The organism is Actinomadura spongiicola (assembly GCF_003432485.1).
Classification (GTDB): domain Bacteria; phylum Actinomycetota; class Actinomycetes; order Streptosporangiales; family Streptosporangiaceae; genus Spirillospora; species Spirillospora spongiicola.
Genome location: NZ_QVNQ01000015.1, coordinates 1 through 57,101, shown reverse-complemented (window position 1 = coordinate 57,101; position 57,101 = coordinate 1). Strand labels below are relative to the sequence as shown.

Annotated in this window: 50 protein-coding genes (1 of these 50 running past the window's edge); 18 read left to right on the top strand and 32 right to left on the bottom strand. The window is 69.6% G+C overall.

The features are described from left to right. The 7 genes from D0T12_RS33090 to D0T12_RS33060 form a co-directional block, all read right to left on the bottom strand. Positions 1–25, bottom strand: partial view of a hypothetical protein gene (locus tag D0T12_RS33090; RefSeq protein ID WP_117404799.1) — the 5' portion only. The gene continues 1,070 nt to the left of window position 1, outside the view; the window shows 25 of its 1,095 coding nt (coding positions 1–25); the start codon lies at positions 23–25; its stop codon lies beyond the left edge, outside the window. Further along, positions 22–852, bottom strand: a complete 831-nt coding sequence (locus tag D0T12_RS33085) for a serine/threonine-protein kinase (protein WP_117404798.1) — start codon at positions 850–852, stop codon at positions 22–24. Before D0T12_RS33085 ends, D0T12_RS33090 begins: the two co-directional genes overlap by 4 nt. Positions 853–904: 52 nt before the next feature. Further along, the gene (locus D0T12_RS33080) at positions 905–1,504 is read right to left on the bottom strand and encodes a class I SAM-dependent methyltransferase (protein ID WP_117404797.1); all 600 of its coding nucleotides are present in this window, start codon (positions 1,502–1,504) and stop codon (positions 905–907) included. Positions 1,505–1,575: 71 nt separating this feature from the next. After that, positions 1,576–2,442, bottom strand: coding sequence for an NAD(P)-dependent oxidoreductase (locus D0T12_RS33075; RefSeq protein ID WP_117404796.1), 867 nt, complete (start codon positions 2,440–2,442; stop codon positions 1,576–1,578). Between the two features lie 72 nt (positions 2,443–2,514). Beyond that, positions 2,515–3,531: a phosphotransferase enzyme family protein gene (locus D0T12_RS33070; RefSeq protein ID WP_117404794.1), complete on the bottom strand. Its 1,017-nt coding sequence runs from the start codon at positions 3,529–3,531 to the stop codon at positions 2,515–2,517. Between the two features lie 144 nt (positions 3,532–3,675). Beyond that, positions 3,676–4,077: a nitroreductase family deazaflavin-dependent oxidoreductase gene (locus D0T12_RS33065; protein WP_117404792.1), complete on the bottom strand. Its 402-nt coding sequence runs from the start codon at positions 4,075–4,077 to the stop codon at positions 3,676–3,678. Between the two features lie 408 nt (positions 4,078–4,485). Then, positions 4,486–5,352, bottom strand: a complete 867-nt coding sequence (locus tag D0T12_RS33060; protein ID WP_117404910.1) for a helix-turn-helix domain-containing protein — start codon at positions 5,350–5,352, stop codon at positions 4,486–4,488. A gap of 598 nt (positions 5,353–5,950) precedes the next feature. Between D0T12_RS33060 and D0T12_RS33055 the strand changes: the two genes are divergently transcribed. After that, positions 5,951–6,259, top strand: coding sequence for a hypothetical protein (locus tag D0T12_RS33055; RefSeq protein WP_117404908.1), 309 nt, complete (start codon positions 5,951–5,953; stop codon positions 6,257–6,259). A gap of 246 nt (positions 6,260–6,505) precedes the next feature. On the opposite strand, the gene D0T12_RS33050 is transcribed toward D0T12_RS33055, so the two are convergent. Beyond that, on the bottom strand, positions 6,506–7,402 hold the full coding sequence (locus D0T12_RS33050; protein WP_117404791.1) for a TIGR03620 family F420-dependent LLM class oxidoreductase: 897 nt from the start codon (positions 7,400–7,402) through the stop codon (positions 6,506–6,508). Between the two features lie 93 nt (positions 7,403–7,495). On the opposite strand from D0T12_RS33050, the gene D0T12_RS33045 reads away from it, so the two are divergent. Beyond that, positions 7,496–8,197 (top strand): TetR/AcrR family transcriptional regulator, encoded by a 702-nt coding sequence (locus D0T12_RS33045; protein WP_199487850.1) that lies wholly within the window; start codon positions 7,496–7,498, stop codon positions 8,195–8,197. A 1,038-nt stretch (positions 8,198–9,235) separates the two neighbouring features. On the opposite strand, the gene D0T12_RS33040 is transcribed toward D0T12_RS33045, so the two are convergent. From D0T12_RS33040 to D0T12_RS33025, 4 genes are all read right to left on the bottom strand, one after another. Next, complete coding sequence (locus D0T12_RS33040; RefSeq protein WP_117404789.1) at positions 9,236–9,925, bottom strand: alpha/beta fold hydrolase; 690 nt, start codon at positions 9,923–9,925, stop codon at positions 9,236–9,238. Positions 9,926–10,652: 727 nt separating this feature from the next. Beyond that, positions 10,653–11,294, bottom strand: coding sequence for a nucleoside triphosphate pyrophosphohydrolase (locus D0T12_RS36875; protein WP_233526437.1), 642 nt, complete (start codon positions 11,292–11,294; stop codon positions 10,653–10,655). A 155-nt stretch (positions 11,295–11,449) separates the two neighbouring features. Then, positions 11,450–12,268 carry a hypothetical protein gene (locus D0T12_RS33030; RefSeq protein ID WP_233526436.1) on the bottom strand — a complete coding sequence of 273 codons (819 nt, stop codon included), beginning with the start codon at positions 12,266–12,268 and terminating at the stop codon, positions 11,450–11,452. 772 nt (positions 12,269–13,040) lie between these two features. Then, positions 13,041–14,324 (bottom strand): citrate synthase, encoded by a 1,284-nt coding sequence (locus tag D0T12_RS33025; protein WP_117404785.1) that lies wholly within the window; start codon positions 14,322–14,324, stop codon positions 13,041–13,043. Positions 14,325–14,453: 129 nt separating this feature from the next. Here D0T12_RS33025 and D0T12_RS33020 point away from each other — a divergent pair, with 129 nt between their 5' ends. Further along, positions 14,454–15,116 carry a thiaminase II/PqqC family protein gene (locus tag D0T12_RS33020; RefSeq protein ID WP_117404783.1) on the top strand — a complete coding sequence of 221 codons (663 nt, stop codon included), beginning with the start codon at positions 14,454–14,456 and terminating at the stop codon, positions 15,114–15,116. Positions 15,117–15,384: 268 nt separating this feature from the next. Here the strand turns inward: D0T12_RS33020 and D0T12_RS33015 are convergent, their stop codons facing one another. Both D0T12_RS33015 and D0T12_RS33010 read right to left on the bottom strand, forming a co-directional pair. After that, on the bottom strand, positions 15,385–16,266 hold the full coding sequence (locus D0T12_RS33015) for a serine/threonine-protein kinase (protein ID WP_158581725.1): 882 nt from the start codon (positions 16,264–16,266) through the stop codon (positions 15,385–15,387). Between the two features lie 90 nt (positions 16,267–16,356). Then, positions 16,357–17,187: an aldo/keto reductase gene (locus tag D0T12_RS33010; RefSeq protein ID WP_233526444.1), complete on the bottom strand. Its 831-nt coding sequence runs from the start codon at positions 17,185–17,187 to the stop codon at positions 16,357–16,359. Positions 17,188–17,444: 257 nt separating this feature from the next. On the opposite strand from D0T12_RS33010, the gene D0T12_RS33005 reads away from it, so the two are divergent. Next, positions 17,445–18,236, top strand: coding sequence for a hypothetical protein (locus D0T12_RS33005; protein WP_117404777.1), 792 nt, complete (start codon positions 17,445–17,447; stop codon positions 18,234–18,236). A gap of 1,056 nt (positions 18,237–19,292) precedes the next feature. Here the strand turns inward: D0T12_RS33005 and D0T12_RS35130 are convergent. The 3 genes from D0T12_RS35130 to D0T12_RS32990 form a co-directional block, all read right to left on the bottom strand. Next, positions 19,293–20,531, bottom strand: a complete 1,239-nt coding sequence (locus D0T12_RS35130; RefSeq protein WP_147339735.1) for a hypothetical protein — start codon at positions 20,529–20,531, stop codon at positions 19,293–19,295. Between the two features lie 981 nt (positions 20,532–21,512). Then, positions 21,513–22,472 carry a hypothetical protein gene (locus D0T12_RS32995; RefSeq protein WP_117404774.1) on the bottom strand — a complete coding sequence of 320 codons (960 nt, stop codon included), beginning with the start codon at positions 22,470–22,472 and terminating at the stop codon, positions 21,513–21,515. A 96-nt stretch (positions 22,473–22,568) separates the two neighbouring features. Beyond that, complete coding sequence (locus D0T12_RS32990; protein ID WP_117404773.1) at positions 22,569–23,102, bottom strand: 2,4'-dihydroxyacetophenone dioxygenase family protein; 534 nt, start codon at positions 23,100–23,102, stop codon at positions 22,569–22,571. A 330-nt stretch (positions 23,103–23,432) separates the two neighbouring features. Here D0T12_RS32990 and D0T12_RS32985 point away from each other — a divergent pair, with 330 nt between their 5' ends. Beyond that, positions 23,433–23,645, top strand: coding sequence for a helix-turn-helix domain-containing protein (locus tag D0T12_RS32985; RefSeq protein ID WP_117404772.1), 213 nt, complete (start codon positions 23,433–23,435; stop codon positions 23,643–23,645). A 70-nt stretch (positions 23,646–23,715) separates the two neighbouring features. Here the strand turns inward: D0T12_RS32985 and D0T12_RS32980 are convergent, their stop codons facing one another. The 3 genes from D0T12_RS32980 to D0T12_RS32970 all read right to left on the bottom strand — a co-directional run bounded on the left by D0T12_RS32980 (position 23,716) and on the right by D0T12_RS32970 (position 26,799). Beyond that, complete coding sequence (locus D0T12_RS32980; protein ID WP_158581724.1) at positions 23,716–25,029, bottom strand: DUF2786 domain-containing protein; 1,314 nt, start codon at positions 25,027–25,029, stop codon at positions 23,716–23,718. 142 nt (positions 25,030–25,171) lie between these two features. Beyond that, positions 25,172–25,438 (bottom strand): hypothetical protein, encoded by a 267-nt coding sequence (locus D0T12_RS32975; RefSeq protein ID WP_117404770.1) that lies wholly within the window; start codon positions 25,436–25,438, stop codon positions 25,172–25,174. A 269-nt stretch (positions 25,439–25,707) separates the two neighbouring features. Then, positions 25,708–26,799: a winged helix DNA-binding domain-containing protein gene (locus D0T12_RS32970; RefSeq protein ID WP_199487849.1), complete on the bottom strand. Its 1,092-nt coding sequence runs from the start codon at positions 26,797–26,799 to the stop codon at positions 25,708–25,710. 587 nt (positions 26,800–27,386) lie between these two features. On the opposite strand from D0T12_RS32970, the gene D0T12_RS32965 reads away from it, so the two are divergent. After that, entirely contained in the window at positions 27,387–27,818 is a 432-nt protein-coding gene (locus D0T12_RS32965) for a hypothetical protein (protein ID WP_147339734.1), read from the top strand. A gap of 1,263 nt (positions 27,819–29,081) precedes the next feature. Further along, positions 29,082–29,774, top strand: coding sequence for an RlpA-like double-psi beta-barrel domain-containing protein (locus D0T12_RS32960; protein ID WP_117404765.1), 693 nt, complete (start codon positions 29,082–29,084; stop codon positions 29,772–29,774). Between the two features lie 98 nt (positions 29,775–29,872). Here D0T12_RS32960 and D0T12_RS32955 read toward each other — a convergent pair whose 3' ends face one another. The 5 genes from D0T12_RS32955 to D0T12_RS32935 all read right to left on the bottom strand — a co-directional run bounded on the left by D0T12_RS32955 (position 29,873) and on the right by D0T12_RS32935 (position 36,130). Next, positions 29,873–30,661, bottom strand: a complete 789-nt coding sequence (locus tag D0T12_RS32955; RefSeq protein ID WP_117404763.1) for an IclR family transcriptional regulator — start codon at positions 30,659–30,661, stop codon at positions 29,873–29,875. A 71-nt stretch (positions 30,662–30,732) separates the two neighbouring features. Further along, the gene (locus D0T12_RS32950; RefSeq protein ID WP_117404761.1) at positions 30,733–32,376 is read right to left on the bottom strand and encodes a thiamine pyrophosphate-binding protein; all 1,644 of its coding nucleotides are present in this window, start codon (positions 32,374–32,376) and stop codon (positions 30,733–30,735) included. 136 nt (positions 32,377–32,512) lie between these two features. Further along, a complete protein-coding gene (locus D0T12_RS32945) occupies positions 32,513–33,265 on the bottom strand; it encodes an SDR family NAD(P)-dependent oxidoreductase (protein WP_117404760.1) in 753 nt (250 codons plus the stop codon). A 473-nt stretch (positions 33,266–33,738) separates the two neighbouring features. Next, positions 33,739–34,677, bottom strand: coding sequence for a TIGR03621 family F420-dependent LLM class oxidoreductase (locus D0T12_RS32940; protein ID WP_117404759.1), 939 nt, complete (start codon positions 34,675–34,677; stop codon positions 33,739–33,741). A gap of 388 nt (positions 34,678–35,065) precedes the next feature. Continuing rightward, the gene (locus D0T12_RS32935; protein WP_325050861.1) at positions 35,066–36,130 is read right to left on the bottom strand and encodes a phosphotransferase family protein; all 1,065 of its coding nucleotides are present in this window, start codon (positions 36,128–36,130) and stop codon (positions 35,066–35,068) included. Positions 36,131–36,277: 147 nt separating this feature from the next. On the opposite strand from D0T12_RS32935, the gene D0T12_RS32930 reads away from it, so the two are divergent. Both D0T12_RS32930 and D0T12_RS32925 read left to right on the top strand, forming a co-directional pair. Continuing rightward, a complete protein-coding gene (locus tag D0T12_RS32930; protein ID WP_117404758.1) occupies positions 36,278–36,640 on the top strand; it encodes a VOC family protein in 363 nt (120 codons plus the stop codon). Between the two features lie 70 nt (positions 36,641–36,710). Next, entirely contained in the window at positions 36,711–37,259 is a 549-nt protein-coding gene (locus D0T12_RS32925) for a GNAT family N-acetyltransferase (RefSeq protein WP_199487848.1), read from the top strand. 57 nt (positions 37,260–37,316) lie between these two features. Here D0T12_RS32925 and D0T12_RS32920 read toward each other — a convergent pair whose 3' ends face one another. Beyond that, a complete protein-coding gene (locus D0T12_RS32920) occupies positions 37,317–38,129 on the bottom strand; it encodes a PIG-L family deacetylase (RefSeq protein WP_117404757.1) in 813 nt (270 codons plus the stop codon). Between the two features lie 130 nt (positions 38,130–38,259). Here D0T12_RS32920 and D0T12_RS32915 point away from each other — a divergent pair, with 130 nt between their 5' ends. Beyond that, positions 38,260–38,760, top strand: a complete 501-nt coding sequence (locus tag D0T12_RS32915) for an HAD domain-containing protein (protein WP_199487847.1) — start codon at positions 38,260–38,262, stop codon at positions 38,758–38,760. A 32-nt stretch (positions 38,761–38,792) separates the two neighbouring features. Here D0T12_RS32915 and D0T12_RS32910 read toward each other — a convergent pair whose 3' ends face one another. Beyond that, a complete protein-coding gene (locus tag D0T12_RS32910; protein ID WP_117404756.1) occupies positions 38,793–39,428 on the bottom strand; it encodes an HNH endonuclease family protein in 636 nt (211 codons plus the stop codon). Positions 39,429–39,655: 227 nt separating this feature from the next. On the opposite strand from D0T12_RS32910, the gene D0T12_RS32905 reads away from it, so the two are divergent. Beyond that, positions 39,656–40,660 carry a methyltransferase gene (locus tag D0T12_RS32905; protein ID WP_147339733.1) on the top strand — a complete coding sequence of 335 codons (1,005 nt, stop codon included), beginning with the start codon at positions 39,656–39,658 and terminating at the stop codon, positions 40,658–40,660. Between the two features lie 47 nt (positions 40,661–40,707). Here D0T12_RS32905 and D0T12_RS32900 read toward each other — a convergent pair whose 3' ends face one another. Then, a complete protein-coding gene (locus D0T12_RS32900) occupies positions 40,708–41,547 on the bottom strand; it encodes a helix-turn-helix domain-containing protein (RefSeq protein ID WP_199487846.1) in 840 nt (279 codons plus the stop codon). 64 nt (positions 41,548–41,611) lie between these two features. Between D0T12_RS32900 and D0T12_RS32895 the strand changes: the two genes are divergently transcribed. Both D0T12_RS32895 and gltX read left to right on the top strand, forming a co-directional pair. Continuing rightward, positions 41,612–42,220 (top strand): TIGR03086 family metal-binding protein, encoded by a 609-nt coding sequence (locus tag D0T12_RS32895; protein ID WP_233526435.1) that lies wholly within the window; start codon positions 41,612–41,614, stop codon positions 42,218–42,220. 36 nt (positions 42,221–42,256) lie between these two features. After that, a complete protein-coding gene (gene gltX, locus D0T12_RS32890; RefSeq protein WP_117404753.1) occupies positions 42,257–43,663 on the top strand; it encodes a glutamate--tRNA ligase in 1,407 nt (468 codons plus the stop codon). A gap of 215 nt (positions 43,664–43,878) precedes the next feature. Here the strand turns inward: gltX and D0T12_RS32885 are convergent, their stop codons facing one another. After that, a complete protein-coding gene (locus D0T12_RS32885; RefSeq protein ID WP_117404893.1) occupies positions 43,879–44,517 on the bottom strand; it encodes a response regulator in 639 nt (212 codons plus the stop codon). A gap of 79 nt (positions 44,518–44,596) precedes the next feature. Then, a complete protein-coding gene (locus D0T12_RS32880) occupies positions 44,597–48,826 on the bottom strand; it encodes a HAMP domain-containing protein (RefSeq protein WP_233526434.1) in 4,230 nt (1,409 codons plus the stop codon). A 340-nt stretch (positions 48,827–49,166) separates the two neighbouring features. On the opposite strand from D0T12_RS32880, the gene D0T12_RS32870 reads away from it, so the two are divergent. From D0T12_RS32870 to D0T12_RS32860, 3 genes are read left to right on the top strand one after another with little or no spacing between them, the layout of a single operon-like run. Next, the gene (locus D0T12_RS32870) at positions 49,167–51,494 is read left to right on the top strand and encodes a SpoIIE family protein phosphatase (protein WP_233526433.1); all 2,328 of its coding nucleotides are present in this window, start codon (positions 49,167–49,169) and stop codon (positions 51,492–51,494) included. Positions 51,495–51,525: 31 nt separating this feature from the next. Further along, positions 51,526–51,864: an STAS domain-containing protein gene (locus D0T12_RS32865; RefSeq protein ID WP_117404749.1), complete on the top strand. Its 339-nt coding sequence runs from the start codon at positions 51,526–51,528 to the stop codon at positions 51,862–51,864. A 42-nt stretch (positions 51,865–51,906) separates the two neighbouring features. Next, entirely contained in the window at positions 51,907–52,275 is a 369-nt protein-coding gene (locus D0T12_RS32860; protein ID WP_217919851.1) for an ATP-binding protein, read from the top strand. Between the two features lie 423 nt (positions 52,276–52,698). Here D0T12_RS32860 and D0T12_RS32850 read toward each other — a convergent pair whose 3' ends face one another. Both D0T12_RS32850 and D0T12_RS32845 read right to left on the bottom strand, forming a co-directional pair. After that, a complete protein-coding gene (locus D0T12_RS32850; RefSeq protein WP_199487845.1) occupies positions 52,699–54,045 on the bottom strand; it encodes a class II 3-deoxy-7-phosphoheptulonate synthase in 1,347 nt (448 codons plus the stop codon). 186 nt (positions 54,046–54,231) lie between these two features. Then, on the bottom strand, positions 54,232–55,254 hold the full coding sequence (locus D0T12_RS32845; protein WP_233526432.1) for a sigma-70 family RNA polymerase sigma factor: 1,023 nt from the start codon (positions 55,252–55,254) through the stop codon (positions 54,232–54,234). A 130-nt stretch (positions 55,255–55,384) separates the two neighbouring features. Between D0T12_RS32845 and trxA the strand changes: the two genes are divergently transcribed. Together trxA and D0T12_RS32835 are read left to right on the top strand one after the other, a co-directional pair. After that, positions 55,385–55,738, top strand: a complete 354-nt coding sequence (trxA, locus tag D0T12_RS32840; RefSeq protein ID WP_117404744.1) for a thioredoxin — start codon at positions 55,385–55,387, stop codon at positions 55,736–55,738. A 118-nt stretch (positions 55,739–55,856) separates the two neighbouring features. Continuing rightward, a complete protein-coding gene (locus D0T12_RS32835) occupies positions 55,857–56,708 on the top strand; it encodes a putative RNA methyltransferase (RefSeq protein ID WP_233526431.1) in 852 nt (283 codons plus the stop codon). Positions 56,709–57,101 lie beyond the last annotated feature (393 nt).

Below are 57,101 nucleotides of genomic sequence, written 5' to 3'. Positions count from 1 at the left end.
CCAGATCCGGTGCGGTGTCGATCATCGGTCCGTCTTTCCCTTGGTGGCGCGCTTTCCCTTGGCGGCGATGCCCCGCACGGGCCGCGGTCGGCGGCCGAAGAGGCGTTCCGCGTCGTGCAGCCGGTCCCGGGCGCGCCGCGCGGCGGACTCGCGGTGCCGCCGGTCCGTTTCCCGGTGCACGTCCAGCTCGGCGCGGGCGCCCTCGGCGAGCGCGGCCGGATCGACTGTACCGGCCGTACCGGTCATGGCGCCGGGAATGGCGTACGCGAAACGCCGCAGCAGCCGCCGCGTCTCGGGCGACGGCGTTCCGAGCCCGGCGGTGTGCTCGGCGAGCCGGATCGCGGCGGTGAGAAAGTCGGTGCGGAGGCTCAGCGGCCCGACGATCCGCTGCTCCAACGGCCAGGTGCTGACGGCGAGCAGCCCCCGGGCGGGCGCGAGCGCGTCGGCGGTGAGGGCGGCGCACAGGTAGTACGGCCGGGTGTACGGCGCCGCCCGGAAGGAGCGCTCCTCGTCGCGCCGCAGACTCGACAGACGGGCCCCGGGGATCTCACCGGGGAAGAACGCCGCGTACACGGAAGAGACCAGCTTCGGGGCTGCGGGCGCGCCGAGCAGGGTCAGCGCCTGGTGAGCGCGTTCGCGGACCGGCGGCGAGGCGCGCCGCCCGCCCCTCTCGTGGGCGTCGTCGCCGAGGACGGCGTCGTCCCACGCGCGTTCCGCCGCGCGCAGCTCGGCGCGCAGCTCACGGGCCGTCCCGCGGTCGCCGGTCGCCATGGCCCTGCGCACGGCGGCGCGCAGCTCGGTGATGCGCGTCTCCAGCTCGTCGGGGGTCGGGACGCCGGGGGCCCGGGACATGCGGCAGACAGTACAGGAGGCTTCGGACGCTCCCGGCCCTGTGGCGCCGAGGTCAGCGCGGTTTGCGCCACACGATGGAGTAACGCCACAGCAGATGCCGTTGGAAGACGGCGCCGGGCAGCAGCCGCAGCGCCTCGTCGCGCACCTCGTCCCAGGTCATGTGCGGATCGGTGACCGGGGCGCCCGGCCCGCCCGCGCGCCGCCGGTTGCGGAGCCGGTGGACGTGGTGCGCGGGGACCCCCGCCACCGCGTACGCCCAGTCACGAAGGTTCCCGTTGGTGGCGAGGCCGATGACGACGAGGCTCCCGCCCGGGCGGACGGCGTCGCGCATCGCCGTCACGCCCTTGGTGAAGTCCATGTGGTGGATCGCGGCGACGCTGCACACGAGGTCGTAGTGCTCCTCGGGCAGGTCGTACTCCGGAAGCCCCGCCTCGACGAAGTCGATGTTGCCGATCCCGGCGCTGAGCGTCTTCGCCTTGAGGATCATGTCGGGCGACCGGTCGATGCCGGTGACGTGCCGGGCGCGGGGGGCGAGCCGCCGCACGAGCAGGCCGTCCCCGCACCCGACGTCCAGCGCCTCGCCGCACCCGCGCGGCATGGCCCGCAGCACGATGCCGTGGTAGTGCGTGTTGTGGTTCCAGTACTCGGTCATCGTCTCCGCCTGGTCTGGAGCGTGCCGCAGGGGATGGTCGTCCGGACCTCCACGATAACGATCGTCGGGGATCAGCCGGAAAAGCTCGCGCGGTAGGTGGCGGCCATGTCCTCGTCGCCGTGCCCCTGCGCGATGACGCGCCGCAACCGCTCGCCCGTCGCGTCGTTGACGTCGACGCGGATCCCCGCGGACTCGGCCGCTTCGTGGATCAGCCGCGTGTTCTTCTCCGCGTTGTCGACGGCGAAGCTCGTGGAGAAGTCGCCGGTCACCATGGCCTTCATTTTGACCTGCAGGTACGCGTTGTCGAGCGGCCCGCCGGTGAGGACCTCGCCGAGCAGGGACGGGTCGAGGCCGAGCCCCTCCGTCAGCGCGACCGACTCGGCGATCACGGACGTCAGCGAGATCGCGTAGCTCACGGCGGCGAGCTTCAGCCGGGTGCCCGCCCCGCTCGCCCCGTCCTCTTCCAACCAGTGCGTCCTAGATCCGACCGTGTCGAACAGCGGGTCGAGGACGGTCCGCGCGTCCTTCGGACCGGCCGCGAGGATCACCAGCCTTCCCTGTTCGGCGGGCTGCTTCGTCCCCTGGACGGGCGCGTCCACGAACGTGAGCCCCCGCTCGGCGGCGAAGCCCGCGAGTCGCGGCACGGACGCCACACCGACCGTCCCCATCTGCGCCCACACCTGCCCGGCGCGCAACGACTCCGCCGCCGTCTCCAGGACGGACAGGGCCGTCTCGCCGTCCTTCAACATTGTGATGACGACTTCCGCGTCGGCGACGGCCTCGGCGGGGGAGTCGACCACCTTCGCACCGTCCGCGGCCAGGGGTTCGGCGCGTGACCGGGTGCGGTTCCACGCCGTGACCGTGTGGCCGCCCCTGAGCAGGTTGCGGGCCATCGCCGCGCCCATGATCCCGGTACCGAGCATCGCGACTGAGGTCATCGTTCCCTCCTTTTAGACTGTCCGATACAGAATTTTCTACCACACGCCGATCTTCCCGTCCCCCACGCGCCTTCATCCGTAGGCGGGACTGTCCCCCAGCGCGTCGTCGGTGTACGGCGCGGCGAACGCGTCCAACGTGCGGTCGAGATGGGCCGACCACCAGGCCACGAGAGCGGTGTCGGCGGGCGCCGACCCGGACCCGCCCAGGTACCGGTGCCGCAGCGGCGCCACGTCGCAGAGCCGCTCCCACCACTCCCGGTGCACCGCGCACTGGATCTGCCCGGCGTCCAGCGGGAACGCCGCCCGGTGCCCGCGGACGAACGCCTGGACACGGTCGAGGTCGAGGCCGCGTTCGTCGTCGCACGCGAACAGCCGCGCCGCCGCCCGCACCACCTCACCGGCGACCGGACCGGTCGTCAACCGGCCCCAGCCGAGGACGGCGGTGACGTTGCCCGCCCCGCCGTACCGCAGATGCCCGGCGTGGAAGGAACCGTGCAGATGACCGACCGTGCTGGTCTCGATCTCCGGCGGCTGGTGACCGGCGAAGTCGGCGAGCAGGTCGCGGCGCTCCCGCAGGCGGCGTGCGGTCAGCGCGTCGAAGTCGGTGCCGTCGCCCGGCACGTCCCGCAGCATCTCCTCGACGGCGTTCGCCGCGTCGGCGGCCCGCGGCGTCGGCACCAGCAGGCTCTGCTGCACGGGCGGCGTCAACCGGTCGAGCGTCGCGTGCAGGCGTCCGAGCAACTCCCCGAGCGTCTCACACTGCCCGAACGTGAGCTCCAACCCGCCGCGCCCGCGTCCCCCGACCCACGGATACAGGACGTAGCCGCGCCCGGCGGCGGTGACCAGCGTCCGGCCACCGCGCGCCGCCATCGGCGCGAGAACGGGCAGCCCCGCCTCGTCCAGCGCCGCGGTGATCCTGTGCCGGAACAGCACGCGCCGCCGCTCGGGCTCGACGTACTCCTTCAGGAAGAACGCACCGTCCGCGGAGTCGACGCGCCAGCACCGGCGGCCGGTGTCCAGCGGGTCCAGGCCGGACGCGTCGATCTCCCAGCGCCTCAGCAGCCGCGACGGCGGGTCAGTGTCGAGCACTTCTCATCCCCGGCGGGACCGAACCGGACGACGAACGTTCGCTCTGTGACGTCGGCACCTTGGCACCTCGGACGGACGATGGTCGAATGAATGTTCTATGGCGACGCTACACGTCCCGTCCGCGCCGCGAAAGTGAAACGGGGTTCAAACGCGTTCGAGGACGACCACGGGAATATCGCGGTCCGTCTTCGTCTGGTACGAGTCGAAATCGGGCCAGACGGCCGCCATCTTCGACCACATCGCGGGCTTTTCCTCCGGCGTCGCGGTCCGGGCGCGTGCGGTGAACTTGTCCCCCTTCACCTGCACTTTCACCTCGGGGTTCGCCTCCAGGTTCTTGTACCAGAGCGGATGGTCGTCGTCCCCGCCCTTGGACGCCACCACGAGGTAGGCGTCCCCTTCGGGCTGGTAGATGAGCGGGGTGGTGCGCTCCTTCCCGCTGTGGCGCCCGATCGTCGTGAGCAGCAGCGTGACGGTGCCCTGCCACTCGTGTCCTACTTCACCGTCGGTCTCCTGGTAACGCGCGACGTGCTCTTTGCCGAACAGCATGGTTTCTCCTCAACGTTGAGTTCGATCCGTGCCCCGGGTACAGCCCCCACATAACAGCCGAACCTTCCGCAACCTTCCCCGGCAAATCCCCACTCACTCAGCACCCCTCCCACCTGGGCTTTCCACCGACTCCGCCCACCAACAACAACCACCAATCAACTCACGACATCTCTCACAAACCGTCCCGCCTCGTCCGAACCACCACGAACCCCACCCGGCGCCCCACCGGACGAGCCGTGAACGGCCCCACCCACGTCATCGGCGCGCCCGGCAGGATCGGAGGTCGCGTCGCCGCGTCCGCTGACGGTGAGCCGCAGCCCTGTACGGGCGTGGTGCGGCTTCCCCGTGTCGTGTGGCGAGGCCGCGGAGTTCCCTGGCCGTCGGTGTCCGTCGGCGCGTCCGGCAGGATCAGATGTCGTTGAGGATGCCGGCGAGGAGGTCCGCGGTCCGGTCGGGACGGGCGGCGGTGATGCAGAGGTTGTTCATCGCGCGCATGTAGGTGTCGACGTCCGTCGGCTTGTCGAGGTAGAGCGCGCTGGTGAGCTGCTCCAGGTAGACGACGTCGGACAGGCCCGGCTCAGCGAACCGCAGTATCGTGAACGGGCCGCCCGCCGCGGCGTGGCCTCCCGCGCCGAACGGCACGAGCTGCAACGTCACGTTGGGCAGTTCCGACATCTCGATCAGATGCTCGATCTGCTGCCGCATCACCGTGCGGCCGCCGAGTGGACGGCGGACGACCGCCTCGTCCACGACGGCCCACAGCGTCGGGGCGCTCGCCGATGTGAAACGTTCCTGCCGGGTCGCACGGAGCTGCACGCGCCGCTCGACCTCGTCCTCGGCGGCGTCGGAGAACCCGAGCCGGACGACGGCGCGGGCGTAGTCCTCGGTCTGCATCAGGCCCGGCACGAACTGCAGCTCGTAGGTGCGCAGCAGCGTCGCCGCCTCTTCCAGGCCGAGGTAGACCTCGAACCAGCTCGGCAGGACGTCGCCGTAGCGGTGCCACCAGCCGGGAGTGTTGGCCTCCTTCGCCAACTCCAGCAGCGGCGCGCGTTCGGCCGGGTCGGAAACCCCGTACAGGGTGAGCAGATCGGAGACGTCGCGCTCCTTGAAACCGACCCGGCCGAGCTCCATCCGGCTGATCTTGGAGTGCGAGCCGCGGATCTCGTAGCCCGCCTGCTCGGTGGAGATGCCGCGTGCCTCGCGGAGACGACGAAGTTGCGCGCCGAGCAGGATGCGCAGCACGGTGGGGCCACCGCGGCGGGGATAGTCGATCAGCCGTCCGACCGGTTCACCTTCGGACGGAGGTGTTGGGGCAGCTGAACTCTGGGCCAAGGGGTCACCAGCCAGTCGACGGGTCTGCTCGGAGAGGGCATGGCACCGCCCTATGTTAGAGGATGCGACCGCCTTTTTGGGAAGTACGAATTCTCCGTCCGCGGACGATCTAAGGCGACGTGCCCGGCGGTGCGTGGACGCGTCGGCGGGCACGGTCGGTGACCAGGTGCCGTCGGTGTTTAGGCGAATGCGGAACGTGGCGCCCCCGAGGAAGGGAGACGGGCGGACGGACCGTATCCGCAGCGGAGGCCCGGGTGGTGCACGAATTGACGGGTGTTCTTCGACGCCGCCGCCGACCAATCCGGGGTGCGTGATTTCTCGCGCGGTCCATGACGTTCGAATGACGTTCACTCCGCATTCCGGTGAATAATCCGGGGCCGGCGGCCAAAGAGATCATGTCGGAACCCGGCCCGCCGCCGGACCGATCCCGCGCCGAGGTGATGAAGCTCTCGTCCGATCCGGGTGAGTTCTGGGACGCGTGCGACGTTCTGTGGTCAGTGAGGCGAACCGCCTCCGCACCATCGCGTCACTGGGGGGAGACATGAAAGCGACCCGTGAGGGACCGGAGATCCGGTTCCTGACCTCGGGTGATGTCACGGCGCACGAACGTGGGGCGGCGGAGCGTGCCGTCCGGCAGGCGCTGGCGTCCGCGAGGGACGTCACGTCCGTGCAGGTCACATTGAGCGTCGTGGCTGACCGATCGCTGCCGCGCCCGGCGCTGGCGCAGGCCATCGTCGACCTGGAGGGGCGCCGCGTCCGCGCCCAGGCCGCCGCGCCGCACATCGCCGAGGCCGTCGACATGCTCCGCGAGCGCCTGGCCGTCCGGACATCGTCCCTTCAACCAGGTTGAAGGCAACCTCGTCCCGCGTGACATCACGTCCCGCGCCGCGAAGAACGTGCGCGACGAGCGACGCGGCGCCTTCGAACTCGCCTTCGTTCTGACGCTCCGCCTCAGGCGTCGCGGTGCGTCAGGACGAAGGCGGCGAGCGCGCACGCCGTTGCGCCCGAGACAGCCTGTCGTACCGAGACCGGCAAGCTGCCGGAGGGCACCTTGAGGCAGACCACCCGCAGCACCTGGGCATGAACGCGGGCGCGTCTAGACAAGCAGCGGAGCGAGGCGTTCGTACACATCTAGGGACGACGGCAAGTCCGGGGCGATCGTGGTGACACATACATGGTCGGCGCCCGCATCCAGATGCTCCTGGATTCTCCGCCCGATGGTCACCTCGTCACCCCAGCTGAAACAGGCGTCGATGACCTCGTCCGATCCGCCGTCGGCCAGGTCGGCGTCCCCGAAACCGAGGTTCCTGAGCGAACGGGCGTAGGGCGAACCGGGAAGAGTCAGCAACTGGGTCCCTCGCGCGACACCGCGCGCCTTCTCCGGACTAGTCTCCAGGATCGCGGTCTGAGCGACGATCAGCAGCTTGTCCGGACCGAGCCGTTCCCGGGCCAGTCGTGTGTGCTCGACGGGCATGGCGGCGGGAAGGGCTCCGTCCGCCTTCTCCCGCGCCAGGTCCTGCATCCGCGGTCCCAGGGCGGCCACCAAACGGGGGAACGGCACCTCGGGCCTCGGAGCGGCCTCGACCGCCGCGTCCATCGCGTCGACATACTCCCGCATCCGGCTCAGCGGGCTCGTCCACTTCTGCCCGCTCTGCTCCACGATCGCACCGATGCTGACGCCGATGCCGAGTGCGAGCCGTCCCGGGTAGGCGTCGGCCAGCACCGAGGCCGCGCCCTGCATGGTCGCGGGATGACGCGCCCACACGTTCGCGATCGCCGACCCGAGCACGACCCTCCGGGTCGCCGCGAGCATCACGCTCAGCTGCGTGAAGACCTCGCGCCCCCCGATCACCTCGTTGACCCAGATGGCCCCGTAGCCCGCCGCCTCGACGCGCCGCGCCGCGTGCCGCCAATCCTCCGCGGGCGCGATGGGCGTCATGAGGCCCGCACCGACCCGTCCCAACCTGATCCTCGCCTCGTCCACCGCCGCCATCGGCCCTCCTATAATCGGAACGTACAACCCGGTTAGCCGCGAACTTATCGGAACGCGCGCCCCGCTTGTCAACCATCGGAGGTGACGGCCCCGTTGACCGCCCGACCGCAACGCGCCGACGCCCGCCGCAACCGCGAGCGCATCCTCCAGGCGGCGTTCGAGGCGTTCGCTTCGGACGGTCGCCTGGCGCCACTGGATGAGATCGCCCGCCGCGCCGGTGTCGGCGCCGGGACCGTCTACCGCAACTTCCCCACCAAGGAAGCGCTGTTCGAGGCCGTCGTCGCCGACCGCGTGGACCGCGTCATCGAGGAGGCCCGCTCCCTCGCCGACGCCGACGATCCGGCCACGGCGTTCTACGACTACCTCGCCTGGGTGGTCGAACGCGCGATGTTCAACCACGCGCTCTGCGACGCGCTGTCGATGGACCTGAGGTCCTTCGACAAGGCCTCCAAGGACATGCAGTTCACCACAGCCCTGGACGCTCTGCTGCGCCGGGCCCAAGCCGTGGGCGCAGTGCGTCACGATGTGACGATCCAGGAAGTCCGCACCCTCCTGGTTGGCGCCATGACCATGGAACGCCTCACCCGCCCGCATGGCGCGCCGGGCCGTATGACGTCCCTGGCCTGCGACGCTCTCCGCCCCGTAACGAAACACAACGAAACTCGCCCACGTAACGAAACACGATGCGAAGAATGCGCGACCCCGCTCGCCCGCGCCACCACCGGCCGCCCCGCCCGCTTCTGCGGCGCGGCCTGCCGCCAAAAAGCACACCGCCGCCGCCAGACCCCCACCTGATCGCCAACACGGCACTCCAGCCCCCGGCGGCGACCAAGCCGCCTCTCAAACAGGTCGCCGTCAACACGAGTCGACGCACGGGAAGCCGTCGCAGGCTTCGACCGCGGCCGGGCGCTGTTGACGCCCTGCGGAAACAACGCTCAAACAACACGTCACCTGCGCCAGCGAGTGGACGAGTGCCAAGCCCTTTGGATTCGCGAGCTGGTTTCGAGTGTGTGGCCGCCGAGCCGGGCGTAGTCGGCGATGCTGGCTTCCCGGGTGATGCCAGCGGCTTCCACGGACAACTGCACGCGAACACACCAAGGCTCGCCACCGCCGCAGCGGACGAGTGCCGTAACCCCCTTGTTCGCGAGGTGGTTGACCTGTGTCGTGCCCGGCGGACTGGCGTAGTCGGCTGGAATCGTTCTGGGTGGCGCAGGCGGTTTCCGCGTGCAGGCGACGCGTCGCTCGTCGGTGGTGTTGTGGACGGGTGCCGTCTCTCTTGGTTTCGCGTGGTCGTTGACCAGTGTCGAGGTCGTCGAACTGCCGTGGTTGACGGCGCTTGAGGCAAGGGATGGCGGTTTACAAGGTGCGGCGCGCAGACGGCACCGATGCCCGTCGGCGGCGCTGTGAATGGGTGCCGTACTCCTTGCTTTCGCGAGGTGGTTGACGACTGCCGTGGCCACCGGGGCTGGCGTAGCCGACCGCACTCGCCCTAGTGGTGCTGGCGAGTCCGGGTAAGCGTGCAGCCGACGCGTTGCTGCCGGTGGCTTGTAGACGGGCGCCGTGTCCCCTCGGTTGCCGTGGTCGTTGACCAGTGTCGAAGTCATCGGGTTGGCGTTGTTGGCGGCGATCGCCTCTGGGCGGTGATGGCGGGTTCAGATCAGCGGGGGAGATGCGTTACCTGCTGGTGGCAGTGTGGGTGTGCCGCCTTGGCGAGCGCCGGGTTACTGCTGATCCTCGGTGCGCGATGGCCCCGGCGAGACTTGTCGGAACCGCCGTCGACACGTCCCCTCCAGTCGCCTTTGCCCACGAGTGGACTGATGCGGCTGGTCGCGATCAGAGGGAAGTGCGCTCTACGCGGTACTTCTCAAGGCGTTCTGCAAGTTCCTTGGGACGACTCAAGGCGACCAGATGACCGCCCGGCATTTCGTCCACCGGTATGCCGAGCCTCTCTCGGACGATGCGGCGTTGGAAGTCGAGAGGGAAGAACCGGTCGTCCCTCCCCTGAAGGAACACGGTCGGTGTGTCAGGCCACGTGTGAAGCGGCCACGGCTCCGCGAAAGGCGTCGACGATTGCGGTGGCTCGCCCTGAGCGAATGCCTCCGCAGTCACCTCCGGCGGGACATCGTGAAAGAAGCCCTCCCCGGCGTCGAACGGGCCGTGCCCCTCACGCGCCGCCAGGTCGGCCATGGCCTGCGCCTGGCCGGTGTTGCCCCACCAGTCGCCGCCTGTCTCACCAGGAATCGGCACCATGGCGTTGAGCAGGACCATCAGGCCCACCGGTACGCGTTCGCAGACCAGCGGAGCCGTGAAACCTCCCATGGACTGTGCCACCAGGATCACGTTCGTCCGTCCGGCGATCGCCTCCACCACGGTGTCGGCGTACGCACGGAGACCGGCGGAATCGTCACCGGCCGGAAGATCGACCGCGATGGTGTCGTGGCCCCGCGCCCGCAACTCGGGAACGAGCCGATGCCAGTACCAGGCCCGGCCGCCTGCACCCGGGATGAGTGTGAACGTCGCCATGCTTCTCCGTTTCCCGACTCCTCGCGATGGACCGATGACTACCAGCCGCCTCTGACAGAGGGTGCCCTCTGTTCTCCTTTTTCAGCATTCCGCGTTGCGGGACGTGACACGTCCTCCGAAGGCGTTCATGCCGACGCATACCCGGGGTAGGTGCTCGGCCCCGCCGTGGTCCGCAGGGTCCGCCCACCGAGCCGCGAAGGCCGACCGCCAGCGGCGCGGGTCGAGCCCGGGTCGCGGGATCGAGCCCGCCCTGGGTGGGTGCTCGGGCCCGCCGTGGTCCGCAGGGTCCGCCCACCGAGCCGCGAAGGCCGACCGCCAGCGGCGCGGGTCGAGCCCGGGTCGCGGGATCGAGCCCGCCCTGGGTGGGTGCTCGGGCCCGCCGTGGTCCGCAGGGTCCGCCCACCGAGCCGCGAAGGCCGACCGCCAGCGGCGCGGGTCGAGCCCGGGTCGCGGGATCGAGCCCGCCCTGGGTGGGTGCTCGGGCCCGCCGTGGTCCGCAGGGTCCGCCCACCGAGCCGCGAAGGCCGACCGCCAGCGGCGCGGGCCGAGTCAGGGTCGCGGGATCGAGCCCGCCCTGGGTAGGTGCTCGGGCCCGCCGTGGTCCGCAGGGTCCGCTCACCGAGCCGTGACGGCCAGCCGCCAGCGGCGCGGGCCGAGGCAGGGTCAAGGGATCGAGCCCGCTGTAAGTCTTCGGCGGGGCGTGCTTCGCCGCTTTCGTTCGATGCCTTTACGGTTGGCGTAGGACGAGGCGGTCGGAGAATCCGCCGCGGATCGCGGCCTTGGTCGAGCGTCGCTCCTCCAGTTCGGCGGGCGTGACGCTGTGAAGCGCGGCCAAGGCGTGGATCACCTCCAGCACGTCAGCGAGTTCTTCGGGGTCCCTGCTTGCGACGTACTCTCCGACCTCCTCGTAGAGCTTGGCACGCAACAGGTGGGCGTACTCCTCGGGATGCGCGATGCGGGTCTGTGGTGCCCGCCCGGCCACCCGAATGATGTCGGGTATCCGATCGCGAACGAGCTTCTCGGTGTCTCCTTTGCTCCGATGCGTTGTCTTGCCATGGCGGCCGTCCAAAGACTGGATCCATTTCACGGCGACGGCCGCCGTCTGGACGAGTTCCGTCCGGAGGGCTTCGGGATCCGACTCGGCGAGAGCCTCGTAGAACTCTTCGGTCAGAACGTGCCGCCACGTCAGCTCGCCGCGCGACGCGGCCGCGGCGCATTCCCGTTTGGCCTCCTCCGCGCGTTCGGTGAACTCCGGGCCGCTCCCATCGGGGAAGTCCTGGGTACCCCACATTCGATCCTGCGCCTGACGTTCGGCCGCGACGTCTGCCAGGACGCCCTGCAAGGTCCCCGCTGCTCCATCGTTCTCCATGGCGATCGACGCTAGCGACTGCCGGCGACCGAAGGCGCGGTTCCCAGCAGAGTGTCCGAAGCTCGGCGAGATACGTGGCTGCCGGTCGACGTTACCGGTGGTCGCGTGGCGGCGTGGGAACCGGCGAGCTCGCGATCGGGTGGGGATAGTACTGGTCAGTTCGGTTCGGGGCGGTCTGGTTCGCAACTGAGGAGTTCGTGCAGGATGGGCGGGAGTTCGTCCCAGAGCCATTCGTTCAGTGTGCCGGGGAAGTCGATCGGTGGTCGGATGGCCAAGCGAGCGGGGTTCGCCTCCATGAGGTCGATTGGGAGAGGGCCGTCGTCCCACATCGGGTCGCCGTATCCCCAGTAGGTTGCGAAGTCGGTACCCGTGAGCATCAGTTCGTTGGGCACAGTGTGCGTCCCCGGGTGCCGGCCGAGGGGGAGGAGCCGCTGGGCCGTTGTGCGGAGGACGTTGAGTGCGGCGAGACTGTGCGGGCAGGCCACGTCGGTGATTTCCAGTTCGGGCAATCCGAACCGGTGGAGGCCACGGGTGGTGAGGTCGACACAGGCACAGCCGTCGATGTCCTCTTCCTCGGCCGTGCAGTTGCCAGAGTTCCGGTAGGGCGGGAGGGCGACGCCGAGCCAGTTGTCGGCAAGGACGAACTCGTCGAGACGTTCGAGCGGGATGACGGGCAGGGGTTCGTTCGATGCGAGGTCCACAGGGACCCCACAGACCGATTCGGCGATCGCCATGGCGATGGCGCGGGCCGTGTGAGGCCCGCACGGGAGATCGCCGACCGGTAGGACGGACGTGACGTCGATGTGACATGTGGCTTTCGCGGCCCGTTCGGCGTCGTCCTCGTCGACGCCTGCGACATCGCTCAGATCCCACGGCGAATCCGTGGCGGGGTAGGACGTAATCGTAAGACGGGGGCTGCCGAGCCGTTGCGAGACCGCGGCGGCGAGCGGATCGGGGAGGCCATGCCGGATCACCGCCGACAGGTCGTCGGGTTCCCTGTCGGCGGCGACGACGAAACCTGAGGTCGTTTCCTTCGGAACCGTGATCGTGATAGGCAACGCGGCCTCCTCATGCTTGTTTCGGCGTGTGCCGTCCAGCTTTGAGGAGAGGTCTGGGCAAGGGGAGGAAAACAGAACTCTGTGGATAACGCCAGGGAGAAATCGGGAATATTGGAGTAAGGGGGCGGAAAGGGCGTGAGTCCAATCCCGCTGATGAAGCCGGCGGTTGCCTTACCGGTGCTTCCGTCTCCGACTCGCCTTGGCCACGTGCTCCCATCATGCCAGCGCGTAGGAACTGGGCGCGTAGGGCCAAGGCCAGGGGGCCGGACTGCTCGCTCCCTGGAGCAGGCGAACCAACAGGTGCGGGGTTCGACGAACAGGACGGACGACTGATCGAGCTTGCACCGCCGAGCCGCGTACTGGCGTCCTGGAGGTGTCCAGACGGCTCAAGGTGGCGCGGGGACTGTCCAAGCGCGGCTCGACCAGCTGGCCTGGGACGGCGTCATCGCGGGCTCCGCCCGGAGTTCGACGCGGGGACGCTCGCTCCGCAGTCACTCAGCCCGCTCGACTTGGGGCGCCCAGAACTCTAGACCCGACGGGTTCTTCTAGTTTCGAGAGGGCACGAGCAGGAGCCGCCTGCTGCGGGAGCTGTCCTGAGGTTGAATCGGCAGTCCATGGAAAAGCGGGCGGGTATGTGAACCCCGCCCGCTTTACGCGGTCAACGGCGCGGTGGCGTTGGGTTGAACCGTCAGCGCGCGGACAACTCCACGTAGTGCCGCTCGCCCGGCCCCACGTACACCTGACGGGGACGGCCGATCTTGGTCGCCGGGTCGTTCAGCATCTCTCGCCACTGTGCGATCCACCCGGGCAGCCGTCCGAGAGCGAAAAGGACGGTGAAGGCGTTGGTCGGGAAGCCGATCGCCTTGTAGATGACGCCGGTGTAGAAGTCCACGTTCGGGTAGAGCTTGCGCTCAACGAAATAGTCGTCGCTCAGCGCGACTTCTTCCAGGCGCATGGCCAGATCAAGCAGCGGGTCGGACTTCCCGAGCGCCCCGAGAACCTTGCCCGTCGCCTTCTTCACGACCGCCGCACGCGGGTCGTAGTTGCGGTAGACGCGGTGCCCGAAACCCATCAGCTTGACGCCGGGTTCCTTCTTCTTCACGCGCTCGACGAACGAGTCGACGTCGTCGCCGTCCTCGTGAATGCGCTCCAGCATCTCCAGGACGGCCTGGTTGGCGCCACCGTGCAGGGGGCCGAACAGGGCGTCCACACCCGCGGAGACGGAAGAGAACAGGTTCGCCTGGCTGGACCCGACCAGCCGCACGGTGGACGTGGAACAGTTCTGTTCGTGGTCGGCGTGCAGGACGAACAGCATGTCCAGGACACGGACGATCTCAGGATCGATCTCGTACGGCTGCGTCGGCAGGCCGAACGTCATGCGCAAAAAATTCTCCACGTATCCCAGAGAATTGTCCGGGTACAGAAGCGGCTGGCCGTTGGAGGTTTTGTACGCGTACGCCGCGATCGTCGGAAGCTTGGCGATGAGCCGGAAGCTGGACTGGTCGACCTGCTCGGGGTCGAACGGGTCAAGGCTGTCCTGGTAGAACGTCGACAGTGCGCTGACCGCGGACGACAGCACCGCCATGGGGTGCGCCCGACGCGGGAAGGCGGAGAAGAACGCGCGGAACTTCTCGTCCAGCAGCGTGTGGTTACGAATGTTGTCGGTGAAGGTGCTCAACTCATCGCTATTCGGAAGTTCGCCATAGATGAGCAGGTAGGCCACTTCCAGAAAGGACGATTTCTCCGCCAGTTCCTCGATCGGGTAGCCCCGATAGCGCAGGATGCCCGCCTCACCGTCGATGTAGGTGATGGCCGAGGTGGTGGACGCGGTATTGGTGAAGCCGGGGTCAAGGGTGACGTGACCGGTTTCTTTCATCAGGTTTCCCACGCCCAGGCCCGAGGGACCCTCGGTCGACTCGGTCACCTCCAGAGGCATCCGTCCGCCTGCGTGGCCGAGTTCGAAATCCGACATGCACGCTCACTCCCAACTGCGTCCGCACCTGCGTAGACGTTCCGCTCTTCATCGTATCCACGTGATCACACACGCCGATCGGCGGCCACCTCGTTGACGCCGTGCGGCCGCGGATGCTGCGGTGGACCCATGATCCGACACAGTGCCGCCCAGCTCGTCGCACGTGCTCGCCGGGAACTCGCGGATGCGACCCTCCCGAACCGCTTCGTCGACCTGCTCGAATCAGGTGAGCTGCCCAGAGAACGCCTGGTCTGGCTGGCCGCCGAGGAGTCCCTGATCGTCCGCAGCGATCGGCGCAGTTTCGCGCTCCTGGCCGCGCGGTTTTCCGAACCGCCGGCCGGTGAGTTGTTCCTCGGGCTCGCGCAGGGCGAAGGACGCGCACTGGAGCTCCTCGGCGACTTCGTCGCCGCCCTCGGTGAAAGTGAGAAGAATCTCAGCACCTACGAGCCGAAGCCGTTCGCGCAGGCCTACCCCGCCTACCTCGCGCAGAGGGCGGCCTTCGGCACCGCGAGCGAGGTCGCTCTGGCCATGCTGGCCAACCTGGAGGAGTGGGGCGCGTACTGCGCCCGCACCGCGCACGCACTCCGCGCCCAACACGGCTTCAGCGAGAAGGACGTCGCCTTCTTCACCTTCTTCACCCAGACACCGCCGGGTTTCGAGGAACTGGCCATGGACGTCATCGAGTTCGGACTCGAATCCGGCGACGACCCGGAGGGAACGGTACGCGCCGCGCGCCTCCTTCACGCCTACGAAATCGCCTTCTGGGACGCGCTGGCAGCAGACCTGCCTTAGGCCACCAGCGCATCACGCGGAACTTCACCACGCGGGACAGTCTGCTCGGAGGCACCTGCAGACCGTGCATGGAGGGCTCCTAGCGTGGGCACGCGGCCGCTCCCCGGCGAAGCCGCCTGTCATTGATGCGATCCTGAACTGGTCAGGTGTCCAGCGGCTGACCTGAAACCTAACCGACCACAGGGGGCATCGCGATATCGATCGCGTCGGCGTGAGCTGGTTCCACCACGCACCCGAACGGATACAGAGCCCCAGGCTGCTCGTCGAATTAGCTTGGTGGTTCGCGGAGGGTCGGCAGCTCCGCGGTGATTTCGACCAGCGTCTGCTCCTGCACGCCGATCAGCTGCTCGACGTCCACCGGCGGCCACTCCTCGCCGTAATGAGCGTCCAGCAACGTGGACAGTGCGACGAGAACCTGCTCTGGCGTGGGACGTTCCTCAGGTTCCTTGACGAGGCATCGTGTCACCAGTCCGCGCATGGGGTCGGGCAACCGGGTCAGGTCCGGCTCGCCGTGGACGATACGTGCGCGAACCTTGTGGCCGGTTCCGAACGGCGCCGCACCGGTCGCCGCGAAAACGAGCGTCGAACCGAGGGAGAACACGTCGCTCTTGGGTTGGACGGGCTCACCCAAGGCCTGCTCCGGCGACATGTACGCCGGTGTCCCCAGAATCTCCGTCCGTGACAGGGGCAGCGCGTCGAGAGGCCGCGCGATGCCGAAATCGATGACCCTCGGACCGTCGGCCGCGAGCAGGACATTCGACGGCTTCAGATCTCTGTGGACGATCCCGGCCCGATGGATCGCGATCAGAGCCTCGGCCAGCCCGGCACCCAGATGACATGCGGCCTGTTCACGGAGTGGCCCCTTCTCCGAGACGACTTTGGAGAGGCTCACACCACGGATGTACTGCGTCGCGAGCCACGGCCGGTCGGCATCCGGATCCGCGTCGACGACCGGCGCCGTATAGAAACCGCTGACCGCCTGCGCGGATGTGACCTCACGGCGGAATCTCGCCCTCCACCTGGGATCGTCCAATAGCTCGGACCGGATAACCTTCACCGCGACCAGCCGTCTGCTCGGCGACGCGCCGAGGAACACCTCCCCCATTCCACCGGAACCGAGCCGGGCGACCATGCGGTACGGGCCGATCATCTGAGGAAGGTCTGACTGCATGGGGATCCGATCGTGCTGGGGCGCGCTCAATCGTGCCATGCCCTGGCCGTTCGTCCGACTGGAAGGCCCTCATGTCCAGGGAAGGGCGCTCCGTTCGGCCCAGTACGCCTCAGGCGAGACGCTCAGTTGGGCCATGGCCCCCAAATCGGTCTCATCGAGGACCACGTCCGCCCCGGCCAGATTGGCTCGCAACTGCGCGGGGCTGGCCGCGCCGAGGAGTATCGTGTCCGCCCACGACCGGCTCAGTGCCGCCGCAAGGGCCAGGGCGTCCGGCCCGACCCCCTTCTCCGCAGCGATCGTCCGCATCGCCAGGGGCGGCTCCACGGCGAGCCTTCCATTGGCGAGTACCTCCTTGACCAGTACATGGAGCCCCGCGTCATGGGCTTCTCGTAGTGCGTTCTCAGCGGACGTCTCAAGGACGTTCCAAGTCGATTGGACGGTACTGAAGAGCCGACGACCGGACACCTCCAACGCCATCGCCTTCCGAATCGTGTCGGCCTGCCTCGGACCGGACGTGGAGAAACCGACGCGGACACCATCGGCGGCAGCGTCCGCCAGGGCCGCCTGTAGCCGCACATCCTGGAACAGGGGGCTCGCTTCGGTAAGCGAATGCACCTGATAGACGGACAGGTATTCGTTCAGAAGGGCGCGGGTCTCGTCGTACTGAACCCGGTAGCGGTCGACGCTGTGCTCCTTGACCTCGTGCACAGATGCGTCGATCTTCCAATCACCGACGTAGGTGTAGCCCCATTTGCTCGACACGGCCAGATCGTCCGGATGGCGTGTGGTGAGCCAACCACCGAGGAACTCTTCGGCTCTGCCGTACGACCGCGCCGTGTCCACCCATCGAATCCCCGCTGCGTAGGCGGCGTCGAGCACGCTCCACGTGGCTCCGCGCATCTCTTCCACGCTGCGGCCGGGTAGCTCGTCCGTCCGCCCCACGTTGATGTACGCCGGCCGTCCCAACGCCGCCAACCCGATGCCCAGCCTTCGTATGGCGCTCATTCTCACACCCTGACACGCCCCACCCCACGCCAACCGCCGACAAACGGGAAAATTCGCCCATCAAGTTATCCACAGAATCGCATTCTATTGTCTGTGAAGGCGCCCGTGGACGAGGCTGGTCAACATTGAATCGCTGCGGAAAGGCGGGAAACGTGTCCGAACACACATTCCGTGCCCATTACGGCGCCCACCAGTTCGCTCGCCATCTCGGGATCACCCGATGGCAGATGCGCGTCGGCCGAGAGCACGGAATCCTCCCCGACCCCGATCTCGACGGCGAACGATGGTCGGCGAGCCTCGCCGAGAAATACCGAGGTCATGGCGAGCAGGTCATCGCCAGATTCGGTGACCACCCGCCGGTCGGATCCGCCCGGGCGGCCACCATTCTGGCCGCCCGGCTCGGCCTCGACGTCGACAGGCGCGACGTCGAAGTACTGGCGGCCCAAGGCGACCTCAACGTCATCAGCAGCTTCCGCGGGTACCCGGTCTACCTTCTGCGCGACCTGGACCGACTCGCCCCCCGCGCCGTCGAAACAGTCGTCTCCGCCCGAAAGGGGCCGTTGACCGACACCGTCGACGCCTCTGGAGCCGCAATGATTCTTTCCTGGCCCCGTAAGACATTCGGCCGGATCGCCGCCGAACGCGACCTCGCGACGGACCGCCTCGGCCGCTATTCACTCGCCGACATCCGCGCCCTGGGCGCGGACGAGACTCTGATGCGCCGGGTCGCCGAGGAGAAACGCGAGCTGGACCTGAACAGAACCCGGCAGGCTGAGACCACAACGGAGGACGTCGTGCGCGGCTGGATGCTGCGTTGCGCGTCCTACATCGACCGAGAAGCCGACCAACCGCCGGACATGAGAACCCTCAACAACGCGATGCGCCGCCTGGCGGCCCTCCGGGCCGAGATCGCAAGACAGCAGTGGACACCGTCCCACCCCTAGCCCGCCACAAACGACTGAAGCCACGCACTCCTGAGATGCTGCGAGTTGCTCCCTCGCCGAGCAGGACCGCGCCTCACCCCCAAGACCCTCCCGTCCGATCTCCACAAACGGCCGTACAGCGCCACATCGCTCCATAAACCATTCGCCCGAGCACGCGTCGACCCCCTGTACTGGGCGGGACCAGAGGCCCCTTGCGGCTGAGGTGGGCCTCATTCCGAGACAGACTCCGAACTGTTTCCCCTGTCTCAGTCACGGTGATCGTGACCATACGGCGTGGAGTGGTCCGCAGGATCTCTGTTGGGTCAGCTTCCGGGCCTGGCGTGTCCGGTGGCCGGTATGTGGGCGGGCGGGGTTGGCCGGGCCATTGGTGGTGGCGCGGCAGGGAGGGGTCTGCGGCTGGCATAGGGCGGTCGCCTTCACCTGACTGGCAAGCTCTAGTAAGTCGCGTCTTCCCCTGTTCGCGATCACCGTTATTTGATGGCGCGGTGGGCCGTGTGCGAGCAGAGGGGCGGCGTTGCGAATGACGTAGCTGCTTGAGTGCGGCGATGTGCTGGGCTGGACGGTTGTGAGGGGGTTGGTTGAATCTTTGAGATAGGTCCTGTATGGCGGAGAAGTCGGTGTCGAGTAGCACCGTTGGAGTCGCTGCTTGGGTGTGGCGATGTGTTGGGCTGGACGGTTGTGAGTGGGGTGGCGTTTCTCTGGGATAGGTGCTGTGTGGCGGAGAAGTCGGTGGTGAGCAGCACCATGTCGTGTCGAGCCGGGACGCGGCGAGGACCATCTCGACGAAGACTTGATGGTTGCGGCACAGCACCGCGACTTTGTCGACGTCCACACGGTGGCGAGAGGTGCCGCTCGCTGTTCGAGTTGTCGGTGCGAACGGCGTCCCGCGCTCCTGGGGTGTGGTTTCCGAAGCGGTCAGGGTGATTGCTTGAGGTACGCAGGAGCCGAATGGGTGCCGTGTTGCGGTTCCGTGCCTAGGTCGTCGGTGTGGAGTGATGCGGGTTTGCGTCCGGTACCTGTTGAGGGGTGCGCAGTCGGCGGGTAGCGGGGCGTCGGTCAGGGGCGGCGTGGGGAAGAGCGGCGTTTAGGAGGGGAGTCGCGGTCTTGTCGTTGGCGGGCGAGCGCTGAAAGGAGACGCTCGCGGGCCTCGACTCGGGACATGGCGGGCAGGCGGTTCGGAAGTGTGGAGGCCAGGGCTGGAGGCGCGTCGACAAGCCCTTCATCGTCGACGGTGGCCTGGTCACCGGTCCAGGGGCCGAGCAATATCGCGGAGACGGAGCCGGAATGCCGGCCGAGGAGCTTGTGGATCCGCTCGTCCTCGGTCGCACAATCTGCCACCAAGAGAAGGCGGCGTCCCTGCGTTACGCCGGTGTTCTGGCGGATGGCGAGTTCGGTTTCCAGGTACGCCAGTGCGGCATCGAGGTTGCCGGAAATGAAGAGGCCGGCGGTGTCGTCGTCGAGAAGTTCGTCTTCGCCCAAGCCGAACAGAGTGATGGCGTCGGCGCGGGGGATCACCACGAGAGAACTGTCGCCGTACTCGTCGAGGGCGGTCAGGGCCAGGGCTCGTGCGGAAGCGACGGCGCCTGGACCCGTCAGTCCGGTGGAGGGAGCGGCGAAGGGATCCAGCTCGGGACGGAATGTGAGCAGGGCGGGCTGGGCGTTCGTGGTCATGGCCGCGGAGACCGCGGACAGTCCCACGGCGGCGCAGATGCGGCGTCGAAACGAGTAGCAGATCGCCGCCGCTGCGGGTAGCAGGAGGCCGAGGAGCAGGACCGGCTCCAGAAGGAACGGACGCGAGTCGAGATCTTGCGCCTGGCGGGGGGTGAGGGTCGGCTGGGGAGCCGGTGAGACACGCGGTGGCGACTTTTCCGGGCGCGCCGGTGATGGGGACGTAACCTTCGGGGCATCGGTCACGGTGGGTCGGGGGCGGGGCTTGTCGATTCGCTTCGGCGGTGGGGGATCCCGTCTGACTTTGAACTTCCATTCGAATCGGTCGCTCCGATGGGAGAATTCCCGGTCGCGTCCGGATCGCCTCCGGGATCGTTCGTACATCGCCAGCCATGCCTCCTTGCACTTGTGCGCCGCGTGCCTGTCGCCGGACATCTGGGCTCGACGACAGACCGGCGGTAGGGACCTGTGCGGCTCAGGTGCGACGGAGGCGACCGCCTCGACGGGGGTGGCCACGCTGATCGAGATGAAGCCGGCCAGGGCGGTGCAGCCCAGTACTCCGGTGGTGTGGCGGAGCAAGTCGCCGAGCATCGCGACAGAAGCGGGCTGTGTCAGGAAACGGTACATCTCTGCCCCGGGGGATCGCGTCGGTCACCGTGTGAATGCCGATCGTAGTCACTTCGGCTACGGAGTGTTCGGTATTGCTCACAGTCGATTAGGAGATCATTTGAGTCCGCTCGATCTCCCCGGGTTGATATACCTGGCATCTCCGGAAGAATCCGGATGAACACGCGCATTCTGGACGTTGTACCTCGGGGAGGCGCGCACCGCGGTCGCCTCATCGACGGCCACCGCAGATGGTCGCGGGCCCGCCGAGGTTCGGCGAGCGTGGCGGGCTGAACTGACGCGGGAGAAGACCGCCGAGGTGGTCGACGGCTGAAGCTGCCCAAATTGGGGGTGGAGGCGCCGTTGTGCCGGTCGGGGGATGGAAAAGCCGCTTCCGTGTACCACATGCGCGGTTCATCGTGATGCTCGCGTTGCGTGGATGCCGTAGGTGCCGGTCCAGGCGTGCAGCGGCCGGTGCGGCGTGCCGTGCGCTGCCGCCGGTGAACCCCGGACTGGTTGACGAATCGGTTCTGTCTCGCCTCCGATCCGGAGCGGTTAAGCGCTCTGCTTCATCAAGGGCCGGGAAATGGACAACCAGCGTCGAAAGGGGCGGGGTCAGAACGGGTGGGTGGGGCGGGGGACGGCGCTCCCTCTCGGTGATCTTCGTGCCGCTGTCGGTGCCGCACGGTGTCGGTGATGTCCTGCCCGAGTCTGCTCCGGCCGCGTGCGCGCGGCCGGAGTATCGGGGCTCTCGGAGAAGACTTCCCATGCGGTGAAGGCACGGCATGGTCCGACGTCGTTCTGCGGTTGTGCCGGGGTGTCAAGGTGGTCGCGTCCGGACTAGAAGGTTGTCTTGTCGGTGCGCGAGCTCAAGCGGCCCGCGCTTCACGTCGCCGAGCGGATGGCGCCGGCGACCTTGAGACTGCGGCCGCTTCTGGTTGCCGCCGCCAGGTTCTGGATGAATTCCCCTTAGAGGCTCTGGGGTGCGGGGAGTGGTTGGGGTTAGGCGGCTGAGGGGAGGGGGTCTGGGTGGGCCTGGAGGACGTCGTACATGCCTAGCGGGAGGGTGTCGTCCCAGAGCCAGTCGTTGATCGTGCCGTCGAAGTCCGCGGGTGGAGCCACCGTGAGGAGGCGTGGTGTTCGGGGGGACAGGGCCACGTGGAAGGCGGTCGGGGGAGTGAGCGGGGTGCGGCGTGTGGAGCCCCAGAAGTCGTTGAAGTCGCCCTGGGCGAGTTGAAGGTCGGTGGCGATGGTGCGGGTGCGCGCCGCCGGGCCCGTGGCGAGCCAGGACCAGTGGTCGGTCAGGAGGCGCCGGGCCGTCGTGCGGAGGACGTTGAGGGCGGCCAGGTCGTGGGGGCAGGCGACCTCGCTGATCTGGATTTCGGGGAGGCCGAAGCGGCGGAGCCCGCGGGTCTGCAGCCGGACGCAGGCACAGCCGTTCACGCCCTCGGGGTCCATCTCGGGGTCGGGGGCCGTGCAGTGGCCGTTGGCCCGGGAGGGTGGCAGGACGTCGCCGAGCCAGTGATCGCCCAATACGAAACGTGTTCTCTCGGGGGCGGACGGTGTGAGGATGTGGCCCGTGACCAGGTCGGCCATGATTCCGCCGGTGGCCTCGGCGATGGTGTGGGCGGCCGAGCGGGCGACCTGGACGCCGCGGGGCTGGTCGGTGATCGGCGCGAAGGCGGTGACGACGGCGAACTCGGACGCGTTGTTGAAGGTGCGTGCGGCGTGCCGGTCTTCGAGCCGGGCCGCCTTGATCCGGCCGGGATCCCAGCACAGGGTGGTGAGGTCCTCGCGGGTGACCTGGAGCTGGGGTGAGCCGAGGCGGCCGGTGATGTGGGCGTGGAAGGGGCCGGTCGGATGTTCGTGGAGGAGGCCGACGAGGTCGTGCGGGATGCTCTCGGCGGCGACGGCGAACCGGGTGGTCGTGGTCGACGGAACGGGGAACGTGATCGTGGCCATGGGAGGCCGCTCCTTCCTGGCGGCGGCGGGACGTGGCCAGCATGTACCGCCGCCGCGGCGGGAAGCAGCAGAATCCCGTTCTGTGGATAACGCGGGTCAGCGGAAGAGCGGGTCGATGAAGTCGGCTCCCAGACCGACCTTCTCGAAGTGCTCGCGGCACAGCGCGATGTAGTCGTGGACGTCGAAGTACCCGTCGGGCTCGCCGTTCTCGTCCAGCCAGATGAGGGGGCCCTTGACGATGAACAGCGTCTTCATCGGCTCTTCGTCCTCGTAGGCGACGAGGGTGTGGCCCTCTCCGGGCGCCTCGTAGATGAAGTCACCGGCGGTGGCCGTCCAGGGACGTTCGAGGTATCCCCACTTGCCGGAGATGGTGTAGGCGAACACCTCGTGCGGGTGGTAATGCCGGTTCACCAGACCGGCGCTGGTGGCGCGGAGGATGTCCGACCAGGTGTTGTCCTTGACGTTGATCCAAAGCGGGCGGGAGCCGACGGTCTCGGTGAACGGCACGTAGTAGCGGTCGTCGTCGGTGGCGACGTTCGACAGGTAGAGCTCCGGCAGGGCGTCCGGCTTCTGCGAGTTCTCGATGGGCTTCAGGTTCTTCCAGAACTCCGTGGTCGCGTCCTCGGGCATGGACGGGTGCCTCCCCAATGTGCGTGGTCCGTTGTCCAGCAGTGAACCGCGTCGGGCCCGGGGTTGTCCTCGACTACGAGATCTTCGTCGGATCCGGCGCGGCCGGAGGCTCGCGGGCGCGTCGCGGCCGGGGCGGGTGTGGGGGCGGAGGACTGTCTGTCCATGGGCGACACGCCGTTGACCATGAAAAAGACCAGCTTCGGCCGAATTCGCGGTGATTCGCGCGGCATCGACGGTCTAATCGGGGGAATGTGTACGTTGGGGAGATCAACACTGCTGTGAGCTGCGGGGACGGGCCCCGCTGCCCAGCCTTGCGAACAGGAGGTCCCCGTGGCTCGAACATTGTCGAGGGGCACCCGCGTCACCGGTGCCGAACGCACCAGGCTCGCCGCCGAGCTGGCTCCGCGGTACGCGGCCGGTGAGAGCATCCGTGACCTGGCGGCCGAGACCGGTCGGTCGTACGGGTTCATCTACAACGTGCTGAAGGAGGCGGGCGTGCCGCTGCGGGGCCGTGGCGGCAACACGAGGCGCAGGAAGGCCTGACCCGCTCCCGAGAAGAGGAAGAGAGCACATGATCGGAAGTCCCCCTCGCCCCCCGGGGGGACGCCGTGCCCTAGAAACGGCGGAACGCCCCGGTGACCTCGAGGCGTCCGTTCAGGCTGGCGAGGTCCGCGGCGGCCCGCCCGGCCACCCAGCCCTCGTAGTTGGACACCGAGCCCGCCCGTCCCTTGGCGAGGTTCGGGAACATCGTGTCGACGGCCTCGTCGACGGCCCGGTCGCGTGCGGCCAGTACGGGAAGCAGATCCTTCCCGCCGGCGCCCGCGGCCGCCCGGTGCGCCGCCTCACGCAGCCGCTCCCCGATGCGGGCGGCGTAGGCGTTCAGGAAGGCGTGGCGGAACGAACGCGTGCGTGACCGTCCCCGCGCATCGCGCCTGGGACCCGCGTTGACCATCGCGGACGTCGCCTGGACGAGCAGCGACGTGAACAGCATCTCCACCGCCGCCAGATCGGTCGGGAAACCCAGGACCGTGGAGAACCCCAGTTCTCGATGCCACACCGCCCGGCAGCGGTTGGCGTCGGCGACGACCGTCAGCAGGACCGCCTTGGGCGCGTCGTAGGGGTTGTCCACCGGGATGCGTCGTCCGGCCGGACCGCCTGTGTCCCCTGTCTCCGCCGCCAGTACGGCGTTGTCGATGCTGTGACGCGCCATCAGCTCCTGGGCGCGTGCGCTGAGGGCCTCGGCTTCTTCGGGGAACTCGGTCGACTCGGCCTTGGCCAGGAGCGCTCTGACGCGGCCGAGTATTCGTTGGTCGACGTCGCGCGTGGTCGGCCGCTCTGAGTCGGGTGCGCCGGTGCTGGTGGACGTCCCCGGGGGCGGGCCCAGGCTCGGTAGCCTCGGGAGGTTCTCCAGGAGGTCGACGAGTTCGAGGGCAGAGGCGACGTAGACCGCGCGTTCGACGCCTTCGCGTTCGCACCAGAGTTCCGGGTGCTCGTCGTCGTCCTCCCACCACACTTCCGCGGCGAGGACGGCGAGTTGCTCGTGCCACTGGTCGTCGACGGTGGCGGCGGAGTAGGCCCGCAGTTCGCCCGCGATCGCGTCCGTCATCAGCCGTGCGTGCCTGGACGTGCGGCGGCGGGACGTGTACCGGACCACGTCGGCGGGTTGCCAGCCACGCTCCCAGGCCGCCGTGACGGCCCGGCGGAGCCGCGTGGCGAGGCAGCGGTCGGCGGCGAGCCTCCACCGTGCCCCGTCGTCCTCGGGGGAGTCGGGCCGGCCGGTCAGCCGCGCGACGAGCGTCTCGAACGTCGCGGTGTCGCCGAGTGCGAGCGACCGCACCGCCTCGGCCGTCAGGTCGCCCGCGGCATCGGTGAGCGACGGCCGGGCCTCCGGCTCTTCCGGCCGCGAACGCCGCCATGCCTTACGCACCGCCACTCCCGTCCTCCGAGGTCCATGCGCAAGACGCATACTGCCATCCGGGGCCGCGGGACTCGCCGGTCAGGGGTGGATCGGTGTCCGCGTACGAAAGCCCCTGACCGTGGCGGCCAGGGGCGTCGGAGCGACCGGCGATCTACGCGTCGTCGTCGCCTCGCATCTCCTCGACCACGACGCTCTGGTAGGCGCGGGACGGGTCGGGCACGTAGCTCAGCCGCGCGAGGGCCTTGCCCTCGTGGTCCCTGATCTCGAAGTGGTATCCCTCGGTGGTGTCGCCGATGTGCGCGACGGCCTGGTCGTGCCGGAGGCGGCACATCGTGTCGACCTTCTCCAGCGCCACCTGCAGGCTCCCCGCGTCGCTGATGAGCCGTGCCGGCTCACTCGTCTCCCAGATCTCGAACATGCGTCGTGTCCTGTCGGCGGTCGGAAGGAACGGGCGGGGCATTCCAGACGTCGGAGACAGCTTGGACCCAATTGATGGATGTTTCAATCAGCCGGGGTATCGGATTGATCACTATTCGAAGTTGTCCGGGCTCATACCGTCATGTCCGCATGTGGCGGCGGGTCGATGCTTTCGTCGGGCGCGCTTGGACCGGTAAAATCCGCCGCCCACGGCCGAGCGTGTACGAACGGTCGGGCATGCCCAGGACGGCCGGCCGTCTCGGGCTCGCGTCAGTCTCCTTCGACGAAGGACACTACCGCCTCCCTCGCCTCCGGTTCGAGGAAACGCAGAAGTGACTCTCCCTCGGTGGTCAGTTCGTCGATGGCCGCCCGGGGAAGCGGCTCGAAGGGACGCAACCGCAGTGTGGCGACCCTGCGCTTGTACTCCGTCTCCCAGACGCCGTGCGCGAAGCCGTCCCAGAGGAAGACGGCCCGGACGCGGAGGTTCTTGGTCGTGAGGGACGGGCGGTGCGCGTCGGCGATGACGCGCCTGCGGTCGGCGTGCGCCAGTACGAGACTGTCGAACTCGGGCAGGAACCGTGCTGGCGCCGGTACGTCCTCGTCCGGCCGTGGGGCGTCGGGCAGATCGAACAGTTCTCGCCCCTTGTCATCGGTGAAGACACGGAGCCTGGGGCGTAGGCGCTCCCATGCCTCGGCGGTCGCCGACAGGCCGGACCAGGTTTGCGCGTCGGCGGCGGACGCGGGCCCGTAGGCCGCCAGGTAGCGGAGCAACAGTTCGTCGATCGCCGGTCCAGGGGACGGGTCGGCGCCCAGCCAGGCATCGGCCAAGGTGAACTGTGAGTTGCGGGGGAAACCCCACCTGTCCTCGGTCGGGACCATGACCAGCGGCACGCAAAGTCGGACGGCGTACCCGAGGGCCCGATCGTTGACGTCCGGGAACTCTTCCTGGAGCAGCGCACGTGCCTCGTTGAACGTGCGAGGTCCCCGCTCGAAGAGCGCACGCGCCACCTGGACGACCTTGGGCACGTCAAGGTTCTCGGCGCGGTCGCCCAGGACGCGCAGGGCGGTGTCCAGCATGGGCTGCATCGTCGTCCGGAACGCCGTGTAGTCGTCGCCCGTCACCAGATGCAGGGTGGCCCGCATCATCGTCGCTCGGACGAGCGACCGGTCGTGCAGCGCGCTGTGCAGATCGGACGCCTGGAAGCCGTCCAGCCGCGTCCAGAGCCCCAGGTACGGCGGTTTCGGCTCCTGCGCCTGCATCCCACAGAGCCGTCCCACCGCCTCGGTCACCGTGATCGGCTCCCGCGCGAGCAGAAGTTGACGGGCCAGGGTGGCTCGGTTGAGGGCTCGGACGCTCAGCATTTCTGGCACCCCTCCAGCATGCCTTGACCGTCCGACAGTGCTCGGCGCCGCGTGAGCCGCCCCGGCGGGGACGATGTTGGTGGCGGCGAGGGCTGAACCGCCGCAGGCTGCGGTTGACGTGCTGACCGAGGACCTGGTCGAGGTGCTCGCTCACGATCACCTTTCGGATGTGTGGATCAAGGGACGGGTGTGAGACTCCCGCGCCGCGGGTTCGGCCGGGTGTGCCGCCCCGGTGCCTAGCTGATGTTCGTGCGAGGACGCGGTGTGGATGTCCGGCTCGGCACCCGGACAGATGCGGCGATTCAACTTTGGCGGGCCTCAATTGAACGGGCGTCCCGGTCGGCCGGTCAGTGCCTCGTCTCGTCGGTGAAGGGGACCGGCCGCGCGGGTCTGTGCTGGTCAGGACGTTCCGAGCGCCGGGTGAGTGGGGGGCGATGTGAACGCGAACGATCGAACGGCGTCGGGGTTACGGGCAGGAATTTTTTCCAAATGCACGTGCATCAGCCCTTGCACCTGCACGCCATCCCTAGCAGGATGAGCGCCGGACCTGCCACGTGAACTCCCCGGAGATCGCGATGAACGCACACTTGAGTGACAGTGACCGACAGGCGCTGCGCCTTGCCCAGGATCTCCGCGAGGAGATGCGGGCGGCGCTTCCGCCGCTGCCGACAACGCCGTCGGTCTCCCCGTTCGTCGACCAGGCGGGGACGCCGAGCGTCCTGCTTCGGTTGGACGCCGACGCCGCGCGTGCGCTGATGGCGCTGCTGGCCGGGAGGCGCGTGGAGCGCGAGGTCGCGCCGCCCGCCGAGCCGCGCCGGGCGGACGGCACACATGTGCCGCCCTCCGTCCCGCCTCCCACGGCGCAGGCGGTGCCCGCGGCCCAGGGACCGGTGATCGCCGCGGTCTCCCCGCTCGGGGAACCCGCGTACGCCGAGTCGCCGTTCATCGCGCCGCAGCAGGTCGCCGGGGGAACGGGCCCGACACCGCTCATGCAGTCGCCGATCTATCCGGCGCGCTGACCAGGCCTCCCATCGAGCACGCTCACGGGCCCTGAGCCGCTCGCGGCGGGCTGAGGGCCCGGACGGACGAGCGAACGGCCCGTCATCGCGTCCTCTGGCATCGTGTGCTTGTGCATGGCGAGGTCCTTGCGTGCGCGCGTCGTACTTCCGGCTGCCGTTGCAGCGTCGGCGCCTCTTCTCACAGCGGGCCGAGTTTCTGGGCGGATGAGCGTACGGCCCGTCTTCAGGTCTCCTGCTGCCTGTGCTGTGTACGGAGAGGTCCCTGTGTGCGCTGTGTCGCACTTCCGGACGCCGTTACAGCGCCTGCGCCTCCTCAGCTGTTCCATCCAACTTTCGCCGAGCTCACGGCTACTTCGGGGTCGTGAGCTTGGCCACATCGCCCTCCGCTGTCCCGGGAAGCAACGCCACACCGAACAGCCGCGTGCCAGCGCGCCACAACAGCTTTCTCGCTGCTTGCGTCGGCCCCCGGCGCCCCGGAGGCCTCAGCTTGTGACGAGTTGCACACGGCTTACCGCGGTCTTCGGTCCGCCCTCTGACGCCGTCCCATAGGTGCCCGTGGCAAGCAATCGCGCACGCCGAGCCCTTCTCCCGTGAAGTAAGCCCGGGGCGTGTGAGTCGCGCTCAGAGTGCCCGGCGCGGTGTTGCCGGAAGGCTTGGACGCGGTGGTCCGCTGACGCCCGTCCATGCCGCCTTCCCGGCGTTCAAGGGCGCGCGGGTCGGGCCCACACCATGGACGTAAAGATCCTTTTCCTTGGCGCCGGAAGAGGCTCGACTGGACGACAACGCCGTCCCCATAAGCGCTCCGGGTTAGTTCCCGAGAAAAAGATCTACCTGGCCGAAGGTAAAGAAATCGCCCGTTTGGCGAAACCACGGTAATGCCGTATATAGTCAACCCCAGGTCGAGGTCAATGAACCGTTGACCTGGTCAAACGCAGAGCCGTCGCATCCCGCCCGCCAGGCGGGGTCAACGTTGCCGAACTGCGGCCGTCCCATGCACCGGCCGTGCCCCGGCTGGGCCCGTGAGCCCCCGGTCGGCATTTCTCCCGCTTCATCGAAGCCCGTGTCACACGCACGCCCAAAGACGGGCGTGCGCCGTTGAGCGCGGGCGCGGTCCGCCATGCCCATGGGCCGTTTCACGCGGGTGTTCTTTCGCGGCGGTGATCTCCCGAGTCCTGAGTCTCGGAGCCGTTTCCCTCTGCCCGGATCCCGGCATGCGCCGGCCGGCGCGGAACGGCAGCCCTGTACCCCGAACGAAGGAAATTCATGCAGCAGCGAGCGATCAATGTCATCCTCTCCGGCGTCACCGGCACCGCCCTGGCGGGCATGCTCGTCGCCGGCGTCGCAGCCGCGAGCGATGACTCCGCTCCCAGCGAGAACCAGTTCCACCCGAAGCAGGCCGTGGCCGCCCAGCAGCAGCAAAAGGCCACTACGCGGCACTCCGACCTGGGTGCTGTGAAGGGCGTCGAGAAGGGCGCCGTCAAGGGCGCCGACAAGAGCGCCGAGAAGCGTGACGCGAAGTCCAAGGCTTCGGAGAGCGCGAGTGAGAAGAAGGACCCCGAGGTCCTTCTCAGCGGCGAGACCACCGCGTCCTACTTCTGGGACGACGGCTCCGGCGTCCGGGGCGACACCGGCGCGCCCGCGAGCGGGAAGCCGATGCAGAAGGGCATGTTCGCCAGCCCGAGCTGGCCCATGCTCACCAAGGTCAAGGTCAGCTACAACGGCCGCAGCGTCGTCGGCTTCGTCGGGGACCGGGGGCCGGGCGCGCCCTCGCACCGCGGCATCATGCTCGACCTGGACACCTACACGTTCCGGTACCTGCTGGACGGCGAGAAGCCGAAGAGCAAGTACCACGCCGGAACCGGCCAGGGGCACCTCAAGGGCCTCAAGTGGGAGGTCCTGGACTGGGGCCCCGGCAAGGGCAAGAAGGGCAAGCCCCGCCCGTTCGGTTCAGGATGATCTGAGGCCGCACGCGGGTCGTCCGCGGCGCGGCCTCTCCAGACCCGGCACAGGGCTGCCGGTGCATGGAAAATCGGGGATTCCCCGGTGTCGCAAGATCACCGGGGAATCCCCATTTTCAGGTCGCTCTCACGCGCCAGCTCCCTCGACAGCGCCAGCGCCGCGGTCCGGACGGCCGGGGCCAGCCGGTCCAGATCCAGCCGGTACGCGTTCCCGGTGATGGAGAGCGCGGCGATCGGGCGACGTTGCCGGTCGAGGACCGGCGCCGCCACCGCGGACACCCCGGCCTCCGACTCCTCCCGGTTGACGGCGTAGCCGCGGTCGCTGGTGCGGGCCAGCTCCCGCTTCAACAGGCCCGGCATGACGATCGTGTGCGGCGTGTAGCGGACGAGGCCCGCCGCCAGGACGCTCTGCAGCCGCTCGGGCGGCCCGAGGGACAGGAACAGCTTCCCGGTCGCGGTGCAGTACGCGGGCAGCCGCCCGCCCACCCGGGACACGATGGGCATCGAGCGGCGCCCACTGACCTTCTCCAGGAAGAGCGTGTCCGTCCCGTCCATGACGGCGAGGTGGATGTTCTCGTGCGTCGCCTCGTACAGGTCCTCCATGTAGGGGAGCGCGGCCTCGCGCAGCCCACGGGGACGTGGCGCACGCTGGCCGAGAACGAACAGCCGCATGCTCAACCGGTAACCGTATTCGGTGCGTTCGACCCCGCCCCACCGCACCAGCTCGCCCAACAACCGGTGCGCGGTCGGTTTGGGCAGTCCGGTGCGGGCGGACAGCTCGGTCAGGTTCAGCTCGCCGTCGCCTGAGCCGAACGCGTCCAGCAGGCTGAGTCCCCGTGCCAGGACCGACTTCGGCGGTTCCTCACCCGTCCCCTCGATGTCCATGACTCGATGGTCACCGGGATCGTGCCTGTCGGCAAGTGCGGGGAACCGGGCGACGGTCCTGGTCACGGGCGTCAAGCGCCTTCACCGTGCCCGGTGATGGGGGCCTCGATGAGAAGCGGGGCGTCGAGCGACTTGACACCGGCGACGGCGTCGCGCAGCTCTTCGGCGGAGCCGGCGCGGACCGCGTCGATGCCGAACAGGCGCGCGGCGCTCTGCCAGTCGAGCGCCGGCGGGTTGAGGTCCATGCCGACGTACTGTCCGTGCTTCGCCGAGGCGCCGCCACCCTCGTCGAGGGTGTTCTTCAACGTTCTGTACTCGCCGTTGTTCATCACGACGAAGGCTACGGGAACTTCGTAGCGGGCCGCGCTCCAAAGCCCCTGAATTCCGAACATCGCGCACCCGTCGCCGAGCACCGCCACCACGGGACGCTCCGGGTTGCCGAGCCTGGTGCCGATGGCCGCGCCGATGCCCCAGCCGAGTCCGCCGCCGACCGTGTGCACGTACGAACCGGGCAGGTCCTGGCGCAGCACCGCGCGCAGCTCCAGCCCCGCGGTGATCGCCTCCTCGACCACCACCGTGCCGTGGGGGAGCCCGGCGGCGACGGCATGGGCGGCGGCGCGCGGTGCCATCGGGGACGCCCCGTACGCGGCGCGGGCGCGATCCTCCACCTCGCTCCTGGCCGCGGCGTGCTCCGCGCCGAGCCGCTCGATGCGCTCCCGCGCCTCCGGGACGCGGCCGTCCAGCTGCCCGGCGAGCGCCCACAGCGTCTCCGACAGGTTGCCGGTGAGGCCGTGCCGGACGGCGAAGTTCCGGCCGATCTCCGCCGGGTCCTCATCCACCTGCACGATCGCGAGCCCGTCGGGGACGGACGGGCCGGGTGTGTAGTGGTGCGGCATGAACGCGTGGCAGCCGACGATGAGCGCCACGTCGTGCGCGGCGAGCCGCTCGCGGATGATCGCGTTGCGCGGCGCCAGCATCCCCGCGTACAGGGGGTGGCCGGTGGGGAAGTCGATCCCGTCGTTCATCGGCTGGTGGTAGACGGTCGCGCCGAGCCGTTCGGCCACCGCGACCAGGTCGGCGACGGCGCCCGCGCGGCCGACCCCGTCACCGGCGATCACCACGGGACGTTCGGCGCCGGCGAGCAGCGCCACCGCGTCGTGCACGGGGGCCGCGCCCGGACCCGTCACCGGGGAGCGCGCCGGCACCGCGACGTCGGTGTCCTCCTCCAGCAGGTCCATGGGGACCGACACCAGCACGGGACCGGCGGGCGGGCGCGCCGCGAGCGCGAACGCGCGCCGCAGCACGATCGGCAGGTCGTAGGCGTGCTGGACCTCCACCGCGTGCTTGGTCGTCGAAGCGGCCAGCCCCACCAGGTCGCCCGACAGCATCGGGTCCTGGACGAGATGACGCCGGTCCTGCTGCCCCGCGACGATCACCATGGGGGTGCGGGACCGCATCGCGTTCAGCATGCCGATCAACCCGTTGGCGACGCCCGCCGCGACGTGCAGGCTGACCATGGACGTGCGGCGCGACGCGCGGGCGTACCCGTCGGCCATCGCCACGACGGACCCCTCCTGCAAGCCCAGCACGTACCGGAGATCGGGCGCCTCCACCAGCGCGTCCATCAGGGGGAGTTCCGTCGTGCCGGGGTTGCCGAATATCTGGGTGACGCCCTCGTCGCGAGCGATCTCCAGCAGCGCCTCGATCGGCCTCATGTTCTGCCTTTCAGTGCCCGGCCGGGGCGCGGGCTGTTTCGGTAGCCGCCCCCGGGAGGGGGCCTCACATGGTCAACGCCCCGGGGGAGGGGGCGGTTTCGGTGTGCCGGCCCCGCCGGTTCGGCGGGGCCCACTGTCAGTGCTTGGCGGAACCGCCGTCGATGTTGATCGTCTGCCCGGTGAGGAAGCCGCTGCCCTCGTCGACCACGTACAGCAGCGTGGACACCAGGTCGCCGGGTTCCTCGATGGCCCGCACGACCTGCAGGTCGCGGACCCGCTCGAACCCGCCGTCCGCGCCGGTGGTCCGCGCCGCCGTCTCGGTGCGGGTGAGGCCGGGCGCGATCGCGTTCACCGTGATGCCGTACTCGCCGACCGCGCTGGACAGCGCCCGCGTGAACCCCACGAGACCGGCCTTGGACGTGGTGTAGGCGACCAGGTCGGGGGGCCCGAGGAACACCACGGCCGAGACGATGTTCACGATCCGTCCCCAACCGGCGGCCTTCAGGTACGGGAGCGCCGCGGACGTGACCAGGAACGGTCCATCCAGGTTCACCCGCATGATCCGGCGCCAGTCCTCCAGCGTCGTCTTCTCGAACTCCAGCGGCGGGTAGATCCCGGCGTTGTTGACCACGATGTGCAGCCCGCCGAACCGGGCGGCGACCTCCGCCACCGCGGACTCGACCTCATCCGGGTCCGTCACGTCCGCGCGTACGGGATGGAACGCGTCGCCGATCAGCTCGGCGGTCTCGGACATGTCGGCGAGGTCGAGGCCCGCGACCCGGTGCCCGCGGCGGGCGAGGGTGGCCGCGAACTCCCGCCCCAGACCGCCCGCCGCGCCGGTGACGAGGGCGACCCGCTGCGGCGCGTTCCTGGAGGGTGTTTCGCTCATGGGTGGCAGCGTGCGTCATTCCTGCCATAACCGACAAGACGCCCTTTTCACTCATTGAAACGGTGGCCTTGTCGGGACCGGCGCGCGGTCACATGCTCGCCGCATGCCCGTTCCAACGCCGCCGCCGCTCCCCGCCACGGGGGTGGTCGGGGCGCTCGCCGCACCGGACGGAACCGTCCGGGCGCTCGAACGGGCCCTGGACGCACCGGAGGAGACGCGAGCCGCGCCCGTGCGGCTCCCGTCTCCTGGAGAAGGTCATACGCGTCGCGAGCCGGCAGCACCGCACCGCGGTACTGCCGGGTCGTCCTCCCGGGAGCCCGGTCGCCGTGGTCGGCCCGGACTCCCCGGCGTCCGCGTTGCCCGGGTGGCCGGCCCGGCACGCGGCGCCGACGGCCGCCGCCCCGCGCCGCCCCGGCGGGGCGGCGGCCGTCCCGCCCTCAGGACGCGCGGCGGCCCACGGGATCCCGCCCCGCTCAGCCGGTCAGGAGCGGGATGACCGGGGCGAAATTCTCCAGCATCGCGTCCGGCACCTGGTAGTAGGTGAAGCCGTAGCGGTCCCGACGGGCGAGCATCTGCTCGGCGATGTGCTCCGGCGGTCCGACGAACTGGGACGGCATGTCGAGGACGAGTTCGGCCGCCGCCGTCCCCCAGCCTCGCATCACGGCCACCTTGGCGGCGGTCCGGCGCGGATCGGCGCCGAACACGGGCGTCACCATCATGCTCAGTTCGACGTCGCGGCCGTCGGCGGCCTCCCTGACCCAGTCGACCTTGCGGCCGATCGTGTCCGGGAGCCGCTCGGTGATCTCGTCCGAGATCGTCCCTTCGGGGAGGGCGCGGGGGAGGATGCCGATGGTGTCGGCGTGCCGCCCGGCGATGCCGAGCATGCGCCTGCTTCCGGCCCCGACGACGAGCGGTGGACGCCGTGCGGGCGTCGGGAACACCGTCAGGCCGTCCACGCGGTAGTGCTCCCCGGCGAACGTGGTCTTCTCGCCGTCGAGGAGGCTCCGGAGGATCCGCAGCGACTCCTCCAGCCGCCCGACCCTCGTGCCCGCCGCGTCGAACGGCATCCCGGCGGCGGCGTACTCCTCGCGCGACCAGCCCGCACCGATGCCCAGCTCGAACCGTCCGCCCGAAAGATGGTCGAGGGTCGCCGCCTCCTTGGCGAGCATCACCGGGTGCCGGTAGTCGTTGGCCAGGACCATCGTGCCCAGATGGAGCGTACCGGTGACGGACGCGGCCGAGGCCAGCGCGACCATCGGCGCGAGCTGGTCGCCGAACGGTTCGGCGACGAAGTGGTCGCGCAGCACCAGCACGTCGTATCCGAGGTCCTCGGCGCGCCGCGCCGTGTCGGCGAGTTCGGCGCCGGAACGGATCGACTCGCCGACGACGCCAAAGCGGAATGTTCCGTCCATGGAGTGAGCATGCCCGCAGTGGACGCCGTCGCGCTGGCAGGAATCCGACCTGGCCTTCTACCGGCCGCGCGTCGACCGGCGGAACGGGGCGAGTGGCTCGATTCGCCGTCTATTCGGCGCAAGGGCGTCACCGACTGCCCCGCTCTCACCGATCACCTCCAGGCTGCGTCGCCCGGCCCGATTTTGCAACCCGCGCCCCCGTGTGGCCCCCAGTACCTGTTACGAGGTGACCTCAGCCCGCACGCGAACGCGTGATCCGCCCGGTGGAGCGACGCCGGAGGCGAGCGGAACCGGGTGGATCGCGAAGCGATGTCGCGTTCGCCCCAGGGACGGTCACGTAGCGAGCCGCCAGGCGAGCGCAGTGGGCCGGGCCTGCAATAAATACAGCTCACGAATCCAGGAACGTCTGGGCGCGGCGGAACAGGTCGAGGGTGATCCAATGCAGCAGGTCGCCCGTGTCCCTCGGCGCCTTTCCGGCGAATGCGCGGGCGTTCGTGCCCTCCAGGAGGATGCCGAGTTTGAAACACGCGAGCGCCCCGTACCAGGGGAGGGAGTCCAGGTCGCGTCCGGTGACGGCGTCCGCGCGTTCGGCGTAGGCGTCGGCCAGTTCGTCCGCCGTGGGCAGACCGCCCGCCTCGCCGAGCGGCCCGGCCAGCGCCGCGCACTCGTCGGCGCGGTCGGGCCAGGTGGCCAGCAGCCAGCCGAGGTCGAGGAGCGGATCGCCGATCGTGCACATCTCCCAGTCGACGATCGCGGCCACCCCGGGCCCGTCAGGGGAGTACATCAGGTTGGCCAGGTGGTAGTCGCCGTGCAGGATTCCCGGCCTCCACCGCGTCGGGCGGCGCTCCTCCAACCGGCGGGCCACGTCGTCCAGGCCGGGGATGTCGGGGCCCGGATAGCCGTCCAGCGCGCCGTAGGAGTCGAGCTCCGACAGCCAGCGGCTCACCTGCCGCTCCAAGAACCCGGCGGGCCTGCCGAAGTCGCCCAACCCGACGGCCTCGTGGTCGACCGCGCCCAGGGCCGCCGCCGCGCGGGCCGCGTTCAACCCCATCTCGTGGCGGACGGACGCGTCGCCCGCGTGCGGCCGCGGCAGCGTCACCGAGGCGTTGAACCCCTCGACCAGGGTCATCAGGTAGAACACCGCGCCGCCCATGACGGACTCGTCCGGGCAGGCGGCGATGAGTCGCGGCGCGGGGACGTCGGTGCCGTCCAGCGCGGCCAGGACGCGGGCCTCGCGGCGCAGGACGTCGTTCGTCCGGGCGCGCAGACGGCTCGGGCCGCGCCGCAGCACGTAGTCGCGGCCACCCCGCCGGAACCTGACCATCGTGTTCTGCGTGCCCCCGGCCAGTGGCCGGACGTCCTCAAACGGGCCGCCCGGAAGGCCCTGACCGCGCATCCAGCCGTCGAGGACGTCGAAGTCCACCAGCGCGCGGTCGATCTGCTCTGGCTGCACGGTGCGGGTTTCCTTCCGACACGGGCGAACAACGGAGAGTAACAGTCGAGGGAGCGGACGCCCCGGCCGCCGAAGTCACATTCGTCCAAGACGGACGGATCCGTTACCTCCAGGCTGGGCGGGTAGGCAACGAGCAAGGAGGACGCCATGACCTTGGAGATCCGCAGGACCTTCTACCCGCTGATCAACTGTGCCGACACCGCGAAGTCCATGGAGTGGCTGGAGAAGGCGTTCGGTTTCGAGCCGGTGGCCGTCCACAAGGACGACGGTGGCAAGATCGTCCATGCCGAGATGCGGTTCGACACCGGCCTGCTCATGTTCGGCAACGGCGAGCCCGGGACCTCGGCGCTCTACGTCGCGGTCGACGACCCGGACGCCCACCACGACCGCGCGAAGGCCGCGGGCGCCGAGATCTTCCGCGAGCTCGCCGACCAGGACTACGGCTCCCGTGATTACGGGGCCCGCGACCCGGACGGCAACGAATGGTATTTCGGCACTTACCGGCCCTGAGCGACATCGGCCCCGGGCGACACGCGTCGAGACGGAGCCGGCGAGGCCCCGCTTTGAGAGAATCGCGGTCGTGACGGCGGGGCTGTATCTGCGTGATGTCGAGCTCGGCGACGTGGACGCCTACGTCCGGATGCGCTGTGATCCCGTCATGATGGCCGAACTCGGCGGTCCACTGCCCCGCGCCGGAATCGAGGAGAAGGTGCGCCGCGATGTCGGCGAGGCGGCGGCGGGCCTGGCCTGGATCAAGATGATCGTCCCCGACCCGCGCCGGCCCGAATCGGTGGCGGGCATGGTGACGCTCTGGCCGCACGATGTGGACGGCACGGTCTTCTCCGAGATCGGTTGGATGGTCCTGCCGGACTTCCAGGGCCGGGGCGTGGGCAAGCGCGCCGTGCGGATGGTCCTGGAGACGGCGCGTGACGAGAACCGCTGGGGCATCGTCCACGCCTTTCCGGCGACGACGAACGCTCCGTCCAACGGAATCTGCCGCTCCCTGGGTTTCACCTTCCTCGAAACGAAGGACGTCGTCTTCGCCGGACGGATCGTCCCGGCGAACCATTGGTTCATCGACCCGACCACGGACCTCATGCCCGAGCGGTCCGGACCGACCGTGCGATGAAACCGGCCCGCGAAACACCGGACGGCCCGTTCCGGGCGTGACCGCGCCCGAGGCGGGTCACCTGAGCCCGGCGAACAGGTCGTCCTCCTTGTCGGGCGCCTGGACGCGGCAGTAGTGCCGGACGAACGCCTCGAACGAGAACGCCATCCGCTGCATCTCGTCCGGCAGCCGCAGCAGGAAGATGTTCTCGCCCTGGCTCGCGTGCGCCCGCAGGGCCTCCCGCTTGACGTCCACGTGCGCGGACACGTCCACGGTGCTCGTGATCAGTTCGTCTGGGGTGCCGAAGTCCTCGGGCGGATCGAAGTCGATCTCCACGCCCGCCTCGCGGACGGAGTCGAACATGCGGCGGACGCCCGAGCGGGGAATGGCGGCGAAGTACAGCTTGTCGGGAACGCCGGTCTTCTCCGCCGCGGCGAGCGCGATCCGGTGCGCCTGGATGTGGTCGGGGTGCCCGTAGCCGCCGTTCTCGTCGTAGGTGACGACGACCTGCGGACGGTAGTGCTCCATGAGTTCGGCCAGCCGTCCGGCGGACTCGTCCAGCGGGACGTTCGCGAACGCGTCCGGGTCGTCGTTGGCCTCCCAGCCCGCCATGCCGGAGTCGCGGTAGCCGAGCAGCTCCAGATGGTCGATGCCGAGCAGGTCGGCGGACGCGCGCAGTTCGGCGAGACGACGCTGCGCCACCTCGGCGGAGTCGTGCCCCGGCTCACCGGGTTTCACGCCGCCGGAGTCGTCGCCCTGCTCCCCGTTGGTGCAGGTCACCAGGACCGTGCGAACGCCCTCGGCGGCGCAGCGCGCGAGGAGGCCGCCCGTCCCGAGGACCTCGTCGTCGGGGTGGGCGTGGACGGCCATCAACGTCAGTTCGCGATTCATCCGGGACTCCTCCGTCTCAGGCGTCCACTCTACGGCCCGGACGCCCAATGTTGATCACGTCGGAGCGCGGACGCTCGCGTGCCGGAATCGACCTTCGACGGGCGGACCCCCGATGCCGTACGGTCCCGGTATGGGGTCGCCGGTGATTCTGCTCGACGTGGACGGGGTTCTCAATCCTTTCGAGAGGCCGCATCGTGGATTTAAGCGGCAGCGGTGCTCGCCGAACGGCATGACGTTCAAGCTCTGGCTCAATCCCGCGCACGGTCCGTCCCTGCTCGAACTGGCGGAGTCCACCGGCGCGGAACTGGCCTGGGCCAGTTACTGGTGCGACAACGCCAATGTGTGGATAGCGCCCAGGGTCGGGTTGCCGGAGTTGCCATTCGTGCCGATTCCACAGTTCCCGGGCATCGACGAGGGACGGACGCTCGGCGCGTGGAAGGCACGTCATGTGGCCGCGTGGGCGAAGAGCAGGCCGTTCGTGTGGTTCGAGGACGAGCCGGACGCCACCAAATGCATCGCCGGTGAACCGGACGTCGCCGAGCATCTGCTCGTGGAGATCGATCCGCTCACCGGCCTGACCGACGGGCACATCGCGGCGGCCGAGACCTGGCTGAACGCGCTCGACCGCTGAACGCGCCCGCCGTCCGGCCGGCGAGCGGGGGATCAGCAGGTGCCGAGCAGGCGGCTCAGCGCCGACTTCTCCGCCGAGTCGACGGTCAGTCCGTAGCGGTACTTCACGTCGATCCACGACCTGGCGTACATGCAGTGGAACGAGGCGCGCGGCGGCGTCCACTCCGCCGGGTCCTTGTCGCCCTTGGCCTGGTTGACGTTGTCGGTGACGGCCCACAGTTGCGCGCTGGTCAGGTCGTTGGCGAACGTTCGGCGGCGGGCCGTCGACCAGGACGAGGCGCCCGACCGCCACGCCTCGGCGAGCGGCACCATGTGGTCGATGTCGATGTCGGACGCCTTCGTCCAGGTCGCGCCGTCGTAGGGGCTGGTCCACGACCCGCTGGTCGGAGAGCAGTTCGACCCGGTCTTGACGCCCGCCCCGTCCCGCTTGAGGACGACCTCGCGGGTGTTGCAGCTGGCTCCCTGGTCGCTCCAGTGAGGGAACTTGTCCCGGTTGTAGCCGTCGCCGGAGCCCTCGGCGCGGACGGTGAGGGTGGCGAGGTGCCGCGCCGCCGTCTCGGCCTCGGGCGGTGGCGGCGGCGCGGCGGCGGCCGTACCGGTGGTGGCGGGTGACAGCAGGGTGAGGGTGGTGAGGGTGACGGCGGTCGCGATGATCCCCGTTCTGTTCACGGGTGGCTCCTTGTTCGCTGGGGAGCAGGAGCCGTCAGTCTTGAATATTTTGATAAACCCGACATGTCCGTTTGGTTAGCGATGGACACGGTCAGGTAACGGCGTTGGCCAAGAAGTGGCCATCGGTGGGGAGATCACCGCGGCGCAGGTCACATTCGTCCAAGACCGGCGGCCGCGCGGTTCGTAACGTCGAGAACGACCCGGAAGCGAACCGAGGAGAGCCGAACGTGTCGAGATCACCGCTTTTGGACCTGGCCTTCGGATACATGCCGGCGCAGGTCCTGCACGCCGCCGCCGAGATCGGCCTGGCGGACGCGCTCGCCGACGGGCCGCGGACGAGCGCCGAACTCGCCGAGAGGACGGGCACCCACCAGCCGTCCCTGCTCAGGTTGCTGCGCAGCTTGAGCGTCTTCGGCGCCGTCGAACAGAAGGACGACCTATTCGCGCTCACCGCCGAAGGTCGGCGGCTCCGCTCGGACGAACCCGACTCGATCCGAGCCCTCATCAGGTTGTTCTGCGGCCCGGACATGTGGCAGGCCTGGGGCGACCTGACCGAGACCGTCCGCACCGGCGAGTACGCGTGGGGTCGCGTGACCGGTATGACGCCGTTCGAGTTCTTCGAGTCGCGCCCGGAACTGTCCGCGACGTTCAACGCGGCGATGTCCCAGCACACCCGGTTCATCGCACCGGGGATCGTCGAGGCCCACGACTTCGGCCGGTACGGGACGATCGCCGACATCGGCGGGGGCGACGGCACGCTGATCGCCGCGATCCTGCGTGCCGTCCCCGGGCCGCGCGGGCTGCTGTTCGACCAGCCCGGCGGGCTCGCCGCCGCGCCCGACACGCTCGCCGACGTCGCCGACCGCGTGAAGATCGTCGCGGGCGACTTCTTCGCCTCCGTGCCCCCGGACGCGGACGCCTACGTCATCAAGAGCGTGATCCACGACTGGGCCGACGAGAAGGCCACCGCGATCCTGCGGAACTGCCGGGCCGCGATGCGCCCCGACGCCCGGCTGCTCCTCCTGGAGCAGGTGATGCCGGAGATCGTCACCCCCGAGGCGCGGGGCATCGTCAACAACGACCTCAACATGCTCGTCGCGACCGGCGGCCGGGAACGCACCGAGACCGAGTTCCGCGACCTGCTGGAACGCGCCGGGTTCACCGACATCTCGCTGACCGGGCCGCTACCACCCGCCGAGTACCACATCATCGAGGCGCGACCGGCCGCCTAGACGGGGGTTCGGTGCCGCGCCCACCCCGGCCGGACGAGCCCGGAACGTCATCCGCCGGCCCGGCCGGGGCCGGTCTCGCGTGCGTACCTCGCGGGAGGCGTCCCGATCGTCACGGTGAAGTCGCGGGTGAAATGGGCCTGGTCGGCGTAGCCCAACTCCGCCGCGAGACCCGCCCAGTCGACGACCGTGCCCGCCTCGGCCCGCGCGGCGGCCTCCAGCATCCGGAACCTGCGCAGCACCCACTTCGGGCTCACGCCCACGTACTCGTGGAACAGGCGTTGCAGGCTCCGGGTGCTCGTCCCCAGCTCGGCGGCCAGCTCGTCCACCCGGACCAGCCACGGGCGGGCCGCGATCCGCGCGACGATCCCGGCCGCGCGCTCGGCGGACGGGTCCGGCCCGGGGGCCCGCGCGGTCAGGAAGTCCGACAGCCGCGCCACGGCCTCCCCCGCGCCGCCCGCCGCGAAGACCCGGTCGGCGAGCGCCGGGCCGTCCGCCCCGAAAACCTCCTCCACGGTCGTGAACCGGCCGGTGAGCGAGGAGACCGGCGCGTCCATGAACGGGCGCAACCCGCCGGGGCGGAACTCCACGCCGACCACACGGCCCTCGTCGGCGATCTCCTCCACGAAGTCGTCCAGCACCACCCCGACGATCCGGGCCCGCGTCGTCCCGCTCGTCAGGTAGCTGGTGAACGTCATGTGCACGGTCGGGCGGGTGAGCACCTGCTGACGGTGCGGCGGACGCCCCCGCAGATCCCACCGAAGCACCCAGAAGCGCTCCACGAACGGGGCGAGCGCGGCGGTCGGCGCGATGCTCTCGACCTGGAAGCGCTCCAACCCCGCCCGTGCCCGCAGGATGCCCCGCGTTCCGCCGGGTAGGGATCGTTCCACCGGCCCAGGGTACGGTGTCGCGTTTCTTCAAGACCGGCGCCGTGGCCGGTCCTAGCGTGGCCGCATGTTCGAACGAATGAGCGAGGTGACGATCATGAACACGCGGAGCCAGATGGTTCCCGCCGCCGACACGGCGGCACGGATCGTCCGGGACATCCCCCCGGAGCGTCTGGACGCGCCGACCCCCTGCCCCGACTGGGACGTGCGGACCCTCGTCAACCACCTGTTCCTCTGGACCTCCAGGGCCGAGACCGCGGCGCGCAAGCAGCCGACCACCGGACCGGGAGAGGACCACGACTTCACCGCCGAACCGGGCTGGGCGGAGCGGTTCGACGAACAGCTCCACAAGACCGCCGAGGCCTGGCAGGACCCGGCGGCGTGGGAGGGGAACACCAGCCTCACCGGCAACAAGGAGGCCATGCCCGCCACCTTCATCGCCGGAATCATCTTCGGCGACTGGGTGGTGCACGGCTGGGACCTCGCCGTCGCCACCGGCCGCGAACCCGCGTTCCCCGACGACGTCGTCCGCGCCGCGTGGGAGCATCTCGTCCCGACCGCGGAGGTCGGCCGCGAGTACGGCGCGTTCGGGCCCGAGGTCTCCGTCCCGGAGGACGCGCCGCTGCTCGACCGCCTCGTCGGACTGGCCGGACGCGACCCGCACTGGAAAGCCTGACGACGTCGGGGGCCCGCGCACTCTACGCTGGGAGACATGTCTTCGAGTTCTCCGATCCGTGTCCGTTTCGCTCCGTCCCCGACCGGCATGTTCCATGTCGGCGGCGCCCGCTCGGCGCTGTTCAACTGGGTGATGGCCGTGCAGTCGGGCGGGACGCTCGTACTGCGGATCGAGGACACCGACGCCTCCCGCAACAGCCCCGAATGGACCGAGGGCATCATCCAGGCCCTGGCCTGGCTCGGGATGAACGGCGAACAGTACGAGGGCCCCTACTTCCAGTCGGCGAACGCCGCCCGGCACGCCGAGGCCGTCCAGACCCTCAAGAACAAGGGTCGCGCCTACTACTGCGACTGCACCCGCGAGGCCGTCATCGCCCGCACCGGCGACCAGCACCGCGGCTACGACGGCTTCTGCCGCGACCGCGGTCTCGACGCCGGGCCCGGACGCGCCCTCCGCTTCCGCACCCCCGACGAGGGCCAGACCACTGTCGTCGACCTGCTGCGCGGCAAGCCCGTCTTCGACAACGCCGTCCTGGAGGACTTCGTCATCGCCCGCGCCGACGGCTCGGTGACCTTCCTCATCGCCAACGCGGTCGACGACATCAGCCAGGGCATCACCCACGTCGTGCGAGGCGAGGAGCATCTCTCCAACGCGCCCAAACAGCAGCTGCTGTGGGAGGCGCTCGGCGCCGAGCCGCCCGTCTGGGCGCACGTCCCCGTCATCGTGAACGAGAAGCGGCAGAAACTGTCCAAACGCCGCGACAAGGTCGCGCTCGAGGACTACCGCGCCGAGGGATACCTCGCCGAGGCCATGCGCAACTACCTCATGCTGCTCGGCTGGGCCCCGTCCGGCGACCGCGAGATCGTCCCCTGGGACGTGATCGTCGACGAGTTCCGCATCGAGGACGTCAACACCTCACCCGCCTTCTTCGACGAGAAGAAACTCCGCGCGTTCAACGGCGACTACATCCGCGCCCTGCCGCCCGAGAAGTTCATCGCCGAATGCCTGCCGTTCCTCCAGAACGCCCCCTTCGACGTGGACGTCGCCGTCTTCGCGGAACTCGCGCCACTGGCACAGACCCGGGTGGCCGTGCTGTCGGAGATCGTCCCCATGGTCGACTTCGTGTTCCTGGACGAACCGCCGACCGACGAGAAGTCCTGGACCAAGGCGATGAAAGACCCCGCCGCCGACATCCTCGCCGCCGTCGAGACCGCCTACCAGGAAATTCCGTGGACCGCCGCCGCCCTCAAGGACCGCCTCGAACAGATCGGCACCGAACACGGCCTCAAACTCGGCAAGGCCCAGGCACCCGTCCGCGTCGCCGTCACGGGCCGCACCGTGGGCCTACCCCTGTTCGAATCCCTCGAAATCCTCGGCCGCGACCGCACCCTCACCCGCATCGCCGCAGCACGTGGTGTGCTTATCGGCGGTCATTCGGGGTGATCGCTGCACCGCTTCGGCTCGCCTTGCGGCTCGCTGCGCCATCAGGTTCTTGCTTCGCTTGAACCTGCCTTCGGAGGCGAGCGCGAACCCTGAGGTCGGTGCGGGGTTGCGGCGCGGGCTGGGGTGGGTGCCTTGTTGGGGCACGCCTCGCTTGCTTCGACGTGCCCTCCGGCGCGTTGCGAGGGGTGTCGGCGAGTGGTGGTCGGCTGGGGGCGTCAGGGGGGAGGTGGGTGTTCGTTGTTCAGGGCCTGGTGGAGGTCGGTCAGGCGGCGATCCAGTTCCTCGAACTCGGGTCGGAGGGCGGCGGGGAGGCGTTTGCCGACCAGTTCCGCCTGCTCCAGTACCGCCCTCAGGCGGTCGCCGGCGTCGCGCGGTTGCTCCGTGGGGCGGGACCTGAGCAGCGCCGCCTGCTCCCGGAGCATGGCCGCCTGTTCGCGCAGCAACGTCGTCTGGTCGCGGAGCTGCTTGTTCTTGGCGTGCAGCTCGACGAACACCGACACCTTCGCGCGCAGGACCCACGGGTCGAACGGCTTGGAGATGAAATCGACCGCGCCCGCCGCGTAGCCGCGGAACGCGTAGTCGGGGTCGCTGTTCACCGCGGTGAGGAAGATGATCGGCAGGTCGCGGGTCTTCTTGCGGCGCTTGATGTCGCGGGCCGTTTCGAAACCGTCCATTCCCGGCATGACGACATCCAGCAAGATCACCGCGTACTCGTCGGTGAGCAGCGCCTTCAACGCCTCCTCACCGGACCGCGCCCGGACGAGATCCTGATCGAGCGAGCTGAGGATGGCCTCCAGCGCGATCAGGTTCTCCTCGCGGTCGTCCACGAGCAGGATCTTCGCCTTGTCGTCCACGCGCGTCTCTCCGATCCGGTCCCCGCCTTCGCCGGCCGCGTCAGCGCCCGCGGCCTCCCCCAACCGCGGTGCCGCCCTGTCAGCGGACGATGGACGGTTGCAGCCAGTTCCTCATCACGTCAAGAAGATGGTCCACATCGACCGGTTTCGGCACATAGTCCGACGCGCCCGATTCCAGGCTCTTCTTCCGGTCGCCCTTCATCACCTTCGCCGTGATCACGATAATGGGCAGCTCCGCGAACTGCGGCATCTCCCTGATCGCCGCCGTGGTCGCGTAACCGTCCAGGCCCGGCATCATCACGTCCATCAGCACGACCGCCACATCGGGGTGGCGGTGCAGGACGTCGATCCCGGCCTGCCCGTCCTCGGCGTACAGGACGTCCATCCCATAGCCTTCGAGGACGCTGGTCAACGCGAACACGTTCCGGACGTCGTCGTCCACGATCAGGACCTTGCGGCCCGACAGGACCGTGTCGACGAGGTCCGCGGGCGGTTCCTCCAGCAGGCCGTTCAACGCCTCCGCCTCACCGGGGCGTTTCCCGCCTGGCGGACGCCCCTCCGTCGCGGGCACGTTCTCCTCGGCCGCGGCGGTCCCGGTCAGGCCGCCGTTCCGAGGAGCGCTCTCCTGCGCGGCGTCGTCCTCCGGCGTCGCCGCGCGCTGCCGCCCGTCGCGCTCGCTGTACCGGGCGGGCAGGTACAGCGTGAACACGCTGCCGCGGCCGGGACGGCTCTCCGCGTGGATCTCCCCGCCGAGCAGCCGCGCGATGTTCCGGCTGATCGACAGGCCGAGGCCGGTGCCGCCGTAGCGGCGGCTGGTCGTCCCGTCCGCCTGCTGGAACGGCTCGAAGATCTCCTGCAGCTTGTCCGCGGACACCCCGATACCGGTGTCGATCACCCGGAAGGCGATCACGTCCGGGGTGTTCCACAGGGCGGGCAGCGTGAAGTCGATGTCGCCCGCCCGCTCGATCAGCAGCCGGACCTCGCCCTCCGCGGTGAACTTCACCGCGTTCGACAGCAGGTTCCGCAGCACCTGCTGCAACCGCTGCTCGTCGGTGGTCAGCGTGGGCGGGACGTCCGGGGCGACGTCCACACCGAACTGGAGGCCCTTGTCGACCGACAGGGGGCGGAACGTCGCGTCCACGTAGTCGACCAGCGCCGACACCGTGATCCGGTGGGGATGCGCCTCCATCTTTCCGGCCTCGACCTTCGCCAGGTCGAGAATGTCGTTGATCAACTCCAGCAGGTCGGTGCCGGAGTCGTGGATCGTCTGCGCGAACTCCACCTGCTTGCCGGTGAGGTTGCCGTCCTGGTTCTCCGACAGGAGCTTGGCCAGCACGAGCAGGCTGTTCAGCGGCGTGCGCAGCTCGTGGGACATGTTCGCCAGGAACTCCGACTTGTACCGCGACGAGATCGCCAGCTGCTCGGCGCGCTCCTCCAGCGTTCGCCTGGCCTGTTCGATCTGGAAGTTCTGGATCTCGATCGCGCGGTTCTGCTGGGCCAGCAGCGCCGCCTTCTCCTCCAGCTCGGTGTTGGAGTGTCGCAGCTCACCCTGCTGGCGTTGCAGCTCGTCCGAGCGTTCCTGGAGCTCCTGGGCGAGCCGCTGCGACTCGCCGAGCAGTTGTTCGGTGCGGGTGTTGGCGCGGATCGCGTTCAACGTCACACCGATCGTCTCGATCAGCTGGCTGAAGAACGCCAGGTGAACGTCGGTGAACCGGCCGAACGACGCCAGCTCGATCGCGCCGAGCACCTCGTCCTCGAACACGATCGGCAGCACGATGATGTTGACGGGGGAGGCCTCGCCCAGCCCCGAGCCGATCTTGACGTAGTCGGCGGGGGCGTCGGCGATCAGCAGCGCCCTGCGCTCCTGCGCCGCCTGCCCGACCAGGCCCTCGCCCAGCGCGAACCGGATGTCACCGTCGGCGCCGTGGGCCCGGTTCGCCCGGCGGCGCGTCCCGTACCCGGCGATCAGTGACAGCTCGGTCTCCTCGCCGCTGTTCTCCGCGAGGTAGAACGCGCCGTACTGGGCGCTCGCCGTCGGCGTCAGCTCCCGCATGATCAGGTCGGCGACCTGCTGGAGGTCCCGGTGGCCCTGCATGAGCCCGCCGATCCGCGCGAGGTTGGTCTTCAGCCAGTCCTGCTCCTCGTTGGCGCGGGTCGTCTCCCGCAGCGTCGCCACCATCAGGTTGACGTTGTCGCTCAGCTCCGCGACCTCGCCGCGCGCCTCCACGGTGATCGTCCGGGTCAGGTCGCCGGTGGCGACGGCGCTCGCCACCTCGCCGATCGCGCGGACCTGGGTCGTCAGGTTCCCGGCGAGCTCGTTGACGCTCTCCGTCAACCGCTTCCAGGTGCCCGACACCCCCTCGACCTCCGCCTGGCCGCCGAGCCGGCCCTCGATGCCGACCTCCCGGGCGACGCGGGTGACCTCGGACGCGAACGACGACAGCGTGTCCACCATCGTGTTCAGGGTCGTCTTCAGCTCCAGGATCTCGCCCTGCGCGTTGACGTCGATACGTCGTGTCAGGTCGCCGTGCGCGACCGCGGTCGCGACCTGCGCGATGTTGCGGACCTGGTACGTCAGGTTGGACGCCATCCCGTTGACGTTGTCGGTCAGGTCCTTCCACATGCCGCCCGCGCCGGGCACGATCGCCTGCCCGCCGAGCCGGCCCTCGGTGCCCACCTCCCGGGCCACCCGGCTGACCTCGTCGGCGAACGCCGAAAGCGTGTCGACCATCGTGTTCAGGGTCGTCTTCAGTTGGAGGATCTCGCCCTGCGCGTCCACCTCGATCTTGCGGGTCAGGTCGCCCTGCGCGACGGCCGTGGTGACCTGGGCGATGCCGCGGACCTGATTGGTCAGGTTGTTGGCCATCGAGTTGACGTTGTCGGTCAGGTCCTTCCAGACGCCGCCCGCGCCGGGCACGATCGCCTGGCCGCCGAGCCGCCCTTCGGTGCCGACCTCGCGGGCCACGCGGGTGACCTCGGACGCGAACGCCGAAAGCGTGTCCACCATCGCGTTCACGGTGTCCTTCAGCTCCAGGATCTCGCCCTGGGCGTCGACGGTGATCTTCTTGCCGAGGTCGCCCTCGGCGACGGCGGTGGTGACCTGCGCGATGTTGCGGACCTGGTACGTCAGGTTGGACGCCATCCCGTTGACATTGCTGGTCAGGTCCTTCCAGACCCCGCTCACGCCGAGCACCCGCGCCTGGCCGCCCAGCCGCCCTTCGGTGCCGACCTCGCGGGCCACCCGGGTGACCTCGTCGGCGAACGCCGAAAGCGTGTCGACCATCGTGTTGACGGTGTCCTTGAGCTGGGCGATCTCGCCCTGGGCGTCGACGGTGATCTTCTTGCCGAGGTCGCCCTCGGCGACGGCGGTGGTGACCTGCGCGATCCCGCGGACCTGGTACGTCAGGTTGTTCGCCATCGCGTTGACGTTGTCGGTCAGGTTCTTCCAGACGCCGCTGACGCCCGGAACGTTCGCCTGGCCGCCCAGCTGCCCCTCGGTGCCGACCTCGCGGGCCACGCGGGTGACCTCGTCGGCGAACGCCGAGAGCTGGTCGACCATCGTGTTCACGGTGAGCTTCAGCTCCTGGAGCTCACCGGTCGCCTCCACCGTGACCTTGCGGGTCAGGTCGCCCTTCGCCACCGCCGTGGTGACCTCCGCGATGTCGCGGACCTGCGACGTGAGCCGCGACGCCATCACGTTCACCGACGCCGTCACGTCCCGCCACCGGCCCGTCATGCCGCGCGCCGGGGCCTGCCCGCCGAGGCGCCCCTCCGTGCCGACCTCCCGGGCGAACTGGGTGACCTCCCAGGTGAACTGGTCGAGCAGCTCCACCATGCCGTTGACGGACTTGGCCATGCGCAGCAGCTCACCGCGCATGGGCCTGCCCCGCACCCGCAGCTCGACCCGCTGGCTCAGGTCGCCCGCCGCGACCGCCTCCACGACCTGGCTCATCCCCGTCACCAGATCGGTCAGCTTGTCGATGATCGCGTTGGCGTCCTCCGCGGCGACCGCCCAGGTGCCCTGTAGCGTCCCCGGCGCGAGCCGTCCCCGCAGCTGCCCCTCGCGGCCGATCTCCCGCCGGACCCGGGCCAGCCCGGACGCCAGCTCCTGGCCGTTCTGCCGGATCTCCTCCAGGATCGCCGCGGCCTCCGCCACGGCGCCCTCGCCCGGTACGTCCAGCTCCGACCTCGCCCGCCCGTCCCGGACGGCGACGAGCGCCCTCAGCAACGGTTCGAGGTCGGCGTCGCTGTAGCGCGGAGCGGTGTCGCGGTACCCGCCGGGGCGGGCACGTGACGCGGTACGCGGCATGCTCTTCATCCTCCTGGCCCGCGATCTGTCGGGAACCGGACATCGGCCATGTCCGGACGACACGGACTCCTTACTGGGCCTCTCCCGGCCGCACCCAGTACTCTACGTCGCCGTGCGGTACCGAGCCCGGTCCGCGCGTGGGCGGTGGTCGGACGGCGATGACCGTGCATCCGTCCTTGTAGTGTTCGTGTTACGGTCTGTCGTTCGTGGCGGGGTCGGACATCGGGACCTGACCGGGTGCTCGCCCCTCGGTTCACGGCTCTCGTGGTCGCCTGTCCGTCCCGTCTGCCACGATAGCCAGACCCGGTAGTGACTGACGCTTCGAGCGAGGGACGACAGATTGGATCGGCAGACGGCATCGGCGACCTTCCCGTCCGCTGCCGCGGCGGTGGCGGACGCGCGCCGGTTCGTCCGCAAGGTCCTCGCCGACTGGGGCATGGACCAGGTCGCCGACGACGCCGTCCTCGCCACCAGCGAACTCGCCACCAACGCCATCGCCTACGCCGGCACATCGTTCGAGGTCTCCTGCCACCTGGAGGAGGGAGACGTCAGGATCGAGGTCCGCGACCGGCATCCCACCCGCGGCATCGAGATGCCGGGCGTCACCGCGTCCAGTGGGCGCGGGCTCCCGTCGATCGCCCGGCTCGCCGCTTCCTGGGGCGTGTCCTACGACCGGCGCACCAAGGGCGTCTGGTTCCGGCTACCCCGACCCGGCGCCTCCGACGGCGGCGCCCCGCCGCCCGCGGACGTCACCGACCGGGACGCCGCGTCCGACACCGCCCCCGACACCGGCCCCGACACCGGCCCCGACACCGCGGCACCGCCCGCGGCCGGCCGCGAGCCGGCCCGCGAGCGCGTCCGGCGTGAAGGGGCGGCCGACGCCTCCCTCGACGGCGCGAGCGCCGCGAGTCCCACCAACCCCGTCGATTCCACGCCCGGTGGCAAGAACGGGAACGGACGGCTCGGCGAAGGCGTGGGCGAGATGCCGGTCGCCGGTGACCGGCTCCTGCGTTCCCCGGCGGCCCTGGAGGCCATGGAGGACGGCGTCGCCACCGTCCGGAACGTCCTCGGTGCCGAGGGCGCGGCCGTGCTGCTCACCGAACGCGACGGGCGCCTGATCATGGGCGCGTCCGCCGGGACGGCCGCCGAGATGTCCCTCGGAGAGCTGTCGGTGGGCGGTCTCGGCCCGGCCGCCCGCGCGGGCTCCCCGTGGGTGGCCCTGGACGCCTCCGACCCGGCCGCTGCCGCGTTGCAGGCCCGGTCCCTGGCCGCGGCGCCGCTGGAGTCCCAGGGACGCCTCACCGGGCTTGTCGTGGCCGTCTCGTCCGTTTCCGGTCGTTTTGTTGAGGCTGACGCGGTCCGGATCGGCCGGCTCGCCGACGAGATGTCGCTCTCCCTGGAGAAGGCACGGGTCGGAGAACTGGAACGGTCCTGGCGGGGCTGGCTCAGCTTCGTCGCCGAGGCCAGCGACCTGCTCGCCGGAACCCTCGACCAGGAACGCACGATGGCGCTCGTCGCGCAGCTCGTCGTCCCCCGCCTCGCCGTCTGGTGCGCCGTCTACACCGTCACCGAGGTCGAGCCCGACCGGCTCGCCTACGTGTGGCACGCCGACGAGAACCGCGCCGACGGGCTCCGCGAACTGCTCGAACACGCGGGCGCCGCCCCGCCGATCGACGCCCCCGGCCCCTGGAACGGCCTGGCCACCGCCCCCGACGACGTCCGCGCCGCCGCCGGTGACACCGCCGCCGACCAGGTCTACGCGTTCCCGCTGATCGCCCGCGGCCGCCGCATCGGCACCATCGTGATCGGCCGCCCGTCCGGCGACCGGTTCCCGCGCAGCGCGATCGAGCTGGCCGAGGAGCTCAGCCGCCGCGCCGCCCTCGCCGTCGACAACGCGCGCCTGTTCTCCGCGCAGACCGCCATGAGCAGCGCGCTCCAGCGCAGTCTCCTGCCCCCCGGAATCCCCGAGATCCCCGGCCTGGAGGTCGCGGTCGTGTACGAGCCGGCGGGGGAGGGCAGCGAGGTCGGCGGCGACTTCTACGACGTCTTCGAAAGCGGCCTGCGACCCGCGGGCGCCGCCCCCGCGTCCCGCTGGCGCTTCGCCATCGGCGACGTCTGCGGCACCGGGCCCGCGGCCGCCGCAGTCACCGGCCTCGCCCGGCACGCGCTGCGCATCCTCGCCGCCGAGGACATGTCCGTCCCGGCGGTCCTCGGCCGCCTCAACCGGCTGATCCTCGCCGAGGGGGAACGCGGACGACTGCTCACCCTGCTGCACGGCGAGATCGCCGCCCGGCGCCGCCGCGACGGCGTCACGATCACACTGACGAGCGCGGGGCACCCGCCCCCGCTGTTGCTCGCCCCGGACGGCGACGTCCGCGAGGCCGCCTCGCCGCAGCCGTTGCTCGGCGTGTTCGACGGTGTCGAATTCCACACCGACACCGTCGACCTGCGCCGCGGGGAGGTGCTGCTCTGCGTGACCGACGGCGTCACCGAGCGCCGCTCCGGCAACCGGCTGCTCGGCGACGGCCACGGCCTCGAAGGGCTTCTGGCCGGCTGCACCGGGCTCAGCGCACGGGCCGTCGCGGCCCGTATCCAGCGCGCCGTCCGTGACTTCGGCCCAGAGCCGTCGAACGACGACATTGCCCTCATCGTTCTGCGGGCGTCATGATGGAGACCAACAATCGGTAAGGTGGGGTGGCGTGGGGCTTGCCTTGCACACGACACGACGGGACGGCCGCGCGACGATCGCTGCGCGCGGCTCTATAGACCTGCATTCCTCCGACGAGCTGCGCTCCCGGCTGACCGAGCTGGTGGACGCCGGGGAGCGGGCGGTCGTCGTCGACCTCACGGCGGTCGACTTCTGCGACTCCTCAGGTCTAAACGTCCTCGTCCGGGCATACAAGCACGCACGGGCACAGAACGCGACGCTGACCGTCACCGGTGCCTACGGTCGGGTCGAGAACGTACTGCGGACCACGGGCCTCGACCGCTTCCTGATCGAGGGTCCGACTGAGGAGGCTCCCGCCGATGGACGGTGAGGCGACGATGAAGAACGGCGAGCGGGCGGGGTGACCGACCCGATGACCGAGACGACCCTGCGGGCCGCGCCCCAGACCGAGGCGGTCGAGTACGCCCGGCGCCTCGCCGCCCGCACCATGCGCACCTGGGCGCTGATGGATCGCGAAGAGCTCGTCACCGCGATCGTCGCGGAGCTGGTCGCCAACGCCGTCCGGCACGCCGGCACCGCGCTGGAACTGCGCCTGCTGCGCGGCAGCGGCCGCATCCGCGTCGAGGTCCGCGACCGCGCCGCCCAGCTGCCGCGCCTGACCGTTCCCGGCCCGCTGGACGAGTCGCACCGCGGCCTGTTCATCGTCGACCGGTTCGCCAACTCCTGGGGCGCGGACCCGGTCACCGGCGGCAAGGTCGTCTGGGCCGAGGTGGACATCTGACCCGCTCCTGGGATTGGGCCAGGCCGAAGACGCACTCCGCGCCCTCGGCGATGGTGATCGGCATCAGCTTGACCACGTCGTAGCCGGCGATCTCATCCCGGCATCCCAACGTTCCACTACGACATCGTCGGGCAGGCCGAGGCGGCCTCGCGCGGCGAGCTGGAGGCCGTGCTGGACGCCACCCGGGCCGTGCCCGGGGTCACGGTTCGGAAGTCCTGGCCCCACTGGACGTGGGTGAAGGAGTCCTACACCGTCAAGCTTCCCGAGGGTGGACCGTCCGCGCCAGATGGACCTGTGTCTTCTCACGCCGATCATGGGCGTCCTTCGCCATGTCCGAGGTCGGTTCAGCAGACCCCATCTACCATCTAGGTGCTGCGTGGCCGTCAGGCGAGCGTTCCCATGGCACGTCGAGACACAGCTCGGCTAGGCGGAGTTGCGGTACAGCTCCGCCACCAGGAACGCCAGATCCAGCGACTGGCTCCGGTTGAGCCGCGGGTCGCAGGCCGTCTCGTACCGCTGGTGCAGATCGGCCTCCGCCAGGCCCTGCGCGCCGCCGACGCACTCGGTGACGTCGTCGCCGGTGAACTCGATGTGGATGCCGCCCGGGTGCGTCCCGAGCGCCCGGTGGACCTCGAAGAACCCGGCGAGCTCGTCCAGCACGTCGTCCAACCGTCGCGTCTTGTGCCCGCTCGGCGCCTCGAACGTGTTGCCGTGCATCGGGTCGCACAGCCACGCCACCGGCGCGCCGCTCTGGTGCACCTTCTCGATCAGCGGCGGCAGGACGTCCCGGATCCGGCCCGCGCCCATCCGGGTGATGAACGTCAGCCGACCGGGCTCGTCGTCGGGATTCAGCCGGTGCATCAGCGCCAGGGCGTCGTCGGCGGACGTCGTCGGCCCCAGCTTCACCCCGATCGGGTTGCGGATGTGCCGCAGGAACTCGACGTGCGCGCCGTCCAGCTGCCGGGTGCGCTCCCCGATCCACAGGAAATGCGCCGACACGTCGTACGGCAGGCCGCTCAGATGGTCGATGCGGGTCAACGCCCGCTCGTACTCGAGCAGCAGCGCCTCATGGCTGGAGTAGAACTCCACCTCGTGGAACTCGTCGGGGTCGGCCCCGCACGCCTTCATGAACGTCAACGCCCGGTCGATCTCACCCGCGAGCTGCTCGTAGCGGCGGCCCGCCGGGCTCTGCGCCACGAAGTCCTGGTTCCAGGCGTGCACCTGCCGCAGATCGGCGTACCCGCCCTTGGTGAACGCCCGGCACAGGTTCAGCGTCACCGCCGAACAGTGGTACGCCTTCAGCAGCCGGTTCGGGTCGTTACGGCGGGACGCGGCGTCGAACTCGAACCCGTTGACGGCGTCACCCCGGTACGCGGGCAGCTCCACACCCCCGCGGACCTCCACCGGCTTCGACCGCGGCTTGGCGAACTGCCCCGCCATCCGACCGATCTTCACGACCGGCACGCTCGCGGCGTAGGTGAGCACGACCGCCATCTGCAACAGCGTCTTCAGCTTGTTCTTCACCGCGTCGGCGTTCGAGCCCTCGAACGTCTCGGCGCAGTCACCGCCCTGCAGGACGAACGCCTCGCCGCGTGCGACGTCCGCGAGCTGCGCCTTGAGCTGATCGCACTCACCCGCGAACACGAGCGGGGGCTGCGCGGCGAGTTCGGCCGTGACGGCCCGAACCTCGTCCGGATCGTCCCAATCGGGCTGCTGAAGGGCGGGGAGGGTGCGCCAGGCGTCCAAATCCCCTATGGCGGGTGTACTCACGGTGGAAAGGCTATGGCACGTTCGGCCCTGCCGTACTACCAGCACCCGGAGCCGGGACGGCCGAAACCGGAAGCGCGGCCCGCTCTGCGACGCCACCGGCCGGGCGCGCACGCGGCAGCCGAAGAGATGCGAACGGGCGGCCCCTGAAGGTCCGGAGCCGCCCGTTTCGTCAATGTTCGCGGGCTCTCAGGCCGCTCGGCTCCCAGCGGGCGTGCGCACGGGCTCCGGCCCATGACTCGGACCGTGGCTCGGTCCACCCGTCAGCGTCCGGCGGCCGCTCAGGTCGGCCTCGTTCGCCAACTGCCGCAGCCTTCGCAGGGACCGGTCCGTGATCTGCCTCACCCGGTTGTGACTCAGGCCGTACCGGGCGCCGATCTGCGCGTACGACAGCGGCTGGCCGCTGTCCATCCCGAAACGCGCCCGCAGGATCGCGGACTCGCGCTCGGGGAGGCGGTCGAGGAGCCGGCCGAGCCCCTCGATGTCGTCCAGCGCGAGGATCTCCGCCTCCGGCGTCACGGCCTCCGGATCTTCGAGCAGGTCGCCCATGGGGGTCTCGCCCGCGTCGTCGACGGTCGCGTCCAGACTCGCCGGGTCGCGCCGCCACCGCAGCAACTCGTCCACATGGTCGGGGTCGGCGCCGAGCACACCGGCGAGTTCCTCCCGGGTCGGCTCACGGCCGAGCTCGCGCCCCAGCTGACGCTCCGCACGCCGCAGCCGCGAAAGCTCCTCCTCCACGTGGACGGGCAGCCGGATCGTGCGGGCCGTGTGACTCAGCCCACGCCCGATCGCCTGCCGGATCCACCATGTCGCGTATGTGGAGAACTTGAAGCCGCGCCGGTAGTCGAACTTCTCCACCGCGCGCATCAACCCCAGGTTCCCCTCCTGAATGAGGTCGATGAGGGGCAACGAGTCGGTCGGGTATTTCCGGGCGATCGAGACCACCAGCCGCAGATTGGCCTCGACGAAGCGCTGTTTGGCGCGCAGCCCCGCCTCGGCCAGCTCCTCCAGCTCCTCCGGGGCCACCCCTGCGGGTACGTTGCCCTCGTCGAGGAGTTGTTCGGCGTACAGGCCCCCTTCGATCGCCTTGGCCAGATCGACCTCCTCCTGCGCGTCGAGCAGGGGGGTGCGGCCGATCCGGTCCAGGTACGCCCCGACAAGGTCCTTGTCCGGGACGTCGACCCTGTCGCCCTTGATACGGGTTGCAGCCATCCTGACCCTTCTCCGGTGCGATCTCCCTAGGAGGAGAACGCTAATTACCGCTCTGTGATTCCCGGGTGGGGAATACTGCGAACCTGTTAGCCGCTCTACGTCCTGATACCCCGACTGAGGAGAAACCGACATGGCGACGGTCACACTCACCGCTGAGAACTTCGATGAGGTCGCTCAGGCCGAAGGCATCGTCCTGGTGGACTTCTGGGCGGAGTGGTGCGGACCGTGCAAGAGGTTCGCGCCGGTGTTCGACCGGTCGGCGAGCAAACACGACGACATCGTCTTCGCCAAGGTCGACACCGATGCGGAGCCCGAACTGTCCGAACGGTTCGGGATCAGGTCGATCCCCACCCTGATGGCGATCCGCGACGGCATGATCGTCTTCGCCGAGCCCGGCGCGTTGCCGGAATCGGTCCTGGAGAACGTCATCGAGCAGGTCAGAGGCCTGGACATGGAGGACGTCCGCCGCCGCGCCGAGTCCTGAACCGGACGCCCCACCCGACCCCCGGGTTGCGCACGCGGGAAGCACCGCCGACGGCGGGACGGCCTGTGGGCGGCGCAACGGCAAAGAACCGGGCGGTACCGCCCGTACCACGGCCCCCATGCACGATGATGGACCCGTGCTCGCCGATGTCGTCCCATACCTGGTGTGCCCCGTCTGCGGAGCCGGCCTCGAACTGGCTGATCGTGCGCTGCTGTGCCCGACCGGCCACACCTTCGACATCGCACGGCACGGTTACGCGAACCTCCTGCCGGGCAACGCCCGTCCGGGGACGGCCGACACACCGGAGATGGTCCGAGCGCGGGACGAGTTCCTCCAGGCGGGCCACTTCACGATCCCGGCGGATCGGCTCGCCTGGAACGTGGCACGGACCAGACCGTCCCTCGTCCTCGACGCGGGAGCCGGAACCGGCCACTACCTGAGCCGGGCCCTCGACCGGTCACCGGACACGATCGGCCTGGCCCTCGACATCTCCAAGCACGCCGCACGCCGCGCTGCGAAGGCGCATCCCCGCGTCGGATCCGTCGTCGCGGACCTGTGGCGACCGCTTCCGCTGCGCACGGGCGCCGCCGACACCGTCATCAACGTCTTCGCCCCGCGCAACGCGGCCGAGTTCCACCGGGTCCTCCGCGACGACGGGTCGCTGTTCACGGTGACACCGTCACCCCGGCACCTGTCCACGCTCGTGGAACCGCTGGGACTGTTGTCGGTCGACGAACGCAAGACCGAGCGCACGGACGCGGCGTTGGCCGGATACTTCAAGCTGGACTCGCGCCAGGAACTGGAGACGGAGGCCGTCCTGACCCACGAGGAGATCGTGACGCTCGTGGGTATGGGGCCCAGTGCCCACCATGTGCCGGCGGAGCGGCTCCGCGAACGACTGGAACGGCTTCCCGATCCGCTGCCGACCCCCTTGTCGTTCGTCCTGTCCACCTACCGACGCCTTGAGTAGGCGGGCGCCCGACCGCGGCGCGAGCCAACCAGCCGTAGGGGCAAGGTTGCCTGATTTGACGGTCCCGGTCCGGCGTTCTAATGTCACTGCTGCCCCGAGAGACGCGGGACGCCACCAGGTGGCCGACCTCGGGGAAACGCAGGGCAACTGAAGGCGGTTCGAGTCCCGCTCGAACTGGTGTAAGATGACCTGCACAGCCCAGAACGGGATGCAGGACGCCGCACGGTGGCCGGCCCGCAGGGCGCCTCCTACGAAACGTTCCTGGTGGGTCTTCGTGGCCTGTCGGTCGTTGGTGTGGGAACTCGGTACGCCTCCGTCCGTCAAAAAGATCTTCGCCGATCGGCTTGACAACGGGAACGGACCGGGTAAGTTAGAAGGGTTGCCCCGGAGCCG

Excerpts from the sequence above, each read along its gene's own strand:
- D0T12_RS32970 (WP_199487849.1), bottom strand. The coding sequence starts at position 26,799 with ATGCTGAGCGTCCGAGCCCTCAACCGAGCCACCCTGGCCCGTCAACTT.
- D0T12_RS32975 (WP_117404770.1), bottom strand. The coding sequence starts at position 25,438 with ATGTTCGAGATCTGGGAGACGAGTGAGCCGGCACGGCTCATCAGCGAC.
- D0T12_RS32940 (WP_117404759.1), bottom strand. The coding sequence starts at position 34,677 with ATGGACGGAACATTCCGCTTTGGCGTCGTCGGCGAGTCGATCCGTTCC.
- D0T12_RS32835 (WP_233526431.1), top strand. The coding sequence starts at position 55,857 with ATGCACGATGATGGACCCGTGCTCGCCGATGTCGTCCCATACCTGGTG.
- D0T12_RS32995 (WP_117404774.1), bottom strand. The coding sequence starts at position 22,472 with ATGGCCACGATCACGTTCCCCGTTCCGTCGACCACGACCACCCGGTTC.
- D0T12_RS33080 (WP_117404797.1), bottom strand. The coding sequence starts at position 1,504 with ATGACCGAGTACTGGAACCACAACACGCACTACCACGGCATCGTGCTG.
- D0T12_RS33015 (WP_158581725.1), bottom strand. The coding sequence starts at position 16,266 with ATGATCGGCCCGTACCGCATGGTCGCCCGGCTCGGTTCCGGTGGAATG.
- D0T12_RS33025 (WP_117404785.1), bottom strand. The coding sequence starts at position 14,324 with ATGTCGGATTTCGAACTCGGCCACGCAGGCGGACGGATGCCTCTGGAG.
- D0T12_RS33055 (WP_117404908.1), top strand. The coding sequence starts at position 5,951 with ATGAAAGCGACCCGTGAGGGACCGGAGATCCGGTTCCTGACCTCGGGT.
- gltX (WP_117404753.1), top strand. The coding sequence starts at position 42,257 with ATGTCTTCGAGTTCTCCGATCCGTGTCCGTTTCGCTCCGTCCCCGACC.
- D0T12_RS36875 (WP_233526437.1), bottom strand. The coding sequence starts at position 11,294 with ATGGAGAACGATGGAGCAGCGGGGACCTTGCAGGGCGTCCTGGCAGAC.
- D0T12_RS32955 (WP_117404763.1), bottom strand. The coding sequence starts at position 30,661 with ATGGACATCGAGGGGACGGGTGAGGAACCGCCGAAGTCGGTCCTGGCA.
- D0T12_RS32945 (WP_117404760.1), bottom strand. The coding sequence starts at position 33,265 with ATGAGCGAAACACCCTCCAGGAACGCGCCGCAGCGGGTCGCCCTCGTC.
- D0T12_RS35130 (WP_147339735.1), bottom strand. The coding sequence starts at position 20,531 with ATGTACCGTTTCCTGACACAGCCCGCTTCTGTCGCGATGCTCGGCGAC.
- D0T12_RS32960 (WP_117404765.1), top strand. The coding sequence starts at position 29,082 with ATGCAGCAGCGAGCGATCAATGTCATCCTCTCCGGCGTCACCGGCACC.
- D0T12_RS32845 (WP_233526432.1), bottom strand. The coding sequence starts at position 55,254 with ATGGCTGCAACCCGTATCAAGGGCGACAGGGTCGACGTCCCGGACAAG.
- D0T12_RS33065 (WP_117404792.1), bottom strand. The coding sequence starts at position 4,077 with ATGCTGTTCGGCAAAGAGCACGTCGCGCGTTACCAGGAGACCGACGGT.
- D0T12_RS32950 (WP_117404761.1), bottom strand. The coding sequence starts at position 32,376 with ATGAGGCCGATCGAGGCGCTGCTGGAGATCGCTCGCGACGAGGGCGTC.
- D0T12_RS33085 (WP_117404798.1), bottom strand. The coding sequence starts at position 852 with ATGTCCCGGGCCCCCGGCGTCCCGACCCCCGACGAGCTGGAGACGCGC.
- D0T12_RS33075 (WP_117404796.1), bottom strand. The coding sequence starts at position 2,442 with ATGACCTCAGTCGCGATGCTCGGTACCGGGATCATGGGCGCGGCGATG.
- D0T12_RS32930 (WP_117404758.1), top strand. The coding sequence starts at position 36,278 with ATGACCTTGGAGATCCGCAGGACCTTCTACCCGCTGATCAACTGTGCC.
- D0T12_RS32860 (WP_217919851.1), top strand. The coding sequence starts at position 51,907 with ATGACCGAGACGACCCTGCGGGCCGCGCCCCAGACCGAGGCGGTCGAG.
- trxA (WP_117404744.1), top strand. The coding sequence starts at position 55,385 with ATGGCGACGGTCACACTCACCGCTGAGAACTTCGATGAGGTCGCTCAG.
- D0T12_RS32915 (WP_199487847.1), top strand. The coding sequence starts at position 38,260 with ATGGGGTCGCCGGTGATTCTGCTCGACGTGGACGGGGTTCTCAATCCT.
- D0T12_RS32895 (WP_233526435.1), top strand. The coding sequence starts at position 41,612 with ATGTTCGAACGAATGAGCGAGGTGACGATCATGAACACGCGGAGCCAG.
- D0T12_RS33050 (WP_117404791.1), bottom strand. The coding sequence starts at position 7,402 with ATGGCGGCGGTGGACGAGGCGAGGATCAGGTTGGGACGGGTCGGTGCG.
- D0T12_RS32990 (WP_117404773.1), bottom strand. The coding sequence starts at position 23,102 with ATGCCCGAGGACGCGACCACGGAGTTCTGGAAGAACCTGAAGCCCATC.
- D0T12_RS33040 (WP_117404789.1), bottom strand. The coding sequence starts at position 9,925 with ATGGCGACGTTCACACTCATCCCGGGTGCAGGCGGCCGGGCCTGGTAC.
- D0T12_RS33020 (WP_117404783.1), top strand. The coding sequence starts at position 14,454 with ATGATCCGACACAGTGCCGCCCAGCTCGTCGCACGTGCTCGCCGGGAA.
- D0T12_RS32920 (WP_117404757.1), bottom strand. The coding sequence starts at position 38,129 with ATGAATCGCGAACTGACGTTGATGGCCGTCCACGCCCACCCCGACGAC.
- D0T12_RS32880 (WP_233526434.1), bottom strand. The coding sequence starts at position 48,826 with ATGCCGCGTACCGCGTCACGTGCCCGCCCCGGCGGGTACCGCGACACC.
- D0T12_RS33010 (WP_233526444.1), bottom strand. The coding sequence starts at position 17,187 with ATGCGCGGAGCCACGTGGAGCGTGCTCGACGCCGCCTACGCAGCGGGG.